Source organism: Streptomyces sp. NBC_01142, assembly GCF_026341125.1.
Taxonomy (GTDB): domain Bacteria; phylum Actinomycetota; class Actinomycetes; order Streptomycetales; family Streptomycetaceae; genus Streptomyces.
Window position 1 is genome coordinate 1,428,168 of record NZ_JAPEOR010000001.1, and the last position, 56,464, is coordinate 1,484,631.

Consider the following 56,464-nt stretch of genomic DNA (forward strand, 5'->3'; position numbering starts at 1 on the left):
CGGATGCCACCGCCGCCAGCTGGTCGGCGCGGTCGCGGGGAAATCCTTCGGACATTGCCAGCAGAAGACCATCGGCGGAGACCACTACCGTGTGGGACACCCCAGGGGTGTTGTCCACGAAGTTGGTGATCAACCAGTTCAGATTTTGCGCCGCCTGGCTCATCGGACTCAACTAACGCTCCTGCTGGTGAGTGGGGCCGAGGTTGAAGCTGCCGGTCGTCGAGTTCTGCTGACGACCCTGCTGAATGCCCCGACGGAGATTGGTCAGCCGGCCGCGTACGTCATCGGGAGCACGCGAAACCTGCGGACCGGCCTGGTTGCTCTGCTCCTGCGCGGTACCCGGCACGAGGTTGGCGCGCGGGACCCTGCGGGGCAGACCGGAGGTGGTGACGCCGCCGGCCGCGGGCTTCCTGACCCGCTCGGCCTGACGTACCAACTCGTCATTGGGCGAGGAGCGCCAGGCGGCACTGCTCGCGTTGGGCGCGTTGCCCGGGGTTGCCGGGTTCGGCGCGGGAGAGCGCTGCGGCATGGCCGGAGCGGGACGCTCCGCCGGCTGCTGCGGGACGGCGGGAGCCTGCGGCTGCTCGGCGGGCTGACCGCTCTGCGGGCCGTGGAACCAGTTCGTCTCCAGGGTGTCGTACAGCGGTGTGCGGCCGTCGCCCGGGCCGGCCGGGGGCAGGGCCTCGGGCTGCGGCTGCGGCGGCAGCGCGTTCATGGGGCGGGGCGCGGAGAAGTCCGCCGCGTCCCGGTTGTCGCGCCGACGCGGAGCGGGCGCCGGAGCCGGAGGCTGCGGAGCCCCCATGTCCGGGCGGCCGAACTGCGCGGTCGAGGCAGGGTCCTGGGAGCCGTACACATCAGGGCGTACGAACTGCCCGGTGGAGCCTGCACCGGAACCGCTGCGCGGCGCCGGAGCGTTGAAGTCGGGCCGGGCGAACTGCTCCGTCGCCGCGGGGCCGCGGGAGCCCTCGTGATCATCGTGACCGCGAGGGGAGTCCGCGGACGGACGCTGCTGCGGAGCCGACGGCTGCTCGCTTCCCCAGCTGGTGGTCTGGGGGCGCTGCGGCGCGGGCTCCTCCCGCCGGGGGGCGGGGGAGGAGTTGCCGCCGGGCAGCTCGGGACGCGGGCCACCGGGGGCCGGCAGCTGCCGGCCACGGTCGCCCTGGCCGGGAGCTGCCGGCGCGAAGCCGTTCTGGCGGGCTTCGTTGCGGGCCGGCGCCGACTGCGCGCCACGGCCTGCACCGGAGCCGAAGGCACCGGCGAGTCCGCCGCCCTGACCCCGGCCGCTCTGACCCTGGCCGCCCTGACCCTGACCCTGGCCGCTCTGGCCCTGGCCGGGGCCCTGCGGGCTCTGGGCGTGCTGGCCCTGTCCCTGGCGCGGAGGATTGTTGTCACGGCCCGGCAGCGCGGCACGCGGAGCCGCGCCCGCACCGACCTGACCACGCGGCGCACCGGCGCCGAGCCGGCTGCCGGAGGAGGTGGAGCCGGGTGCACCGCCGAGACCGGGACGGCCGCCGCCGGGCGCGGAGGCAGAGCCGGCCGGACGGCCGCCGAGACCCGCGGGGGCACCGGACGCCGAAGGAACGCCGCCCTGGCCGCCGGCGCCGGGCTTGGCCGGGACCTTCTTGCCGCCGTTGGCCACATCGACGGGGAGCATGACCAGCGCGGTCGTGCCACCGGAGTCGGAGGGGCGCAGCTGGATACGGATGCCGTGCCGCAGGGACAGGCGGCCGACCACGAACAGACCCATGCGGCGCGAGACCGAGACGTCCACGGTGGGCGGCGAGGCGAGCCGCTCGTTGATCGCGGCGAGGTCCTCGGGGGAGAGGCCGATGCCGGTGTCGTGGATCTCGACGAGCACACGGCCGTCGGGGAGGGCGTGACCGGTGACCTTCACCTTGGTCTGCGGCGAGGAGAAGGAGGTCGCGTTCTCGAGCAGCTCGGCGAGGAGGTGCACAAGGTCGTTGACGACGCGGCCGGCAACCTCGGTCGTGGGGACCGAGGAGAGTTCGATGCGCTCGTACTGCTCCACCTCGGAGGCGGCGGCACGGAGCACGTCGACCAGCGGGACCGGCCGGGTCCACCGGCGGCCCGGCTCCTCGCCCGCGAGGACGAGGAGGTTTTCGCCGTTCCGGCGCATACGGGTCGCGAGGTGGTCCAGCTTGAAGAGGGAGGACAGCTGGTCCGGGTCGGCCTCGCGGGACTCCAGCTCGGAGATGAGCGAGAGCTGACGCTGGATGAGGCCCTGGCTGCGGCGCGAGAGGTTGGTGAACATCGCGTTGACGTTGCCTCGCAGCAGCGCCTGCTCGGCGGCGAGGCGGACCGCCTCGCGGTGCACGTCGTCGAAGGCCGCGGCCACCTGGCCGATCTCGTCCCTCGAGTGCACACCGACGGACTCCACCGAGGTGTCGACGTCCTGCGGGTCGGCCTCGGAGAGCTGCTTGACGAGCTCGGGCAGACGGTCCTGGGCGACCTTGGTGGCGGTGTCCTGCAGCCTGCGCAGCGAGCGGATCATGGACCGGGCCACGACGAAGGCGCCGACGAGCGAGACGCCGAGGACGACCAGGATCAGGGCACCGTTGATGAGCGCTACGCGCTGCGACTGCTCGCGCAGCTCACGGGCCTTGCTCTCCATCTCGCCGAGCAGCGTGGCCTCGATGGTCTTCATGGCGTTGATCCGGACCGAGTAGTCGTCGGTCCAGTCCAGGTGCGAGCGCTTGTTCTGCGCCAGCTGGTCGGCGAGCCCGTCCTTGTTGTCCAGCACGCGCTTGGCGTACAGCTCGGACGCGGTGATCGTGGGGTTGCCGTTGTCCAGCGGGTCGGTCAGCTCCTCGGCGTTGCCGCCGGAGGACTCGTAGATCGACTTGAAGGCCTTGAGCTCGGTGTCGCCGTTCTCCATGGCGGCCTTGCCGTAGAGGCGGTCGTTCTCGCTGAGGCCCGGGGCCTTGGCGTCGGCACCGCCCGGCAGCGCCGCGGCGATGATCGCGCGCTGGATGGACGCGTACTCCTTGGCGGAGGAGAAGGCCGCCAGGGCGCGCGTGCGCTTGATCATCTCCGGGTTGGAGGTCGCCTGGGCCATGTCCTGGGAGAGGCTCAGCAGCGATTCGATCAGCCGGCTGTAGCCCTCCACCGTCATGGAGTCCGGGACGTCCTTGTCGTACGCCGTGGACCGGATCTTGTTGAGCTGGTTCACCTGGACGGCGATCTGGTTCGCGTTGGCGCGGATGCTCTCCAGCGCCTCGTCCTCGCCCGTGTTCTCGATGTCACGGGTGGCGTCGAGGAAGGACTTCCTGATCCGGTCGGTCGCCGCGCGGGGGCCCGCGACCTTGAAGTCGGTGGCACTCGTGCCGTTGGACAGCGGACCCGCCGACAGGTCGCGCTCCGCCTGGAGCGCCTGCGCCAGCTCGGTCGCTTCCTTGGTCATGTTGGTCAGCAGCTGCATGTGATCCAGCTGCTTCATGTCGTCCATGGACTCGTTGATACGGAGTCCACCCAGCGTGGTCGCGGCAACGACCGGCAGGGTCAGCAGCGAGACGAGTCGCGTGCTGATGCGCCAGTTGCGCAGGGCTATTCGTGAGCCTGTATCCGTGGGTCCCTTCGGCTTCAGCGGAACCTTGGGTTCCTTGCCTCCGGGTGCCGCTGCACCGGGGCGCGCGGCACGGTCACCGCTGTCGCCGGGCGCTGCCGGTCCCTGGTTCTGGGTGTGCTGGGGCGAGGAGCCGCGGTCGGTCCCGCCGCGCGGCTCCTGTTCCGCCGCAGCGCTGCCATCCCTCTTGAAACGTCCCTGCACTAGCGTCGCAACCTCTGGACCAGGCGTCCCTCCGCTTGTACGGCGGGACGGTGTCGGCGTCGTGGGGCGAAGAACGCGCCCCATGGTGGTCGTTGAGTGACCGGCGCTGCTCCCCCTTCCCCGCCGCCACTCGGCGCTGCGTTGCGCCCTTGCGCGCCGGCCTGAAAACCGCGGCGGATGCGTGGAATTCCAGCACAGTGCCGGATCTCCAACAAGGGCCGCGTACCGGGCTGTGACCTGGGTGACGCGGTGTGATCGTTGCGTCACAAGACGTAGAAAGAGTTAGTGGAGGAAAGGGACTTTTGCTTACGAGTCACTTAGGGGTGGGGGGTGTCCCAGTCGCGATGATCAGGAGCGGAATGAGGCATTCAGTAGTGCAATGTCCGTTTCTGTGGCGGTGATCCACAGTCTGAATTGCCGGAATTGACCGTCAACTCGTGAGGAAACTCACATGTAGATCGCTGTCTCTTCCGGGCTTTGCCGGGGAATTGGATGTTTAACCTGACGCTTTACAGGGATGGGAAATCCGTCAACCGGCGCTCACCGAAGTGCCCGTACCCCGACAAGGTCTGAAACAACAGATGAAGACGACGACGATGTTCCGCAACATAGCCAACCCCCGGCGCACCACGCTGGCGCACCTCGAGGACGCCGACGAACTGCAGACGCCGGAGCAGCCGGAGCACAGCCTCGATCTTCCCGCCCAGACGGCCAACCCCCGGCGCACGATCCTGATGGACGCCCCGGCGCAGTAGGCGGCCATACGCGAGGCGGGCGCTGCCTGCCGCGTTAGCCTGGAGCGTCAGACTCCAGTCAGCGTAAGCAGTAGTAGAGGGGCACCCGCATCCCGTGCGCATCGCCAGGTTCTCCATCGACGGCAATGTCGCCTTCGGCGCGGTCGAGGGCGAAGGCCCCGACAGCCTCGTACTCGACATCATCAAGGGCATCCCGTTCGCGGACTTCGAGCTCTCGGGCACCAAGGTTCCGCTGAGCAAGGTCCGGCTGCTGCCGCCCGTGCTTCCCAACAAGGTCGTGGCCTTCGGCCGCAACTATGCGGAGCACGCGGCGGAGCTCGGCCACGAGGTGCCCGATGCGCCGTTCGCGTTCTTCAAGCCGTCCACCTCGGTGGTCGGCCCCGGCGACCCGATCGCGTACCCCTCCTTCTCCCAGGAGCTGCACCACGAGGCCGAACTGGCCGTGGTCATCGGCCGGATGTGCCGCGAGGTCCCGCGCGAGCGTGTGAAGGACGTCATCCTCGGCTACACCTGCGCCAATGACGTCACCGCGCGCGACGTCCAGCGGCGCGAGAAGCAGTGGGCGCGGGCCAAGGGCTTCGACAGCTCCTGCCCGCTCGGCCCGTGGGTGGAGACCGACCTCGACCCGAGCGACCTGGCCATCCAGTGCACGGTCAACGGCGAACAACGCCAGCTCGGCCGTACGAGCCAGATGATCCACTCCATCGAGGATCTGATCGTCAACATCTCCGAGGCCATGACCCTGCTCCCGGGCGACGTCATCCTCACGGGCACCCCGGCCGGGGTCGGCCCTCTCAACGTCGGCGACGAGGTCGCCGTCACCATTCATGGCATCGGCACTCTCACCAACAAGGTGATCAAGCGTGGCTAACGCGAACGTCCGCGTACGTTTCTGTCCCTCGCCGACCGGCAACCCCCATGTGGGTCTGGTCCGCACCGCCCTGTTCAACTGGGCCTTCGCCCGGCACAACGGCGGCACCATGGTCTTCCGCATCGAGGACACCGACGCGGCCCGCGACTCCGAGGAGTCGTACAACCAGCTGCTCGACTCGTTGCGCTGGCTGGGCCTGGACTGGGACGAGGGCCCCGAGGCCGGCGGCCCGCACGCCCCCTACCGCCAGTCGCAGCGGATGGACCTCTACCGGGACGTCGCCGAAAAGCTGCTGGCCGGCGGGTATGCGTACCACTGCTACTGCACCCCGCTCGAGCTCGAGGCCCGCCGCGACGCCGCCCGTGCCGCCGGCAAGCCCTCCGGCTACGACGGCAAGTGCCGCGAGCTGAGCGCCGAGCAGAAGGCGGCGTACGGGGCCGACGGCCGCACCGCCATCGTCCGCTTCCGGATGCCCGACGAGCCGATCACCTTCACGGACCTGGTCCGCGGCGAGCTCACCTTCACCGCGGACAACGTCCCGGACTACGGCATCGTCCGCGCCAACGGCGCCCCGCTCTACACGCTCGTCAACCCGGTCGACGACGCGCTGATGGAGATCACCCACGTCCTGCGCGGCGAGGACCTGCTCTCCTCCACCCCGCGCCAGATCGCGCTCTACAAGGCGCTGATCGAGCTGGGCATCGCCAAGGACACCCCGGCCTTCGGCCACCTTCCGTACGTCATGGGCGAGGGCAACAAGAAGCTCTCCAAGCGCGACCCGGAGGCGTCCCTCAACGTCTACCGCGAGCGCGGCTTCCTCCCTGAGGGGCTGCTGAACTACCTCTCGCTGCTCGGCTGGTCCTTCTCCGCCGACCAGGACGTGTTCTCGGTCGCCGAGCTGATCGAGAAGTTCGACATCGCGGACGTCAACGCCAACCCGGCCCGCTTCGACCTGAAGAAGGCCGAGGCGATCAACGCCGACCACATCCGCCGCCTCGATGTGAAGGCGTTCACCGAGGCGTGCGGCCCCTGGCTGCGGGCCCCGCACGCGAACTGGCCCGCGGAGAACTTCGACCAGGCGGCCTGGGAGGCGATCGCCCCGTACGCCCAGACCCGCCTGACCGTCCTCTCGGACATCACGGCCAACGTCGACTTCCTCTTCCTGGACACCCCCGTCGAGGACGAGGCGTCCTGGACCAAGGCGATGAAGGAGGGCTCGGACGCGCTGCTCCGCACGGCCCGCGAGAAGCTGGCGGACGCGGACTGGACGAGCCCGGAATCCCTGAAGAACGCGGTCCTGGCGGCCGGCGAGGAGCACGGCCTGAAGCTCGGCAAGGCCCAGGCCCCGGTCCGCGTGGCGGTCACCGGCCGCACGGTGGGCCTGCCGCTCTTCGAGTCCATGGAGATCCTTGGCCGGGAGCGCGCGCTTTCCCGCATTGACGCGGCACTGGCGAAACTGACGGCCTAGGCTCGGATCATGGCCATCCGCGCGGTCCTCTGGGACATCGACGACACGATCTTCGACTACACCAGCGCCGACCGTTCCGGTATGCAACAGCATCTGCAGAACGAGGGCCTGCCCGACGGATACGACTCCGTGGGGCAGGCCCTCGCTGCGTGGCGGGAGATCACCGAGGTGCAGTGGGCCCGGTTCGCCGGTGGGGAGACCGACTTTCAGGGGCAGCGCCGCGACCGCGTCCGTATGTTCCTCGGGATTCCGCTGAGCGACGCCGAGGCGGACGCCTGGTTCGAATGCCACGTCACCCACTACGAAGCCGCCTGGTCCCTCTTCCCGGATGCCGTGCCCGTCCTGGACCTGCTCGCGGACGACTACCGTCACGCCGTCCTGTCGAACTCCAGCATCCACAACCAGGACCGCAAGCTGCGCGTCCTCGGCGTACGGGACCGATTCGAGGCGGTCGTGTGCGCCGTCGAACTGGGGCTCTCCAAACCGGACCCCGGCGCCTTCCTCGCCGCCTGCGCCGCCCTCTCGCTGGCCCCGCACGAGGTCGTGTATGTAGGGGATCATCCCGACATCGACGCCCAGGGCGCCGATGCCGCGGGACTGGCCGGTGTCTGGCTGGACCGTGGTGGCGTCGGCGGGCGCCCTGAGCTCACGCGAATCACCGGCCTGGACCAGCTCCCTGGCCTGCTGCGCAGCGATACCCGTTTTGGAGCGCCGGACACCTTCGGGTAATGTTCTTCCTGCGCCGCCCGGAAGGGCCGAAAGGTTCGGCCGGGAAGCGCAAGCCAAACAAAACCCCCTTCAGGGGGTTGAGTTTTGGTGGGCTATGGTGTAATTGGCAGCACGACGGTTTCTGGTTCCGTTAGTCTAGGTTCGAGTCCTGGTAGCCCAGCGCAGATCGACAGATCTCATCTGTAACAAGCCCCCGTTGTGTAGCGGCCTAGCACGCTGCCCTCTCAAGGCAGTAGCGCCGGTTCGAATCCGGTCGGGGGTACAGATCCTTCCCGCGTGATCATCAGGGTCGCACCCGATGAGTACGATGCAGGATCGCTAGGGCCCCCGTTGTGTAGCGGCCTAGCACGCCGCCCTCTCAAGGCGGTAGCGCCGGTTCGAATCCGGTCGGGGGTACTGGTCTATACCATGGGCTATGGTGTAATTGGCAACACGACGGTTTCTGGTTCCGTTGTTCTAGGTTCGAGTCCTGGTAGCCCAGCGCGGTCGAGCAATCGACCAGCAACAAGCAGGCCCCCGTTGTGTAGCGGCCTAGCACGCCGCCCTCTCAAGGCGGTAGCGCCGGTTCGAATCCGGTCGGGGGTACGCACCGAGGAGGCCCTCCGCGAACAGCGGAGGGCCTCCTCGCGTTCTGTGCCTTCCTCCCGCGGCCACCTCGGCGGGATACTCCGCGCATGGACGCTGTCGGCGCGGAACTACTCATACGCACGGCGGAGTTACGCATCACCCGCATCCGGCGGCCACCCGGCCTGAGGATCGAGGGCGTCGTGGACGTCCGCACCCATCGCCATCTGCGTACCGCGCTCGACGTACTCGAAGCCGCCGGGGGAGACGTCCGACTCGATCTCTCCGGGCTGGAGTTCCTCGATCTCGGCGGACTGCGCATGCTGATCGGCTTCGCCCGTACGCGGGATGAGGGCCACCATGTGGAACTCACCGGCCTCGCCCCGCATCTGCGGAATGTGATCGCACTCGTCGGCTGGGACGAGACGCCCGGTCTTCGGCTGGGAGCCCGCCGTGCCAACTGACCGCGCGCACAACAGCACTGGCTTCGTGCACCAGGCCTGCCTGTACGAGGACGACGACGAATTCCTGGCGATGGCGGTGCCGTTCGCCGAGGAGGGACTGGACGCGGGCCAGCCGGTCCTGGCCGCGACGACCCCCGCCAACATCCAGCTCCTCAGGGACGCACTCGGGGAGCGGGCGCAGGCCCTCAACACCGCCGACACCGCCTACTTCGGCCGCCGCCCGGTGGAACGGATCTCCGCCTTCCTGCGCTACGCGGAGCGCGGCCGCGCGGCTGGACGGCCCCCGGCGCCGGTGCGCATGATCGCCGAGCCTCTGTGGGCGGGGAAATGCGCACGGCAGACGTCCGAGTGGAAGCGGATCGAGTCCGGGCTCAATGTGCTGCTCGCGCACACCGAGGCCCGGCTGATCTGTCCGTACGACACCCGGACCGTGCCCGCCCATGTCGTGGAGGCGGTCTGGGCCACCCACCCCGGACACGTCGTGGGGGACCTGGTGCTGCCCTGCGGGACGTACACGGACCCGGAATCCTATGCCGCGACCGCTCCCGCTGCCGCCCGCGAACGCCGCGCTCCTCGCGCCGCCGGCGGGCATGGCTGCGGTCCGGCACTTCGCGCGTCTGCGGGCCGAGACGGCGGGCCTGGGCAACGAGCGGGTGGCACTGGCCGAGACCCTCGCCGGCGAGGCGGTGACCTGGCTGCTGGCGCGCGGGGCGGCCGATGCGGAGATACGGGTCTGGGAGGAGCCCGGCGCGGTGGTCTGGGACCTGCTGGGCCTGGGACGGGAGCAGGCTCTGCCGGGGCCCTTCGCGGGCTTCGCACCGCCGGGGCCGGAGCCGTCCGCGGACGATGCGCTGTGGCTGCTGCGGACGCTGTCGGAGTTCCTGGACGTCCGCGTCGAGCCTGGAGGCGGGCTGCGTCTGCGCGCGGTATGCGCGGGGCCGCGGGTGCTCACCTGTGGGTGAGGCCGCGAGCCGGGGCTCTGCCCCGGGTTCCACTGCCGGGGTCCCGCTCCCCGAACCCCCGGATTTCGTCCGGGGGCCTCTACGGGGCCCGGATTCCCGGCCCCCTCCGGCGATGAGGGCCCGCCCGAAGGGCGTGCGCCTCAGCCGCGGCGCAGGGCCTCGCTCAGGCGCCCGGCGGCGTCGATGACCGCCTGCGCGTGCATACGGCCCGGGTGCCGGGTCAGACGCTCGATCGGTCCGGAGACCGAGACGGCGGCGACCACACGGTTGGAGGGGCCGCGTACGGGCGCGGAGACGGAGGCCACACCCGGCTCGCGCTCGCCGATCGACTGGGCCCAGCCCCGGCGCCGTACGCCCGACAGGGCCGTCGCCGTGAATCGGGCGCCCTGCAGTCCGCGGTGCAGGCGCTCCGGCTCCTCCCAGGCCATCAGGATCTGGGCCGAGGAGCCCGCCTTCATGGTCAGGGTGGAGCCGACCGGCACGGTGTCCCGCAGTCCGGACAGCCGTTCCGCCGCCGCCACGCAGATCCGCATGTCTCCCTGCCGGCGGTAGAGCTGCGCGCTCTCGCCGGTCACATCGCGCAGATGCGTGAGCACGGGCCCGGCCGTGGCCAGCAGCCGGTCCTCACCCGCCGCCGCGGCCAGCTCCGACAGCCGCGGGCCGAGAATGAACCGCCCCTGCATGTCCCTCGCCACCATCCGGTGGTGTTCCAGTGCCACGGCAAGACGGTGTGCCGTGGGTCGTGCGAGCCCTGTCGCCGCGACCAGCCCGGCGAGGGTGGCCGGACCGGACTCCAGTGCGCTCAGTACCAGAGCTGCCTTGTCGAGAACGCCGACGCCGCTAGAGTTGTCCATGCAACGATATTCGCGTCTCACACTGTGAAACGCAAGTTCAATTTTCCGTGGAAGGCGTCAGGCTGGAGATGCGAGCCCGCGGACCAACGGGTTCGCGGCCGGCGTCCGTCGCGTGGGGTACGGACGAGGGCGCACCACATCTCTAAGAAGCGCCGGCACAAGATGCCGGCCGGAGGGAAAGCGATGGGTAGGACACTCGCGGAGAAGGTCTGGGACGACCATGTCGTCCGGCGCGCCGAGGGCGAGCCCGACCTGCTCTTCATCGATCTGCACCTGCTGCACGAGGTGACCAGCCCCCAGGCATTCGACGGCCTGCGGCAGAATGCCCGTCCCGTGCGGCGCCTCGACCTCACCATCGCCACCGAGGACCACAACACCCCCACGATCGACATCGACAAGCCGATCGCGGACCCGGTGTCCCGCGCCCAGTTGGAGACGCTGCGCAAGAACTGCGCCGACTTCGGCGTACGTCTGCACCCGCTGGGCGACGTCGAGCAGGGTGTCGTCCACGTGGTGGGCCCGCAGCTGGGCCTGACCCAGCCCGGTACGACAGTGGTCTGCGGTGACTCCCACACCTCCACCCACGGTGCTTTCGGTGCCCTGGCGTTCGGTATCGGCACCTCCCAGGTCGAGCATGTGCTGGCCACCCAGACGCTGCCGCTGGCCCGTCCCAAGACCATGGCCATCACGGTCGAGGGTGAGCTGCCCGACAGCGTCACCGCCAAGGACCTGATCCTGGCCATCATCGCCAGGATCGGCACCGGCGGCGGCCAGGGATACATCCTGGAATACCGCGGTTCCGCCATCGAGAAGCTCTCGATGGAGGCCCGGATGACCATCTGCAACATGTCGATCGAGGCGGGCGCCCGGGCCGGAATGATCGCCCCGGACAAGACCACCTTCGACTACCTGCAGGGCCGTGACCACGCCCCCAAGGGTGCGGAGTGGGACGAGGCCGTCGCGTACTGGCAGACGCTGCACACCGACGACGACGCCGTCTTCGACGCCGAGGTGTTCATCGACGCCCGCGAACTGGCGCCGTTCGTCACCTGGGGCACCAACCCCGGCCAGGGCGCGCCCCTGTCGGCCAACGTCCCCGATCCGGCTTCGTACGAGGACGCTTCGGAGCGGCACGCCGCCGAAAAGGCCCTGGAATACATGGGGTTGACCGCCGGACAGGCGCTGCGAGACATCAAGGTCGACACCGTCTTCGTAGGCTCCTGCACCAACGGCCGCATCGAGGACCTGCGCAACGCGGCAGCCATCGTGGAGGGCCGCAAAGTCGCCGACGGCGTACGGATGCTGGTCGTCCCCGGGTCCGTACGGGTCGCCCTGCAGGCAGTCGAGGAGGGCCTGGACAAGGTCTTCACCACCGCCGGCGCCGAATGGCGGCACGCGGGCTGCTCGATGTGTCTGGGCATGAACCCCGACCAACTGGCCCCCGGCGAGCGTTCCGCGTCCACCTCCAACCGCAACTTCGAGGGCAGGCAGGGCAAGGGCGGACGCACCCATCTGGTCTCGCCCCAGGTCGCCGCCGCCACCGCGGTACTGGGCCATCTGGCCTCGCCCGCCGATCTGTCCGACGCCGACGCCCGTACGCCCGCTGGAGCGCGATAACCATGGAAGCCTTCACCGCACACACCGGCCGGGCCGTACCGCTGCGCCGCAGCAACGTCGACACCGACCAGATCATCCCGGCCCACTGGCTGAAGAAGGTCACCCGCGACGGCTTCGAGGACGGCCTCTTCGAGGCCTGGCGCAAGGACTCGTCCTTCGTTCTCAACCAGCCGGAACGGCAGGGCGCCTCGGTCCTGGTGGCCGGTCCCGACTTCGGCACCGGCTCCTCCCGTGAACACGCCGTCTGGGCCCTGCAGAACTACGGTTTCAAGGCCGTCATCTCCTCGCGGTTCGCCGACATCTTCCGCGGCAACTCGCTCAAGAACGGCCTGCTGACGGTGGTTCTGGACCAGAAGGTCGTGGACGCGCTCTGGGAGCTGACCGAGGCCGACCCGACCGCCGACGTCACGGTCGACTTGGAGAAGCGTCAGGTTCTGGCCGAAGGAATCACGGCTGACTTCGACCTTGACGAGAACGCCCGCTGGAGGTTGCTGAACGGGCTGGACGACATCAGCCTCACCCTTCAGAACGAAGCCGACATCGCGGCTTACGAGGCGTCCCGACCGGCCTTCAAGCCCCGTACAATTGAGGCCTGAGCAGCGCTTTTCCCGTACTGCGCCCCCCACCGCCCGGTGGGGGGCGCAGACGCTTGTTGAGACCCCGTCGGGCGACAACTCGCCCCAGATGGCACAATCGGTGCATGGAACGCGACAGCCAACTCGAGCTTTACGAGGCAGTCGCCGCCCGATTGAAGGAAGCGCACACAAGGGTGCGTGAACTGCAAGTCCCGGAGGGCGTAAGGATGGCGCTGTCCCGGAAGCTGCTGGTCGTCACGGCCGCGGCGAAGCACGATCTCCCGGATGCGGCAAGGCGTCTGGACCGCTTGATGAAGGACCTCGACGAGGGCCGATTCCCTGAAGGCGACTGACACCCACAGTTCCGCGACGGTCGACTTCGTTGCGGCACTAGGGTGATTAGCCCGTTTCGTGTTTGATTTGCGGTATATATCTGCCTAACGTGCGAAAAAGCCTGGACGCATTCGTTCCGGCAATGTCTCCGAAGGGGAAGACGTGAACAAGGCGCAGCTCGTAGAAGCGATTGCCGACAAGGTCGGCGGCCGCCAGCAGGCCGCTGAGGCTGTCGACGCGGTACTTGACGCGATCGTCCGGGCAGTTGTCGGAGGAGACCGGGTTTCGGTCACCGGCTTCGGCTCGTTCGAGAAGGTCGACCGCCCCGCCCGTTACGCCCGCAACCCGCAGACGGGTGAGCGCGTACGGGTCAAGAAGACGTCCGTTCCGCGCTTCCGTGCGGGACAGGGCTTCAAGGACCTGGTGAGCGGCTCGAAGAAGCTCCCCAGGGGTGGCGAGGTCTCCGTCAAGAAGGCTCCTAAGGGCAGCCTCTCGGGCGGTGCTTCCACCCGTACGACGGTCAAGAAGGCCGCGGCCAAGAAGGTCACCGCCGCCAAGAAGGCCACGGCGAAGAAGGTCACCGCCGCCAAGAAGACGACGGCGAAGAAGACCACCGCCAAGAAGACCACTGCCAAGAAGGCGACTCCGGCCACCAAGGCCGCCACCGCCAAGAAGGCCACGGCGAAGAAGACCACCGCCAAGAAGGCCACCGCCAAGAAGACCGCCCCTGCCAAGAAGGCCACGGCGAAGAAGGCGCCCGCCAAGAAGGCCACGGCGCGAAAGATCACCGCCAAGAAGACCGTCGCCAGGAAGAAGTAAGCGGCACAGGGTCACAGGGCCACTCACGCGCCGGGCCGGGCTCCCTCAGGGGGAGCCCGGCCCGCGGCGTGTTCTGGGTGTACTGCGTGTGCGGCATGCCGTACTGCGTGTACGGCGCGTGCGCGGCGCCTAGAGGGTCTGCAGCGTCACTAGCGTGATGCGCAGGGAACTGCCCTCGCCCTCGGTCTCGATACGGACCCGCTGGCCGGGCCTCAGCAGCAGCAGCCCGCCCGCGTCGAAAGCCGCCGCATCGAACGGAACCGGGGTCCCGTCGTCGAGAAGGACGCTGCCGCTGCGGGTCTCGGAGTCGTACGTGTACGAGGTCGCCTGCATGTCCGCAGCCTATCCGTCCCGTGATCCGTCCAAGGCGTGGGCGCCGGCCTCCCAGCGCTCCGCGGTGCGCGGCCCCACGCCCAGCATGAGCGCCGCCTCCAGATCGTCCCCGGTGTCCACGTCCTGCCGCACCGAATCGACGCCGTCGAGCAGGATTTCCGCAGCCCCCGACGCCGAATGCCGACGCCGCGACTGCCCGCCGAATGCGGGGCGCAATTCCATGCCGGAAGCGGCCGAGAGCAATGTGGTGCCGATTCCTGCCGCATCCGTCAGAAATGCCCGGGGAAATACCGAAGCTCCCGCCAGTACCCGCGCCAATTCTTCGGGGCGCAATGCGGGCAGATCGGCGTTGAGCGCGGCGACCGCCGCGCCGGGGCGCACCGCGCGCACCGCCTCCGCTCCGTAGGACAGGGCCGCGTTGAGCCCGGCCGCCGGGGTGTCCGGCACGATCCGCGCCCCCAGTGCGGCGAGCTCGGCCGCTGCCGCCGGATCGTCCGTGACGACTGCCACATCTCGCACGGCCGGGCAGGCCAGCGCCGCGGCCACGGTGTCCTGGGCGAAGGCGAGAGCGAGATGCGGCCGCAGAATGCCGTCCGCGGCAGCCGCGAGCCTGCTCTTGGCCAGTAAGAGGGGCTTCAGCGGGACGACCAGGGACCACGGGGCCATTGGGTCGGTGTTCGTGGCGAGCTCTCCGTCCATGCGCATTTGGTGCCCCATTGTCACCTGAGCACTCGATGATCCGGCGGTCCGGGCCTCGGGCCGGGGCGTACGGTGTTCTCGACAGACCAGGGGCCTGGGGCGACACTTGACCCCCAGCAGCCAGGCAAGTGCCCGGTCATAGAGGAAGGTGTCCGAGTGTCCCGCCGTAGAATCGGCTTCTGGTACCGCCTGGCGGCGGTCATCGCTAAACCGCCGCTGTTGGTTCTGTTCAAGCGGGACTGGCGGGGAATGGAAAACATTCCGGCCGACGGCGGATTCATCACCGCGGTCAATCACAACTCGTATCTGGACCCGCTTTCCTACGGACACTTCCAGTACAACACCGGACGAGTGCCGCGGCTGCTGGCCAAGGCCGCCCTCTTCGACGTCCCTTTTGTGGGGATGATCCTGCGGGGCACCGGACAGATTCCCGTGTACCGCGAGACCACCAACGCACTGGACGCCTTCCGCGCTGCCGTGGACGCCGTCGAGCGCGGCGAATGCGTCGCCTTCTATCCGGAAGGCACCCTCACCCGCGACCCGGATGTGTGGCCCATGGCCGGCAAGACCGGTGTGGCACGCGTCGCGCTGATGACCAAGGCCCCGGTCATCCCCATCGCGCAGTGGGGCGCCAACCTGGCGATGCCGCCGTACGCCAAGGAGAACAAATTCCGGTTCTTCCCCCGTAAGACGCTTCAGGTACAGGCCGGACCCCCGGTCGACCTCGTCCGGTTCCACGGACTCGAGCCCACCCCCGAGGTGCTGCGCGAGGTGACCGAGGCCATCATGGCCGCGATCACCGCGCTGCTCGAGGAGGTACGCGGCGAACCGGCGCCGCCCGAGCCGTTCGACCACCGCAGGGCACGTGAAGAACAGCGGCGCAAGGCCGCGGGGGAGGGAACCAAGTGACACACCCCGTAAAGGCAGCCGTCTTCGGAACGGGCTCATGGGGCACGGCGTTCGGCATGGTGCTCGCGGACGCGGGCTGCGAGGTGACCCTCTGGGGCCGCCGCGCCGAACTCGTCGAGGCCGTCAACAGCACCCGTACCAACCCCGACTATCTGCCGGGAATTGAGCTTCCCGGCACGATCCGGGCCACCACCGACCCGGCCGAGGCCCTGCACGGTGCCGACTTCACGGTCCTCGCCGTTCCCTCGCAGACCCTGCGCGGCAACCTCGCGGAATGGGCGCCCAAGCTACCGGCCGGCACCGTCCTCGTCTCGCTGATGAAGGGCGTCGAACTCGGCACCGCCAAGCGGATGAGCGAGGTCATCGAAGAGGTCGCCGAGGTCCCCGCCGAGCGCGTCGCCGTCGTCACAGGCCCCAATCTCGCCAAGGAGATCGCCCAGCGCCGGCCGGCCGCGGCCGTGGTCGCCTGCCGCGACGAAGCCGTCGCCCAGCGGCTTCAGGCCGCCTGCCACACCCCGTACTTCCGCCCGTACACCAACACCGACGTCGTCGGCTGCGAACTGGGCGGCGCCGTCAAGAACGTCATCGGGCTGGCCGTCGGCATCGCGGACGGCATGGGCCTCGGCGACAACGCCAAGGGCTCGCTGATCACCCGCGGTCTGGCCGAGACCACCCGCCTCGGCCTCGCCATGGGCGCCGACCCGCTGACCTTCTCCGGCCTCGCCGGACTGGGCGATCTGGTCGCGACCTGCTCCTCGCCGCTCTCCCGCAACCACACCTTCGGCACCAACCTCGGGCGCGGGATGACGCTCCAGGAGACCATCGCGGTCACCAAGCAGACCGCCGAGGGCGTCAAGTCCTGTGAATCGGTGCTGGATCTGGCGCGCAGGCACGGCGTCGACATGCCCATCACCGAGATGGTCGTCGGCATCGTCCACGAGGGCAAGCCGCCGGTGGTCGCCCTCAAGGAGCTGATGTCGCGTGCCGCGAAGCCCGAGCGCCGCTGACTTGTCCGGCTGAGCCCTGTGGGGGGAATCCCCCCGCACCCCCCAAGCGGGTAGTCTCATCGCGATATGAGCAGCGAGAACCTCCCCCAGAGCCCTGAGCAGCAGCTCCGCAAGCCGCGCGTAGCCGTCGTCTTCGGCGGTCGCAGCTCCGAACACGGGATCTCCGTGGTCACCGCCGGCGCCGTGATGCGGTCCATCGACCGTACGAAGTACGACGTACTGCCGATCGGCATCACGACGGACGGCCGGTGGGCGCTCACCGCCGACGAGCCGGACCGGATGACCATCGCCGACCGCAAGACGCCGAGCGTCGAGCAGCTGGCCGAGTCCGCCCAGGGCGGAGTGGTGCTCTCCGTCGATCCTGGCAGCCGCGAAGTCGTCTACAGCGAGCCCGGCTCCGTGCCCAAGGCGCTCGGCGAGGTCGACGTCGTCTTCCCGGTACTGCACGGTCCGTACGGCGAGGACGGCACCCTCCAGGGACTGCTGGAGCTCTCCGGCGTCCCGTACGTCGGCTCCGGCGTCCTCGCCTCGGCCGTCGGCCAGGACAAGGAGTACATGAAGCGGGTCTTCATCTCCTTCGGCCTGCCCGTCGGCCCGTACCTGGTGATCCGCCCCCGGGAGTGGGAGAAGGACGCCTCCGCGGCCCGCAAGAAGATCATCGACTTCGCGGGCGACCACGGCTGGCCGCTCTTCGTGAAGCCGGCCCGCGCCGGGTCGTCGATCGGCATCACCAAGGTCGACGACCTCTCCGGACTGGACGCGGCGATCGAGGAGGCACAGCGCCACGACCCCAAGATCCTGGTGGAGTCGCTGCTGCGTGGCCGCGAGATCGAGTGCGGGGTGCTGGAGTTCGAGGACGGCCCGCGCGCCAGCGTGCCGGCCGAGATCCCGCCGGTCTCCTCGCACGAGTTCTACGACTTCGAGGCCAAGTACATCGACTCGGCGGCCGGTCTTGTGCCCGCGCCGCTGACCGACGAGCAGACCGCCGAGGTGCGCCGGCTCGCGGTCGAGGCGTTCGATGCCGCGTCCTGCGAGGGGCTGGTCCGCGCCGACTTCTTCCTCACCGAGGACGGCGAGTTCGTGATCAACGAGATCAACACCATGCCGGGCTTCACGCCGATCTCCATGTACCCGCGGATGTGGCAGGAGAGCGGGGTCAGCTACCCGGAGCTGGTGGACATGCTGATCCAGGCGGCGCTGCGCCGCACGACCGGACTGCGCTAGGGCATGTCGGGGAAGTAGCCGTCCGCCCGCAGGGCAGGCGGGACTTCCCCCACACGTCACCGGGCAGGGCGGTGCCGGGCCGGACCGCGGCGGGGGTCAAAGGCTGGCCGGCACGGTCTTCTTGATCGGTGCGCCCAGCGGGATCAGCGGGGTGACGTCGGAGGCGTACTTCTTGGTGAGCGTCACCTCGACGTACGCCTTCCGGTAGGTCGTGGTGAAGCGGAACGACCCGTCGTCCTGCTGCTCCAGCAGATAGTCGACGCCGCCCACCGTCACCCCGTCTGCCTCGGGGTCGTTCATCTTCTCCGGCCGGGGGACGCCGCAGCGCAGTACGATCGCGGCATCGCCCCAGCCGGCGGTGAGTTCGGAAGCCGGTTCGGGGTCCTTGCGGTCCATTCCGGCGACGGAATCGGGCAGCTCCTCGTGCAGCGCACGGCACAAGGCGGCTTCCTCCGGCGAAGCGCTGGGAACCGTGATCGATGCCGGTGCGTCCGTGGAGGAACAGCCCGCGGCAGCCAACAGCACAACGGCGGCGGCGGACAGGAAGAAGGGCCGGCGGCGGGAAGACGTCACCGGCCAAGCGTAGACGGGGGCTACAGGTGCACGACCGGGCAGGTCAGGGTGCGGGTGATGCCGTCCACTTGCTGGACTTTGGCGACCACCATGCGACCGAGATCGTCGACCGTCTCGGCCTGGGCGCGCACAATCACGTCATAGGGGCCGGTTACGTCCTCGGCCTGAATCACTCCCGGAATCTTGCCGATGGTCTCGGCGACGGTCGACGCCTTGCCCACTTCGGTCTGGATGAGGATGTACGCCTGTACCACGGAACCTCCAGGGCGGCCACGAGGATCATGTGGGGGGAGAAGAGACGCCACGGTATCGCGTCGCCGCGGGCCGCGGGGAGACCCGCGCGCCGGGTGACGCCCGCAGCGTGGCGTACGGAAAGCGGAAGTTGACGTATCTCTTGACGGTACCTACGGCGAAGACGGCCCGCGACCGCAAGCAAGCAGCTCTGCCGGGGGTTCCGGCAGGACGACGGAGAGGTGAGACTCGGTGAAGGGCACTGTGGGCGAGTTGGGGGAGTTCGGGCTCATCAGGGAGCTCACCTCCCGGCTCACCTCCACCCCCGCTGTACGGCTCGGGCCCGGCGACGACGCCGCGGTCGTGGCCGCACCCGACCGCAGGGTCGTGGCGAGTACGGACCTCCTGCTGGAGGGGCGGCACTTCCGCCGCGACTGGTCGACGGCGTACGACGTGGGACGCAAGGCGGCCGCACAGAATCTGGCCGATATCGCGGCGATGGGCGCGGTTCCGACCGCGCTGCTGCTCGGTCTGGTCGTCCCGGCCGAACTCCCGGTCACCTGGGCCACCGAGCTGATGGACGGCATCCGGGACGAGTGCCAGGTCGCGGGCGCGGCGGTGGTCGGCGGCGATGTCGTACGCGGAGACGTGATCACGATCGCGATCACCGCGCTCGGGGATCTGCGCAACCACGAGCCGGTGACCCGCTCCGGTGCCCAGCCCGGCGATGTCGTCGCGTACACCGGCTGGTTGGGCTGGTCGGCGGCCGGGCACGCGGTGCTCTCGCGCGGTTTCCGCTCGCCGCGCGCCTTCGTGGAGGCGCACCGGCGGCCCGAGCCGCCGTACCACGCGGGCCCCGCGGCGGCCGGGCTCGGCGCCACCGCCATGACGGATGTCAGCGACGGACTCGTCGCCGACCTCGGGCACATCGCGGACGCCAGCAAGGTCCGTATCGACCTGCGGTCCGGCCTGATCGACATCCCCAGCCAGATGAACGACATCGGCCAGGCGGTCGGCGTCGATCCGCTGCAGTGGGTGCTGACCGGGGGAGAGGACCACGCGATCGTCGCCACCTTCCCGCCGGATGCGAAGCTGCCGGCCCGCTGGAAGGTGATCGGAGAGGTACTCAACCCGTCGGCGCTGCCGCAGGTGACCGTCGACGGTGCGCCGTGGACCAGCAAGAGCGGCTGGGACCACTTCGGGGACATCGAGGACGGCAAGTAGATTCGGGGGTATGCAGATACCCCCACGTGTCCTCACCGTCGCCGGATCCGATTCCGGCGGCGGTGCGGGCATTCAGGCCGACCTCAAGACCATGCTGGCACTCGGCGTGCACGGCATGAGCGTGCTCACCGCGGTCACCGCGCAGAATTCACTGGGCGTACAGGGGGCGTGGGAGCTGCCGGTCGAGGCGGTACGGACCCAGTACCGCAGCGTCGTCGACGACATCGGCGTACAGGCCGTGAAAACCGGGATGCTGGCGTCCGCGCCGCTGGTCGAGACGGTCGCGGAACTGCTGGCCGGGACGGACGCCCCGGTGGTCGTGGACCCGGTGGGTGTCTCCAAGCACGGGGATCCCCTGCTGGCCGCGTCCGCGCTCGATTCCGTACGGACCAAGCTGCTGCCGGTCGCGACCGTGGCCACGCCCAATCTCGACGAGGTCACCCAGCTCACAGGAGTGGTGGTCGAGGACGAGAGCGGGATGCGCCGGGCCGCGGACGCCGTGCTCGGCTTCGGGCCGCGGTGGGCGCTGATCAAGGGCGGGCATCTCGCGGGCGACGCGGTGGATCTGCTGACGGACGGCAGCGAGGAGCACTGGCTGCGGGCACCGAGGCACGACAACCGGCACACCCATGGGACGGGCTGCACGCTTGCGTCCGCGGTCGCGTCGGGTCTGGCACAGGGGATGGGCGTCCCGGAGGCCGTCAGGGCCGCCAAGGAGTACGTCACCGGGGCGATCGCGGCCGGATTCCCGCTGGGCGGCGGGATCGGCCCGGTGGATCACGCCTGGCGGTTCCGTTCCCAGAGCCTGCGCCGCTGATCGCTTCGGCTGATCGCTTCCGAGTACGGCAAAAAGCCGGTCCACCGAGGTGGACCGGCTTTCAAGGCAACCGCAGGGGCTGCGCAACGACCAGACGTCGGCGTTAGCGCGAGACCTTGCCGGCCTTGATGCACGAGGTGCAGACGTTGAGCCGCTTCGGCGTCCGACCGACCACGGCACGCACACGCTGGATGTTCGGGTTCCAGCGACGAGACGTACGGCGGTGCGAGTGCGAAATGTTGTTGCCGAAGCCCGGCCCCTTGCCGCAGACGTCGCAGTTGGCAGCCACGGTCACTCCAAAGACTTCAGATGCACTTACAGTGAATTCCGGCGCGCCGGATCAGTGATCTGATTGGTGGCTTTGCCGGGGGAATGGCCCGACTTTCATCGGGCAACCGGAGCAGCATACAACGTCTGCTTCGGTAGAACGAAACTACCATGGCTTCCCCCGCCCCCGCCCCGCCCCGTCGCCCGCTGCCGCCCGGGTCTACCCTGCGGTGCAGCCCGCTGCCCACGGCCCTTCCGGGCCGCTCAAGGAGGATCACCAGGTGCCGCAGACTCTCGATGCCGCAGCGGTGCGCGCCTGGTGCTCACTGTCGCTGGAGGCCCTCGGCCGGGAGCGCGAGGAGATCGACGCGATCAATGTCTATCCGGTCGCGGACGGGGACACCGGCACGAACCTCTATCTGACCGTGGAGTCCGCGGTCCAGGCGGTGGAGGCGGTCTTCGCCGCGCACGAGACCGGATCGTCCGCGCCCGCACTCGCCGAGGTGATGCGGTCGATGGCGCACGGGGCGCTGATCGGGGCCCGCGGGAACTCCGGGACGATCCTGGCGCAGCTCCTGCGGGGCATGGCCGAGCGGCTCGGTGAGGGAGATCACCTCGCCGGCGCGCTGCGACGGGCCGCGGGGCTGGCACGCGAGGCGGTCGCGCATCCCGTCGAGGGGACGATCCTGAGCGTGGCGGGAGCCGCGGCCGAAGCGGCGGAGACTTCTTCGAGTTCCTCGGCCGATGAGGCGGGGACGGCACGGGCGGCGTACGAGGGCGCGCGGTCCGCACTGGACGCGACACCCGGCCAGCTCGCCGTGCTCGAGCGCGCGGGGGTCGTGGATGCGGGCGGGCGCGGGCTGCTGATGGTGCTCGGGGCGCTGGTCGAGGCGGTGTCGGGGGAGGCCCCGCTCGTACCGGCGATGGCCCATGTCCGCCCGGAGCCCCTGGGCCCCGGGGTGGAGCCGTGCGCCGACGGGGGCCCCGCCTTCGAGGTGATCTACCTGCTGGAGGCGGACGATGCGGCCGTGACCCGGCTGCGGACCCGGCTCGACGGACTCGGGGACTCGCTCGTCGTGGTCGGCGGCGACGGCCTCTGGAACGTCCATGTGCACGTCGACGACGCGGGCGCGGCGGTGGAGGCGGGCGTCGAGGCGGGGCGGCCGTACCGGATCCGTATCACCCACTTCGACACCGCGACGGCGGTGCCGCGCGAGCAGGTGCAGCGGGCGGTCGTCGTGGTCGTCCCCGGGGAGGGTCTGGCGGGCCTGTGCACGCAAGCGGGCGCGACGACGGTGCTGGCGCGGCCGGGGGAGCCGCCGGCCAGCGGCGAGCTGGTCGACGCGATCCGCTGCGCCCACGCGCGCGAGGTGGTCCTGCTGCCGAACTCCGCGGAGTTGCGGCACACGGCCGCGGCGGCCGCGGAACAGGCCCGTACGGAGGGAGTACGGGTCGCTCTCATCCCGACCCGGTCGGCGGTCCAGGGCATCGCGGCCCTCGCTGTCCACGAGCCGGACCGGCGCTTCGACGAGGACGTGGTGGCCATGACGGCGGCGGCGGGTGCGACGCGCTACGCCGAACTGGCCGTCGCCGAACGGCAGTCGTGGACGATGGCCGGCGTCTGCCAGGCCGGGGACGTACTGGGCCTGATCGACGGCGACGTGGTGGTGATCGGCACGGACCTGGCGGCCACGGCGGAAACGGTGCTGGACCGCATGCTGGCGGCGGGCGGCGAGATGGTGACGCTGGTCCTGGGCGACGACGTAACGGACGCGGACGCGGTCGCGGACCGGCTGGAGAGGCATGTACGGGACGGCCACCTGGCGGTCGACACCGTGGTCTACCGGGGTGGCCGCCAGTCGGCCCCGCTGCTGATCGGCGTGGAGTAGGACTCACGGCACGGTGGTGACCAGCAGATATCCACAGGTGCGCGACGGCTGTCGGTGGTGTGGTGTGCAATGGATCGCGTGTCCGCGCTCGACGAAACCCTGAAGAAGACGCTCGGTGCCGCCACCGCGAAGGTGATGGCCGAGCACCTCGACCTGCATACGGTCGGTGATCTGCTGCACCACTATCCGCGGCGCTACGCCGAGCGGGGCGAGCTCACCTCGCTCTCCGAGCTGCCCCTGGACGAACACGTCACGGTCGTCGCCCAGGTCGCCGACGCCCGCGTCCTCACCTTCAACCAGGGCCGCGGCCGGCGGCTCGAGGTCACGATCACCGACGGCAGCGGACGGCTGCAGCTGGTGTTCTTCGGCAAGGGGGTCCACAAGCCGCACAAGGACCTGCTGCCGGGCAGCCGCGCGATGTTCGCCGGCAAGGTGTCGATGTTCAACCGCAAGCTGCAGCTCGCCCATCCCGCGTACGAGCCGCTGGGCGGCGCCAGTGCGGAGGACGCGGTGGACGCCTTCGCCAACCAGCTGATCCCGATCTATCCGGCCTGCAAGCAGCTGGAGAGCTGGAAGATCGCCAAAGCGGTGGACGCGGTCCTGCCGCGCGCCGGGGAGGCCGCCGACCCGCTGCCGCCCTCGCTGCGCGAAGGCCGCGGATTCGCCACGCTCCCCGACGCCCTGCGCAAGATCCACCGGCCGCGGACGAAGGCGGACATCGCCGAGGCAAGGGACCGGCTCAAATGGGACGAGGCGTTCGTCCTCCAGGTCGCGCTCGCCCGGCGGCGGTACGCCGACGCCCAACTGCCCGCCGTGGCAAGGAAACCCGTGGCCGGCGGCCTGCTCGACGCCTTCGACGCCAAGCTGCCCTTCACCCTCACCGAAGGCCAGCAGAAGGTCACCAAGGAGATCTTCGACGACCTGGCGACCGAGCACCCGATGCACCGTCTCCTCCAGGGCGAGGTGGGATCGGGCAAGACGATGGTCGCGCTGCGGGCGATGCTCACCGTCGTCGACGCGGGCGGGCAGGCGGCGATGCTCGCGCCCACCGAAGTCCTCGCCCAGCAGCACCACCGCTCGGTCACCGAGATGATGGGGGAGCTCGCGGAGTCGGGAATGCTCGGCGGGTCCGAGCACGCCACCAAGGTGGTGCTCCTGACCGGCTCCATGGGCGCGGCCGCGCGCCGGCAGGCGCTGCTCGACCTGGTGACGGGCGAGGCGGGGATCGTGATCGGCACCCATGCGCTGATCGAGGACAAGGTGCAGTTCCACGATCTGGGTCTGGTCGTGGTCGACGAGCAGCACCGCTTCGGTGTGGAGCAGCGCGACGCCCTGCGCTCCAAGGGCAAGCAGCCGCCGCATCTGCTGGTCATGACCGCCACCCCCATTCCCCGTACGGTCGCGATGACCGTCTTCGGCGACCTGGAGACCTCGGTCCTGGACCAGCTGCCGGCCGGCCGCTCGCCGATCGCCAGCCATGTGGTCCCGGCCCAGGACAAGCCGCACTTCCTCGCGCGCGCCTGGGAGCGCGTGCGCGAGGAAGTGGAGAACGGCCACCAGGCGTATGTGGTCTGCCCCCGGATCGGTGACGGGGACGACGAGCCGAAGAAGAAGTCGGCGGAGGACGATGCCGAGAAGCGCCCCCCGCTGGCTGTGATCGAGATCGCCGAACAGCTCACGGCAGGCCCTCTGAAGGGCCTGCGCGTCGAAATCCTGCACGGGCGGATGCCGCCGGACGGCAAGGACGACGTCATGCGGCGCTTCGCCGCGGGCGCTGTGGACGTCCTCGTCGCCACCACCGTCATCGAGGTCGGCGTGAACGTCCCCAACGCCACCGCCATGGTGATCATGGACGCGGACCGGTTCGGCGTCTCGCAGCTGCATCAGCTGCGCGGCCGTGTGGGCCGTGGCTCGGCCCCGGGCCTGTGTCTGCTGGTCAGCGAGATGCCCGAGGCGAGCCCCGCCCGGGCACGGCTGGGCGCTGTCGCCTCCACGCTCGACGGCTTCGAGCTCTCCCGTATCGACCTCGAGCAGCGCCGCGAGGGCGATGTGCTCGGCCAGGCCCAGTCCGGTGTGCGCTCCTCGCTGCGGATGCTCACGGTCATCGAGGACGAGGAGGTCATCGCGGCAGCCCGCGAGGAGGCCGTGACGATCGTCGCCGAGGACCCGGAGCTGGAGCGGCTGCCCGAGCTGCGGACGGCACTGGACGCGCTGCTCGACGAGGAGCGGGAGCAGTACCTCGACAAGGGCTGAGAGGCAGTACCTCTCCCGGGGCTGAGAGACTGACGGGACAGACTCCGCTCATCGAGCTCACCGACAAGGACTGAGATGACCCGCGTGATCGCCGGCGCGGCCGGCGGCCGCCGCCTCGCCGTCCCGCCCGGCAACGGCACCCGCCCCACCTCCGACCGCGCTCGCGAGGGACTCTTCTCCAGCTGGGAGTCGCTGCTGGGCACGTTCAGCGGCATCCGCATCGCCGATCTGTACGCGGGCTCCGGAGCCGTGGGCCTGGAGGCCCTCTCCCGGGGCGCGGCCCACGCCCTCCTCGTCGAGGCCGACACCCGCGCCGCCCGCACCGTCCGCGAGAACGTCCGTGCGCTCGGGCTGCCCGGCGCGGAGGTCCGCACGGGCAAAGCGGAACAGATCATCACGGGTCCGGCTCCCGAAGACCCCTATGACGTGGTGTTTCTCGATCCTCCGTACGTCGTCACCGACGACGATCTTCGCGAGATCCTGCTCACACTCCGTACTCAGGGCTGGCTCGCGGACGATGCTCTCGTCACCGTGGAGCGCAGCACCAGAGGCGGCGAGTTCGGGTGGCCGCAGGGTTTCGAGCCATTGCGGGCCCGTCGTTACGGCGAGGGCACGCTTTGGTACGGTCGCGCCGCCTCTACGTGCGAAGACGCACGATGAACGGACCGGAGAGCGAGGGACCACAGTTGCGCCGCGCAGTCTGTCCGGGGTCATTCGACCCCATCACCAATGGACACCTCGACATCATTGCCCGCGCCTCCAAGCTGTACGACGTCGTACATGTCGCGGTGATGATCAACCAGTCCAAGCAGGGACTGTTCACGGTGGAGGAGCGGATCGAGATGATCCGCCAGGTCACCAGTGACTACGGAAACGTCCAGGTGGAGTCCCACCACGGCCTGCTCGTCGACTTCTGCAAGCAGCGCGACATCCCGGCCATCGTCAAGGGTCTGCGTGCGGTCAGCGACTTCGACTACGAGCTGCAGATGGCCCAGATGAACAACGGCCTCTCGGGAGTCGAGACCCTCTTCGTCCCGACCAACCCCACCTACAGCTTCCTCTCCTCCAGCCTGGTCAAGGAGGTCGCCGCCTGGGGCGGGGACGTCTCCCACCTGCTGCCTCCCGTTGTGCACCGTGCCCTCACCGAGCGGCTCGCCCAGAAGTGACGAGCTGACAGCCCGTCACCCGCTGTCGGACGGGCGTCGACTCCCCGTACAGTCGTCCCGTCCGTCTCCAATTCAGCTGTAGAGAGTGGCGAACGCACGGTGGACGTCCAGAAGAAGATCGACGAGATCGTCGAGGCGGTCGGGAACGCCCGGTCCATGCCCATGTCGGCCTCCTGCGTGGTCAACCGCGCCGAGCTGCTCGCCATGCTCGAAGAGGTCCGCCAGGCCCTGCCCGGCTCGCTGGCGCACGCCCAGGAGCTGATCGGCGGCCGCGAGCAGCTGGTCGAGCAGGCCCGCCAGGAGGCCGAGCGGATCATCACGTCCGCCCACGCCGAACGCGGCTCGCTGATCTCGGACACCCAGGTCGCCCGCCAGTCCCAGGACGAGGCCGACCGGATCCTCTCCGAGGCCCGCCGCGACGCCGAGGAGATCCGGGCCGAGGCCGACGACTACGTCGACTCCAAGCTCGCCAACTTCGAGGTCGTCCTCAACAAGACCATCGGCTCCGTCGACCGCGGCCGTGAGAAGCTGCTCGGCCGCGGCCCCGGTCTGGACGAGCAGGGGTACGCCGACGACGACGCCCCGGAGTACACCGCGGACCCGCAGACGCTCATCCAGCGCGCGGACGAGTACGTCGACGCCAAGCTCGGCGCCTTCGAGGCCGTGCTCTCCAAGACCCTGGACGCGGTCGGCCGAGGCCGGCAGAAGCTGCACGGGCGGACCACCAGTGACGCCCTCGGCGAGCACATGGCCGCCCAGGACGCCGCGGGTGCGCAGCAGCACGCGAGCGACGCCGACTATCTGGCCGGTCTCGCGGAGCTGGCCGATCCGCAGGTCCAGGCGCAGCACCAGCACCAGCCGCAGGCGGCCGAGCAGCAGCCCCGGATCCCGGCCCAGGCCCCCCCGGTGCAGATGCCTGCCCAGGTTCCGGCCCAGCCTGATCCGTACGCGTACCAGCCGCAGGAGGCGTACGCCGGCTACCAGCAGCAGGACCCGTACGCCGCGTACCAGCAGCAGGGCTACGACCAGCAGCAGTACGCCCAGCAGGATCCGTACGCGTACCAGCAGCAGCCCCAGCACCAGCCGCAGCAGCCCCAGCACCAGCCCCAGGGTGCCGCTCTCGACGAGACCAGTCTCTTCGACACGAGCATGATCGACCTCGAGCAGCTGCGCCGGTACGAGCAGGGGCGCTGAGAAACCCGGCGGGCAAGCCGCCGGGAAGGACCGGATTGGGTCTTCGGCGGCCTGTCCAGTATCCTGGCTCTTCGGTCGCGCGTACTTCCGCGATCCCGGCTGCCCGCTTCGACTCCGGAGCAGGACGGCCCCTCCCCACGATTCCGAAAGCAGGAAAACCCCTGAACGCGCACCTCGACCACCGCAACCCTCTCGTGTTCGATACACACGAGCTGGGTCGGCGTCCCGGTGCGCTCCAGCGGCTGACCCGCACGGTCGCGGCCCCCAAGGACTTCGGTATCGAAGGGGTCATAGGCGTGCCCTTGGGCTCGCCCGTGGAGCTCGATCTCCGCCTCGAGTCGGTCATGGACGGGGTGCTTGTCACAGGCACCGCCCGTGCATCGGTCGAGGGGGAGTGCGTAAGGTGTCTGGAGCCGCTGCGCCGAAAGGCTGAGGCGGACTTCCAGGAGATGTTCTCGTACCCTGACGCCGACGACCGGAACCGCAGTCGCACTGCGGAGCCTGTCGACGACGCCGAGGACGAGGACATGCTCTTCCTCGAGGACGGCCTGTTCGACCTCGAGCCCGTGCTGCGCGATGCGGTAGTGCTCGCACTGCCGATGCAGCCGGTGTGCCGGGAGGACTGTGCCGGTCTGTGCTCCACATGTGGAGTCAGGCTGGACGAGAACCCGGACCACCACCACGACGCCGTCGACATTCGTTGGGCGGCACTGCAGGGACTCGCCGGGACCATCCAGGACGGCGAGAAGGACAACATGGGCGGCGCCGAGTCGGGCGTCGACGAGAAGCAGGAGAAGTAGCCGTGGCTGTTCCGAAGCGGAAGATGTCGCGCAGCAACACGCGCCACCGCCGGTCGCAGTGGAAGGCTGCGGTCCCCACCCTGGTTTCGTGTGAGCGTTGCCAGGAGCCGAAGCAGCAGCACATCGCGTGCCCGAGCTGCGGCACCTACAACAAGCGCCAGGTCCTCGAGGTCTGAGCGGCTGGTGAGAGGCCCGATGTCTGAGCTGTCCAATGCCAAGAAGCAGGCAGACGCAGTGAACGCAGTCAACGCAGCCTCGTCCCACACGCTTCTGGAAGGGCGGCTCGGGTACCACCTCGAGTCCGCCCTTCTGGTGCGTGCGCTGACCCACCGTTCGTACGCGTACGAGAACGGCGGTCTGCCCACCAACGAGCGGCTCGAATTCCTCGGGGATTCGGTGCTCGGCCTGGTGGTCACCGACACGCTGTATCGCACCCACCCCGACCTGCCCGAAGGCCAGCTGGCCAAGTTGCGGGCCGCGGTGGTCAATTCGCGTGCGCTGGCGGAGGTCGGCCGTGGCCTCGAACTCGGCCTTTTCGTCCGGCTCGGCCGGGGCGAAGAAGGCACGGGTGGCCGGGACAAGGCGTCCATCCTCGCCGACACCCTTGAAGCGGTGATCGGCGCGGTCTATCTCGACCAGGGCCTCGACGCGGCCTCGGAGCTGGTGCACCGGCTCTTCGACCCGCTGATCGAGAAGTCCTCGAACCTCGGCGCCGGCCTGGACTGGAAGACCAGCCTCCAGGAGCTGACTGCTGCCGAGGGGCTCGGAGTCCCGGAGTATCTCGTCACCGAGACCGGCCCGGACCACGAGAAGACCTTCACTGCTGCCGCCCGCGTCGGTGGTGTCTCGTACGGCACCGGCACCGGCCGCAGCAAGAAAGAAGCGGAACAGCAGGCGGCGGAGTCCGCGTGGCGGGAGATCCGTGCCGCCGCGGACGAACGCGCGGCTGTGGCGAAGGCCGCGGCCGAAGAGGCAACCGCGGCAGCCGTCGCGGTCGCTGAAGCCGCTGCTGCCGGCGAAGGGGCCGCCGACACCCCTTCGTCACCGGCGGCCGCGGACGACAGGGCCTCGGCCTGAGTCGACGCTCGACGCTTCCGTTTTCGCCGTGAGGCCCCCCGCACCCCAGCAGGTGCGGGGGGCCTCACGGCCTTCCCACGCCCGGGTGGCGGTACGCTGCGGGCGTCGCCGCAAGCCCCTGGGGAGGAGCCCCGTGCCCGAACTGCCCGAGGTCGAAGTCGTACGGCGCGGACTCCAGCGCTGGGTCAGCGGACGCACGATCGCCGAGGTCCAGGTTCTGCACCCGCGTGCCGTACGCCGTCATTTCGCGGGCGGTGAGGACTTCGCGGCCCGCCTCAAGGGTCACAGCGTCGGTGTCGCCCGCCGCCGCGGCAAGTACCTCTGGCTGCCCCTGGCGGACACGGACGTCTCGATCCTCGGCCACCTCGGAATGAGCGGACAGCTTCTCGTGCAGCCCGAGGAGGCCGAGGACGAGAAGCACCTGCGTATCCGCATCCGCTTCGACGACTCCCTCGGGACCGAGCTGCGCTTCGTCGACCAGCGCACCTTCGGCGGTCTCTCGCTCCACGACAACACCCCGGACGGGCTCCCCGACGTCATCGCGCACATCGCCCGCGACCCGATCGACCCGGCCTTCGACGACGCGGCCTTCCACACCGCACTGCGCCTGCGCCGTACGACGATCAAGCGCGCCCTGCTCGACCAGTCGCTGATCAGCGGTGTCGGGAACATCTACGCGGACGAGGCGCTCTGGCGCGCGAAGCTCCACTACGAGCGCCCCACCGCTACCCTCACCCGCCCCCGCTCGGTCGAACTCCTCGGCCATGTACGGAAGGTGATGGCCGCCGCGCTCGCCGTCGGCGGCACCAGCTTCGACAGCCTGTATGTCAACGTGAACGGCGAATCGGGGTACTTCGAGCGGTCGTTGGACGCGTACGGCCGCGAGGACGAGCCGTGCCGTCGCTGCGGAACGCCGATGCGCCGGCGGCCATGGATGAACCGGTCCAGCTACTTCTGCCCGCGCTGTCAGCGGCCGCCGCGGACCTCGTCGTAACGCTCCCGCGCCGCGAGCACCTCGGGCATCCGTCCTTCCACCAGGTGGATCAACCCGAGCAGCCGCTCGGCGACGGAGCGCCCCAGCGGGGTGAGTTCGTAGTCCACGCGGGGCGGATTCGTCGGCTGGGCCTCCCGGTGCACCAGCCCGTCGCGCTCCAGCGCGTGCAGTGTCTGGGAGAGCATCTTCTCGCTCACGCCGTCGACGCGCCGCCGCAGTTCATTGAAGCGGAGGCTCCCCTCGTACAGGGCCCCGATGGTCAGGCTGCCCCAACGCCCCGTCACATGCTCGAGCGTGCCGCGCGAGGGGCACTGCTTCGAGAACACATCAAAGGGGAGGCTGTCGTCCATACCGGTCACCCTACTCCCGCGCAGCGCTTTCCAAGGGAAAGGGGAAGGGCCCCGTCATCGAGATGACGGGGCCCTTCCGCTCGGTGTCGTGACGTCCTGGCGTACTCAGCGCCTCGTCGTGCTCAGAAGCCGAAGTCCTGCGTCCACCAGGGACCGCCGGGGCCCATGTGCACACCGACACCCATCGTCTTGTAGTCGCAGTTCAGGATGTTCGCGCGGTGACCGTCGCTGTTCATCCAGGTGTTCATCACCGCATCCGCGTCGGCCTGGCCGCGAGCGATGTTCTCGCCGCCCAGACCGGCTATGCCGACCTTGGCGGCGCGGTCCCAGGGCGTCACCCCGTCGGGGTCGGTGTGGTCGAAGAAGCCCCGCGCGGCCATGGTTTCGCTGAAGTCGCCGGCCAGCGCCGCAAGCCGGGCGTCGGCCCGTACCGGGCTGCATCCCGCGTTCGCGCGCTCGGCATTGACCATGCTGAGGACCGCCGCTTCGGCGACTTCGGCGGCCGAGGAGCCGGAGCCGGCCGGCTGGGACGGCTGTTCCGACGGCCTGACGGGCGCACGTGTCTGTGCAGGGATCGGAGCCGCGCTCTCCCTCTGTGACTCCTTCTGCGGCTCCTTCTCCTTCTTCTTCTCCTCCGTCACCCGGGGCTTCTTCGGCTCGGGAGAGGTGGTCTCCTTCGAAGGAGCCGCCGACGGCTTGGCCGGCCGGGGAGAAGGGGACTTCGACGGCGCCTGCGGGCGTTCGGTCCGCGGGCTCGTCGAGGGCGAGGCCTCGTTCGTGGGCTCGGAGCTCGCGTCGCCCTGCGTCTGGAGCTTCGCGGAGCCCTCGGTGCGTATCTGCCCCGTCGGCGCGTTGTCGCCACTGACGGTGAACGAGTCGCCGCCGGGCAGCAGGCCGGATGCGACGGCCACGGCACCTACCGCCATGGCTGCGGAGGCGCCGAGCAGACCGGTGCGTACGGGCATACGGCCCCGCTTCTTCCGGCGTGCACCGCCCCGGAGCCGATGGACCGAACCGTGCGCGTCATCCTCTGCGACGGGTGCGGCGGCGGAGCGTCGATGGCGTCCCATCTGCAGTGCCTTCCTTGTACTCGACGGTAGACATCAAAGTGAGTCACCCATACGAGTGAGGCTCATTGCGAGGGGACTGTACGCCATGACGTAAGGGGGCGAAGTACTCCGAAAGCAATTGGCCAGTTAACGTGCACACATGAACGACGTTGCACGGCTCACCGCCTGGGTACGCGGCCGAGTACAGGGAGTGGGCTTCCGTTGGTTCACCAGGGCAAATGCTTTGGAGATCGGCGACCTGAAGGGCTTCGCCCTCAATCTTGACGACGGCAGGGTGCAGGTCGTGGCAGAGGGTCCGCGTGAGAATTGCCACCGTTTGCTGGAATGGCTCTGCTCCGACGACACACCCGGGCGGGTCGACGGAGTCACCGAGATCTGGGGCACTCCCCGCGGCGGTTACGAGGACTTCGCGATTCGGTGATGCACGTCGGTCCTTTCACCTGCGCGGATGTCGATTCCGCGTGCCATTGGCACCTGCCCCTGGCAGAAAGGACCTGGTGGTTGCCAAGAAGGGCTTGTCATGCAAGGCTGCGCGAGGAAGGATGATCTCTACGCCCCCAGGGCCCCGCAGAAGAGGCTCCGCCGCGTGTTCCGCGGCCGTAGCCCCCGGGTTGCCCGTCGATACGGGGCGTGATCGTGTTGACCGTCAAACTTTTTGGTGAGACTCTGGAAGCCCCGCGCACCTTAGCTGTTTGGCAGTACGAATCGCATTCATAACAAGCAGTAACCAGCAACTGTCGAGCACCGCGGGTGCGAATCCCTCACGACCCACACCGCTTCGGTCGGTCACTCAGTGTGGAGGACCATCCATCATGGCAAAGGCGCTTCTCGGTTACGTCGGCGGTTCCGACCCGCGACTCCTCGCCGAGATGCGACGGCTTCAGCAGCGCGTCCAGGACCTCGAATCCGAGCTTGTACGGATCCAGTCCGAGAATGACGCGCTCAATGCTGCCGTCGCTCAGCACCCCGGAGAGTCGCTGCTCGACGGCATCGACATCGACGTACCCCAGGCGGAACCTGCGCTCACCTGAGCGCGGCGATCTGCTGGAGTTTCATCGCGCAAGATATGCAAGGGACGCCTCGGCGTCCCTTCTTTCTTTTTTGTTCCGCCTCTTACCGTACGCCCCTTACCGTCTGATGTGCCCTGCACCTTCATGGGTGAAACCGACAGCGAAAGGTAGAGTCCGGCGGCGTGCACCTCAAGGCCATGACCCTGCGCGGGTTCAAATCCTTCGCCTCCGCCACGACGCTGCGCTTCGAGCCGGGCATCACCTGCGTCGTGGGCCCCAACGGTTCGGGCAAGTCCAATGTGGTGGACGCGCTCTCCTGGGTCATGGGTGAACAGGGGGCCAAGTCCCTGCGGGGCGGAAAGATGGAAGACGTCATCTTCGCCGGCACGACCGGGCGGCCGCCGCTCGGCCGCGCGGAAGTGTCGTTGACCATCGACAACTCCGACGGCGCGCTTCCCATCGACTACGCCGAAGTCACCATCACACGGATCATGTTCCGCAACGGCGGCAGCGAGTACCAGCTCAACGGTGACACCTGCCGACTCCTCGACATCCAGGAGCTGCTGTCCGACTCCGGCATCGGCCGCGAGATGCATGTCATCGTCGGGCAGGGCCAGCTCGACTCCGTACTGCACGCGGATCCGATGGGGCGTCGGGCCTTCATCGAGGAGGCCGCAGGCGTACTCAAGCACCGCAAGCGCAAGGAGAAGGCGCTGCGCAAGCTGGACGCGATGCAGGCCAACCTCGCCCGCGTACAGGATCTGACCGACGAGCTGCGGCGTCAGCTCAAACCGCTGGGACGGCAGGCCGCGGTGGCGCGGCGGGCCGCCGTCATCCAGGCCGATCTGCGCGACGCCCGGCTGCGGCTGCTCGCCGACGATCTCGTACGGCTGCGGGAGGCACTGCGCGGCGAGATCGCCGACGAGGCGGCGCTCAAGGAACGCAAGGACGCGGCCGAGGCGGAGCTCAAGACCGCGCTGACCCGTGAGGCGGAGCTGGAGGACGAGGTACGGCGGCTGGCGCCGCGCCTGCAGCGGGCCCAGCAGAGCTGGTACGAACTCTCGCAGCTGGCCGAGCGGGTGCGCGGCACGATCTCGCTGGCCGATGCGCGGGTCAAGAGCGCGACCGCGGCCCCGCCGGAGGAGCGGCGCGGACGCGACCCCGAGGACATGGAGCGCGAGGCTGCCCGGATCCGTGAGCAGGAGGCGGAGCTGGAGGCCGCGCTGGAGGCGGCGGAGCACGCGCTGGAGGACACCGTCGCCCACCGCGCCGAGCTGGAGCGGGAGCTGGCGGTCGAGGAGCGCAGACTCAAGGACGTGGCGCGGGCGATCGCCGACCGGCGCGAGGGTCTGGCGCGGCTCAACGGTCAGGTCAACGCCGCCCGTTCGCGGGCGGCCTCCGCACAGGCCGAGATCGACCGGCTGGCCGCCGCGCGCGACGAGGCGCAGGAGCGGGCCGTCGCCGCGCAGGAGGAGTACGAGCAGCTCAAGGCCGAGGTCGACGGTCTGGATGCCGACGACTCCGCGCTGGGTGAGCGGCACGACGCGGCCAAGCGCGAGCTGGCCGAGGCGGAGTCGGCACTGGGCGCGGCCCGCGAGGCGCTCACCACGGCGGAACGCAAGCGTGCCGCTGTGGCCGCCCGCCGCGAGGCGCTCGCACTCGGCCTGCGCCGCAAGGACGGCACGGGTGCGCTGCTCGGTGCGAAGGACCGGCTGACGGGTCTGCTGGGCCCGGCGGCCGAACTGCTCACGGTGACCCAGGGCTACGAGGTCCCGGTCGCCGCGGCGCTGGGCGCGGCGGCGGACGCGATCGCCGTGACCGGCCCCGCCACGGCGGCCGAGGCGATCCGGCTGCTACGCAAACAGGACGTGGGCCGCGCGGCCCTGCTGCTCGGCGGCATGCCGCTGCCCGGGCAGGGCGGCAGTCCGCGGGCCGGCGCGGCCGGCGAACCGCCCGCTGTCGAGGATCTGGTGCGCGGGCCGGACGAACTCATGGGCGCCGTACGCCGGCTGGTGCGGGGCATGGTCGTCGTCGGGACGCTGGAGGACGCCGAGGACCTGGTGTACGCACGGCCCGAGCTCACCGCCGTGACCGCGGAAGGTGACGTTCTCGGGGCGCACTTCGCGCAGGGCGGTTCCGCCGGGGCGCCGAGCCTGCTTGAGGTGCAGGCCTCCGTCGACGAGGCCGCCGCCGAGCTGGAGGAGCTGGCCGTACGGTGCGAGGAGCTGGCCACCGCGCAGCAGCAGGCGGCCGGGCGGCGCGGCGAATGTGCCGCGCTCGTCGAGGAGCTGGGCGAACTCCGACGGGCCGCGGACCGCGAGAAGTCGGCGGTCTCGGGGCAGCTGGGGCGGCTCGCCGGGCAGGCGCGCGGTGCCGCGGGCGAGGCCGAGCGGACGACCGCGGCCGCGGCCAGGGCACAGGAGGCGCTGGAGCGGGCGCGGGAGGAGGCGGAGGAGCTGGCCGAGCGGCTGCTCGTCGCCGAGGAGGCATCCCCCTCCGGCGACGGCGCGGAGGAGGAGCCCGATACGCATGTACGGGACCGGCTCGCCGCCGACGGCGCCAACGCGCGCCAGACCGAGATGGAGGCCAGGCTCCAGGTCCGTACGCACGAGGAGCGGGTCAAGGGGCTCGCGGGCCGTGCGGACGGGCTCGACCGGGGAGCACGCGCCGAGCGCGAGGCACGGGCGCGCGCCGAACAGCGGCGCGCCCGGCTGCGGCACGAGGCCGAGGTCGCCGCCGCGGTGGCCGGCGGCGCCCGCCAGCTTCTCGCGCATGTCGAGGTGTCACTGGTACGGGCCGAGGCGGAGCGGGTCGCCGCCGACGCGGCCAAGGCCGGGCGCGAGCAGCAGCTGACGGCCGCCCGCAACCAGGGGCGCGACCTCAAGGGCGAGCTCGACAAACTCACGGATTCGGTTCACCGCGGTGAGGTACTCGGGGCGGAGAAGCGGCTGCGGATCGAGCAGCTGGAGACCAAGGCCCTGGAGGAGCTGGGCGTGGAACCGGCCGGACTGGTGTCCGAATACGGGCCCGACCAGCTGGTTCCGCCCTCGCCGCCTGCCGAGGGAGAGGAGCTGCCGGATGACCCGGAACACCCGCGAAACCAGCCGAAACCGTTCCTGCGCGGCGAGCAGGAGAAGCGGCTCAAGTCTGCCGAACGGGCGTATCAGCAGCTCGGGAAGGTGAACCCGCTCGCCCTGGAGGAGTTCTCGGCGCTGGAGGAACGGCACAAGTTCCTCTCCGAGCAGCTTGAAGACCTGAAGAAGACCAGAACCGACCTGCTTCAGGTGATCAAGGAGGTCGACGAGCGCGTGGAGCAGGTTTTCACGGAGGCGTACCGCGACACCGCCCGCGAGTTCGAGGGTGTCTTCTCGCGGCTCTTCCCCGGTGGCGAGGGGCGGCTGATTCTCACCGACCCCGGCAACATGCTCACCACGGGCGTGGACGTCGAGGCGAGACCGCCCGGCAAGAAGGTCAAGCGGCTCTCGCTGCTCTCGGGCGGCGAGCGGTCACTGACCGCCGTCGCGCTGCTGGTGTCGATCTTCAAGGCCCGGCCGAGCCCGTTCTATGTGATGGACGAGGTCGAGGCGGCGCTCGACGACACCAACCTCCAGCGGCTGATCCGGATCATGCAGGAGCTCCAGGAGAGCTCGCAGCTGATTGTGATCACGCACCAGAAGCGGACGATGGAGGTCGCGGACGCGCTGTACGGCGTCTCCATGCAGGGAGACGGCGTCTCCAAGGTCATCAGCCAGCGTCTTCGCTGACCAGTATTCAACTATTGAAGTCAAGGTGCCATCCGTGTGGTTCACATTTCTTCCACATGGAGCTCTTGACTTCGAAACTTGAAGGAATAGTCTCTGCAACGTTGCTTTTACCTTCAAGTGGTGGGCGTCGCGATGTTGTGCGCCACTTGAAGGGCTCGCCCCCGACGTCCGGCGACGCCGCCGGACGGCCTCAGGAGTACACGTGACCAGCACTGCGCAGCCACCGCCTTCGTCGGGGGCCCGTGAGGCCCGCCCCGAACACCTCGGGCATGTCATCTTCATCACGGCAGCCGCCGCGATGGGCGGCTTCCTCTTCGGCTACGACAGCGCCGTCATCAACGGCGCCGTCGAGGCCATCCGGGATCGCTACGACATCGGCTCGGGAACCCTCGCCCAGGTCATCGCCGTCGCCCTGATCGGCTGCGCCATCGGCGCCGCGACCGCCGGCCGGATCGCCGACCGCATCGGCCGTATCCGCTGTATGCAGATCGCCGCCGTGCTCTTCTCCATCAGCGCGCTCGGCTCCGCTCTCCCGTTCTCCCTCTACGACCTCGCCTTCTGGCGCATCATCGGCGGCTTCGCCATCGGTATGGCCTCCGTCATCGGCCCGGCCTACATCGCCGAGGTCTCCCCGGCCGCCTACCGCGGCCGGCTCGCCTCCTTCCAGCAGGCCGCCATCGTCATCGGCATCGCCATCTCCCAGCTGGTGAACTACGGCATCCTGCAGCTCGCCGACGGTGACCAGCGCGGCGAGATCGGCGGCATCGAGGCCTGGCAGTGGATGCTCGGCGTCATGGTCGTCCCGGCAGTGCTGTACGGACTGCTGTCCTTCGCGATCCCCGAGTCGCCCCGCTTCCTGATCTCCGTCGGCAAGGTCGACAAGGCCAAGCAGGTCCTCAAGGAGGTCGAGGGCGACCGCATCGACCTGGACGCCCGGGTGACCGAGATCGACCACGCGATGCACCGCGAGCACAAGTCGACCTTCAAGGACCTGCTGGGAGGCCGCTTCGCCTTCCTGCCCATCGTCTGGGTCGGCATCGGACTCTCGGTCTTCCAGCAGCTCGTCGGCATCAACGTCGCCTTCTACTACTCCGCGACGCTGTGGCAGTCGGTCGGTGTCGACCCGTCGAGCTCGTTCCTGTACTCGTTCACCACGTCGATCGTGAACATCGTCGGCACCGTGATCGCGATGGTCCTGGTCGACCGGATCGGCCGCAGGCCGCTCGCGCTCATCGGCTCGTCCGGTATGGCGATCGCCCTCGCCTTCGAGGCCTGGGCCTTCTCCGCCGAGCTCGTCGACGGCAAACTGCCCGACACCCAGGGACTCGTCGCCCTGATCGCGGCCCATGTCTTCGTGCTCTTCTTCGCACTCTCGTGGGGCGTCGTGGTCTGGGTCTTCCTCGGCGAGATGTTCCCGAACCGGATCCGCGCCGCCGCCCTGGGCGTCGCTGCCTCGGCGCAGTGGATCGCCAACTGGGCCATCACCGCGAGCTTCCCGAGTCTGGCGGACTGGAACCTCTCGGGCACCTACATCATCTACACAGCCTTCGCCGTGCTCTCGATCCCCTTCGTGCTCAGGTACGTCAAGGAGACCAAGGGCAAGGCGTTGGAGGAGATGGGCTAATCCCCGCTGCCCCTCTCCTCACCACGGAACTGCCCCGGCTCACCCTCCTCTAGAGGTCCTTGAGCCGGGGCAGTACGTCTTCGCAGAACAGATGCAGACTGCGCCAGCCCTCGTCCACCGGCATTCCGCCGCACAGCGGATGCAGGACCAGGCTCTCCGCGCCGAGCAGGACGCACTCGTCCGGCGTGACGATCCGGTACACGCCCTCGCTCCGCAGCTCCTCGACCGTGGTGGCCCGAGAGCGCACCGCCGAGCGGATGTCCTTGGACTGCCAGGACGCATACATCCGGGCCTCGTGCAGAAAGCGCTCGCCGTACTGCGCCCAGGTGCGGTCCGGGTCCTCCGCGAGGTGCAGCAGCGGGGTCTCCTGCGCCGGCATCATGCAGAACCCCTCGGTCCCGTACTCCGTACGCCGCTCGTGGTAGTACGCCTCCAGCTCCGGCAGATGCGCGCTCGGGAAGAACGGCAGCCCGAGCCGGGCGGCGCGCCGGGCCGCGGCCTGCGAGGAACCGCCCACCAGCAGCAGCGGATGCGGCTGGGTGTACGGGCGCGGGGTGACCTGGACCGTACGGCCGCGGTACGTGAACGGCTCACCGGTCCACGCCGTCAGCAGCGTCTCCAGGAGTTCGTCCTGGAGCTTGCCGCGCCGGCCCCACTCGACGCCCAGCTGCTCGTACTCCTGGGGCCGGTAGCCGATGCCCGCGACCGTGACCAGCCGCCCCTTGCCGATCAGATCCAGTACGGCGATGTCCTCTGCCAGCCGCAGCGGATCGTAGAGCGGGCCGATGATCGCGGAGACGGTGACCGCGATCCGGCGCGTGGAGCCGAGAACCGCGCCGGCGAAGACGAAGGGCGAGGGCAGCCAGTTGTCGGCGGCGCCGTGGTGCTCCTCGGTCTGGACGGTGTCGATGCCGCGGTCGTCGGCGTACGCGGCCATCTCCAGCGCCGCGCCATAGCGGGCCGCGAGGGTCTCGGGCGTCGCGTCGGGCTCGACCAGATTGAAACGGGCCACTGTGAAGGCCATGGGAACGTCCCCCTCCGCCGGTGGGTTCGGGCAGCGGAGGAGGACGATAGCTGACGTTGCGTCAGATAGGCAGGGGTGCGGGCTCGCGCTCTTCTGCGGGGGCGGCCGCCACGGGAGCCTTCGTACGCGGCAGCACCGCGTACAGCGCGGCGGCGATCACGATCGTGGCCGCCCAGCCCAGACCGTGCTTCCCGATCCAGGACGAGGCGAGCGGACCGGCGAACCAGTCGACCCCGGTGAAGAGCAGGCCGGCCGCCAGCGCGACGCCCCAGGAGACCATCGCCTGCCAGGCGAAGCCGCCCCGGTACCAGTACGCGCTGGTGCGCGTCGTGTCCATCAGCGCCTCGCCGTCGTACGCAGGCCGACGCAGCATGTCGATGCCGAAGACACCGATCCAGGCCGAGAACGCCACCGCGAGAAGCGTCAGGAAGGAGATGAACGAGCCGATGAAGCTGGTCGCCACCACCATCAGCAGGAAGCCGAAGATCAGGCTGATGACGGCGTTGACGCTGACCGCCCAGGTGCGCGGGACCTTGATGCCCAGGGTCTGCGCGGTGAAACCGGCGGAGTACATCGACATCGAGTTGATCAGCAGCATGCCGATCAGCGCGATCAGCAGATACGGGACCGCGATCCACATCGGCAGGATTTCGCCGATGAAGGCGACCGGGTCCTGCGCGCTGGCCAGGGACGGGGTCGAGACCGCCATCACCGCGCCCATCAGGACCATCGGCAGGACGACGATGCCGGCGCCGCCGACGGTCGAGCCGACCATCGCCCTGCTGGAGGCGGTGCGCGGGAGGTAGCGGGTGAAGTCGGGGCCCGAGGGGACCCAGCTGATGCCGCCCGCGGCGATGGTGCCGATGCCCGCGATCAGCATCGCCGTCGAACCGGCCGGCTTGTCGAAGACCGCGGACCAGTCGGTGTCGGCGATCAGATAGACCAGCACCAGAACGCTGAAGGCGCCGAAGAGATATGTCGACCACGTGCTGCACACGCGCAGGGCGTTGATGCCGAGCCCGGAGACGAGGAAGGTGGCGGTGACGAAGAGCAGCAGCGTGACGACGATCAGCGCGGTGCTGCTCTCGATGCCGAAGAGCAGATCCAGCACGGTCAGCACGGCGTACGCGCCGGTGACGGCGTTGATGGTCTCCCAGCCCCAGCGCGCCACCCAGATGAGGGAGCCGGGGAAGAGGTTTCCGCGCTGGCCGAAGACGGCCCGGGACAGCGCCATGCCGGGGGAGCCGCCGCGTTTTCCGGCGATGGAGATCAGGCCGACGATTCCGTAGCTGAGGACGGGCGCCGCGATCGCGACGACCAGTACCTGCCAGAAGTTCAGGCCGTTGAAAACGATCAGACCCGCACCCATCGTGAGCAACAGCACGCTGATGTTGGCGGCGACCCAGGTCGGGAAGAGTTCGCGGACGTGACCGGTGCGCTCGTCGTCGGGGACGGGCTCGAGGCCACGGGTTTCTATCGCGCCTTCGGATTCGGAGGCGTGCGGCATGGAACAGCTCCGTACAGAGGTGGGGGACTCAGGGGGAGTGTCGGCTGGGAGAAACCCAGAACCACCAGCATCGTACGTACCCCCCAAAAGGTCCAAATGACGAACTGCGCCCCTGTGTGATCCTCCCCGTCCACTGCGGGTGGGCGCGCGTGGCCGATACTGGGTGCGTTATGGACATCCTCATCATTGCTCTAGTCATCGCCCTGGTCGCGGTCGGCGCGATCAGCGGGCTCGTGGTCGGCAGCCGCAAGAAGAAGCAGCTGCCGCCCTCGGCGCCGTCGAGCACGCCGACCATCACTGCCCCGCCCGCCGAACCTCAGGTCGGTGAGGATGCCGCACCGACGGTCGAAGAGCCGCGCCGCACGATCGAGGAGGTCGTCCTCCCCGACGCGGCCGAGGCCCCGGCCGCCGTCGAGGATCCGGTCGTCGCGGCGCCCCCCGCCCCCGAGATCGAGATCCCCGAGCCGACCGCCGGACGGCTGGTCCGGCTGCGCGCCCGCCTCGCCCGCTCCCAGAACTCGCTCGGCAAGGGGCTGCTCACGCTCCTGTCGCGTGAGCACCTCGACGAGGACACCTGGGAGGAGATCGAGGACACCCTGCTCACCGCGGACGTCGGTGTCGCGCCGACCCAGGAACTGGTCGAGCGGCTGCGCGAGCGCGTACGGGTCCTCGGTACGCGTACGCCCGAGGACCTGCGCGCCCTGCTGCGCGAGGAGCTGCTGCACCTCATCGGTACCGACTTCGACCGCGCCGTGAAGACGGAGAGCGGTCTGGACACCCCGGGTGTCGTCCTGGTAGTCGGCGTCAACGGCACCGGAAAGACCACGACGACCGGCAAGCTGGCGCGGGTCCTGGTCGCGGACGGCCGCTCCGTGGTGCTCGGCGCGGCGGACACGTTCCGTGCGGCGGCCGCGGACCAGCTCCAGACCTGGGGCGAGCGGGTCGGTGCGCGCACGGTACGCGGCCCCGAGGGCGGCGACCCGGCGTCGATCGCGTTCGACGCGGTCAAGGAGGGCATCGCCGAGGGCGCGGACGTCGTCCTCATCGACACGGCGGGCCGGCTGCACACCAAGACGGGCCTGATGGACGAGCTCGGCAAGGTCAAGCGCGTGGTCGAGAAGCACGGCCCGCTGGACGAGATCCTGCTGGTCCTCGACGCCACGACAGGCCAGAACGGTCTGGTCCAGGCCCGGGTCTTCGCGGAGGTCGTGGACATCACCGGCATCGTGCTGACCAAGCTGGACGGCACGGCCAAGGGCGGCATCGTGGTCGCGGTCCAGCGCGAACTGGGTGTACCGGTGAAGCTGGTGGGCCTGGGCGAGGGCCCGGACGACCTGGCACCGTTCGAGCCGGAGGCGTTCGTCGACGCGCTGATCGGCGACTAGCTGTTGCCGGGTGGGGGCCTTCCTGTGCCGGCCGCTTCCCATGGACCGGGGCTCCGCCCCGGCCGCCGCTCCTCAGTCGCGGGACGGGCTGCAATGCAGCCCGTCCCGCGACAGGCGCGAGCCCGCGTCAGGAAAGGGTGCGGTGGCAGATGTACGCCAGCGTGCCCAGCAGCAAGCGCGCCTGCGGCGGGGCCGCCGCCGTGTCCAGGGACGGGGGGCGCAGCCAGTGCACCGGGCCCAGGCCCGCGTGGTCCGAGGGCGGGGCCGTGATGTGGGCGCCCGGGCCCAGGCAGTGCAGGTCCAGGTCCGCGTCGTCCCAGCCCATCCGGTAGAGCAGCTGGGGGAGCTCGGCCGCGGCGCCGGGAGCGACGAAGAACTGGCAGCGGCCGTCCGGAGTCGCCGAGACGGGACCCAGCGGGAGGCCCATCCGCTCCAGCCGCACGAGCGCACGGCGGCCGGCCGGGGCCGCGACGTCCAGGATGTCGAAGGTACGGCCGGCCGGCAGGAGCAGGGACGCGCCCGGCACCTCCGCCCACGCCTTGGTGACCTCGTCCAGCGTGGCCCCTGCGGGGACCTCGAGGGCGAAGTCGAGCGGGTGGGCGCCCGGGGCCGTACAGTCCGCGTCCCCGCAGGAACACCGGCCGGACGCGGCTCGCGCGCCGGGGACCACTGCCCAGCCCCACAGTCCTGTGTACTCGGCCACTGCCGTGCACTCTGTCGTGCGGCCGCGGCGCCTTGAGCCGGACCGCATCTCCCGGATGCCGCCGATCGTGAAGCCCATGCCCCCTCCAACGGGTCGGATTCACCGGTGGTTACGACCCGAAGTCTCCCTGTGACACTGCGTCGCATCCGGTGAGGTTCGGGCGGCGCACAGTAGCGGGAGGGGTGGTGCGAACCGTGTCGCGCGCCTCTGCGTGCATCGCTTCGCTGCCTCCTGATCGTCGTGTGTCAAGTGAATCGCGCCCGACAGCAAGGGAGTTCATTCGAAGGGGTGGCGAATGGTGGCGTTTCTGGAATCGGCCTCACGGGAGGGGTGATCGTAGGATTACTTTCAGTACACAGGCCCTGGGGTTTTGTGCACTCCTGGGTATGCCGGAGGCAACTCGGTTTCCTGTTCGATGGGCGCGACCGCCGTACGAACGGTCACAACTCACGGCATTCTGGTGCTGGTTCGTAGCAACACAGGCTTCAGCGGATGGGGGCATTCCCGTGGGCGGCAGCGGCGCAGACGGTACGGATACCGGCAAGCGTCCGAACGAGCATTTGAGCTCGTGGTTCGTGCGCAGCGGCTGGTCGAAGGGCGAGCTCGCGCGCCAAGTGAACCGCCGGGCGCGCCAGATGGGCGCACACCACATCAGCACGGACACCTCGCGCGTGCGCCGCTGGCTCGACGGGGAACAGCCGCGCGAGCCGATCCCGCGCATCCTCTCCGAACTGTTCTCCGAGCGCTTCGGCAGCGTCGTCGCCGTCGAGGACCTCGGACTGCGCTCGGCGCACCAGTCGCCCTCGGTGTCCGGTGTCGATCTGCCCTGGGCGGGCCCGCAGACCGTCGCCCTGCTCAGCGAGTTCTCGCGCAGCGACCTGATGCTCGCGCGACGCGGCTTCCTCGGCACGTCGCTCGCCCTGGCGGCCGGACCCGCCCTCGTCGAGCCGATGCAGCGCTGGCTCGTGCCCTCCCCGGCGGGCGAGCCCGGACAGCAGGCGTCGCCCGCCGCGCTGCGCAGGGCCTCCCGGCTCTCCCCGCCCGAGCTGGACCTGCTGGAGGCCACCACCGCGATGTTCCGCCAGTGGGACGCGCAGTGCGGCGGCGGCCTGCGGCGCAAGGCGGTCGTGGGTCAACTCCACGAGGTCACCGACCTGTTGCAGGAGCCACAGCCCGGGGACACCGCCCAGCGGCTGTTCAAGTGCGCCGCCGAGCTGGCCGAGCTGGCCGGCTGGATGAGTTACGACGTGGGTCTGCAGCCCACCGCGCAGAAGTACTTCGTGCTGGCGCTGCACGCCGCGAAGGAGGCGGGCGACAAGCCGCTCGGCTCGTACATCCTGTCCTCCATGAGCCGTCAGATGATCCACCTGGGACGGCCCGACGACGCCCTGGAGCTCGTCCATCTCGCGCAGTACGGCAGCCGCGACTGTGCCACCCCGCGCACCCAGGCGATGCTGTATGCGATGGAGGCGCGCGCGTACGCCAATATGGGCCAGCCCAGCAAGTGCAAGCGAGCCGTCCGGATGGCCGAGGACACCTTCGCCGACGCCGCTCTCGAGGGCGGTCCCGAGCCCGACTGGATCCGCTTCTTCTCCGAGGCGGAGCTCAACGGCGAGAACGCCCACTCGTACCGTGACCTGGCCTACATGGCCGGCCGCAGCCCCACCTACGCCTCCCTCGCCGAGCCGGTGATGGAACGCGCCGTCGAGCTCTTCGGCCAGGACGACGAGCACCAGCGGTCGTACGCACTCAATCTGATCGGCATGGCCACGGTCCATCTGCTGAAGAAGGAGCCCGAGCAGTCCACGGTCCTGGCCGGCCAGGCGCTCACCGTCGCCAAGCGGGTCCGCTCCGAGCGGGTCAACACCCGCCTGCGCAAGACCGTCGACACCGTGGCCCGCGACTTCGGTGACGTCCCCGAGGTCGTCCAGTTCACCGACTACCTCACCGCCCAGCTGCCCGAGACCGCCGAAGCGGTCTGAGCGGGCCGCACCCACCAGGCCCCGGCCGCGACGCTCACCCCGAACAGTCCGACTCGGCTCCCCCACGCCAGGTCAGCGGGTGACCGTCGCGGCCGGTTTCGCTGTGCCTCCTCGCTGCGGCCGGGACCGCCGATGGTTGCGGCATGGTAACGGCGACTCTGGCGCGCCCACGGCAGTTCATGGGGGCGTAACACGTCGGACCTCTTCGTCACTGCGGCGAAACATCGTGCGGCATCGACGGAAACCGTGGCGCGTCAACCTCATGGCGCATAACGGCCCGCCCTTCATCCGCACAGGCTTCGCCCGCACGCGGCCGCACCGACGACGAGGAGACGCCGATGCCTCCAGGCATCTCGACGCTTGCTGCAGACACCCCGACACTGTCTGCCGCCAACACCGGATTCGTGCTCATCTGCTCCGCCCTGGTGATGATCATGACGCCGGGGCTGGCCTTCTTCTACGGAGGAATGGTCCGGGTCAAGAGCACCCTCAACATGCTGATGATGAGCTTCATCAGCCTCGGGATCGTCACCATCCTGTGGGTGGTGTACGGATTCAGCCTCGCCTTCGGCACCGACAAGGGCTCCCTCATCGGCTGGAGCCCCGACTACGTAGGCCTGAGCGGCCTCGGTCTCACCCAGCTGTGGGACGGCTACACCATCCCCGTCTACGTCTTCGCCGTCTTCCAGCTGATGTTCGCCGTCATCACGCCGGCGCTGATCAGCGGCGCCCTCGCGGACCGGGTGAAGTTCACCGCCTGGGCGCTGTTCATCACGCTGTGGGCGACCGTCGTGTACTTCCCGGTCGCGCACTGGGTGTGGGGTGCCGGCGGCTGGCTCTTCGAGATGGGTGTCATCGACTTCGCCGGCGGTACCGCCGTCCACATCAACGCCGGTGCCGCGGCCCTCGGCGTGATCCTCGTCATCGGCAAGCGCGTCGGCTTCAAGAGGGACCCGATGCGGCCGCACAGCCTGCCGCTGGTGATGCTCGGTGCCGGTCTGCTGTGGTTCGGCTGGTTCGGCTTCAACGCCGGCTCCTGGCTGGGCAACGACGACGGCGTCGGCGCGGTGATGTTCGTCAACACCCAGGTCGCCACCGCGGCCGCGATGCTCGCCTGGCTGGCGTACGAGAAGATCCGCCACGGCGCCTTCACCACGCTCGGCGCCGCCTCCGGCGCGGTCGCGGGCCTGGTCGCCATCACCCCGTCCGGCGGCGCAGTGAGCCCCCTCGGCGCGATCGCCGTCGGCGCCATCGCCGGTGTGCTCTGCGCCATGGCGGTCGGCCTGAAGTTCAAGTTCGGCTACGACGACTCCCTCGACGTCGTCGGCGTCCACCTCGTCGGCGGTGTGATCGGCTCGCTGCTGGTGGGCTTCTTCGCCACCGGTGGCGTCCAGAACGACGTCAAGGGACTCTTCTACGGCGGAGGCTTCGACCAGCTCGGCAAGCAGGCCATCGGTGTCTTCGCCGTGCTGGCCTACTCTCTGGTGGTCTCGGCGCTCCTCGCCCTCGTCCTCGACAAGACGATCGGGATGCGGGTCGACGAGGATGTCGAGGTCTCCGGTATCGACCAGGACGAGCACGCGGAGACGGCGTACGACTTCAGCGGTGCGGGCGGCGGTGCCGGCTCCCGCAAGGCCGCACCCGCGCCCAGCGACACCGCGGCAGCCGCAGCTCAAACCAAGAAGGTGGACGCATGAAGCTCATCACCGCAGTCGTGAAGCCACACCGGCTGGACGAGATCAAGGAGGCCCTGCAGGCCTTCGGAGTCCAGGGGCTCACGGTCACGGAGGCCAGCGGATACGGCCGGCAGCGCGGCCACACCGAGGTCTACCGGGGCGCGGAGTACACCGTCGACCTGGTCCCGAAGATCCGGATCGAGGTGCTGGTCGAGGACGACGACGCCGAAGAGCTCATCGAAGTGATCGTCAAGGCGGCCAAGACCGGGAAGATCGGTGACGGCAAGGTCTGGAGCGTCCCGGTCGAGACAGCGGTACGGGTACGGACCGGCGAACGCGGCCCCGACGCGCTCTGAGCGCACAACGGAACAGGAGCCCTGGGTGACGAGCCTCGAAGTGACCACCGAAGCGGAAGACTCGGGACCCAGCGGCTATGCGGCGGCCCGGCTGCGCCTCCTCACGGAGAAGGCGCAGCCCGGGTCGCCGCGCCGTGCCGCCCTCGCCAGGCTGACCGACGACTGGCTGTCCGCGCTGTTCACCACCGCCGCGCGGGAGGCCGGAGTGCGCAGCGCGGCGCTCGTCGCGGTCGGCGGCTACGGGCGCGGGGAGCTGTCGCCGCGCAGCGACCTGGATCTGCTCCTGGTGCACGACGGGGGAGCGGACGCGGGAGCGATCGCCACGCTCGCGGACCGGATCTGGTACCCGGTGTGGGATCTGGGGCTGGCCCTCGACCACTCCGTACGCACCCCCGGCCAGGCCCGCAAGACCGCCGGCGAGGACCTCAAGGTCCAGCTCGGTCTGCTCGACGCGCGCCATGTCGCGGGCGATCTGGGGCTGGTGACCGGACTGCGCACCGCCGTGCTCGCCGACTGGCGCAACCAGGCGCCCAAGCGGCTGCCCGAACTGGATGAGCTCTGCCGTGAACGGGCTGAGCGCCAGGGCGAGTTGCAGTTCCTCCTGGAGCCCGATCTGAAGGAGGCGCGGGGCGGACTGCGGGACGCCACCGCGCTGCGCGCCGTCGCGGCGTCCTGGCTCGCCGACGCACCCCGCGAAGGTCTCACCGAGGCGCGCAGGCAACTGCTGGACACCCGGGACGCGCTGCACCTGGCCACCGGACGGGCCACCGACCGTCTCGCGCTCCAGGAGCAGGACCAGGTCGCCGCCGAGCTCGGCCTGCTGGACGCCGACGCGCTGCTGCGACAGGTCTACGAAGCGGCGCGCACCGTCTCGTACGCCACCGATGTCACCTGGCGGGAGGTGAACCGGGTGCTCAGGGCACGGTCCGCACGGCCCCGGCTGCGGGCGATGCTGGGCGGCGGCCGCACTCCCCAGCCGGAGCGCACCCCGCTCGCCGAGGGCGTCGTCGAGCAGGACGGCGAGGTGATGCTCGCCCGCGCCGCCCGGCCCGAACGCGACTCCGTGCTCCCGCTGCGGGCCGCTGCCGCCGCCGCCCAGTCGGGGCTGCCGATCTCCCTGCACGCCGTACGCCGGCTGGCGGCCACGAGCCGCCCGCTGCCCGTGCCGTGGCCCGCGGAGGCCCGCGACGAGCTCGTCACCCTGCTCGGCGCGGGGGAGTCGACGGTCGCCGTATGGGAGGCGCTGGAGGCCGAGGGTCTGATCACCCGGCTGATCCCCGACTGGGAGCGCGTACGGTGCCGGCCGCAGCGCAACCCCGTGCACACCTGGACCGTCGACCGCCATCTGGTGGAGGCCGCGGTCAGGGCCTCGTCGCTGACCCGCCGGGTGGGGCGCCCCGACCTGCTGCTGGTCGCGGCGCTGCTGCACGACATCGGCAAGGGCTGGCCGGGCGACCACTCCGTGGCGGGCGAGACCATCGCCCGTGATGTCGCCGCCCGGATCGGCTTCGACAAGGCCGACGTGGGCGTCATCGCCACTCTCGTACGCCACCATCTGCTGCTCATCGAGACGGCGACCCGGCGCGATCTGGACGATCCGGCGACGGTCGCCTCCGTTGCCTCCGTCGTCGGCTCGGCCGGAACCCTGGAGCTGCTGCACGCCCTCACCGAGGCCGACGCGCTCGCCACCGGACCCGCGGCCTGGTCCGCGTGGCGCGGCTCGCTCGTCACCGACCTGGTCAAACGGGTCGCGGCGGTCCTCGCCGGTGACGTCCCGGTCGACATCGAGCCCAGCGAGCCCACCACGCCCGGCGCGGAACAGGAACGGCTCGCCATCGAGGCTGTGCGCACGGGCGAACCGGTGCTGGCGCTGCACACCCACACCGAGCCGCCCGAGGACCCCCAGCAGTCGGAGCCGGTCGGCGTGGAGCTGCTGATCGCCCTGCCCGACCAGCCGGGCGTACTGCCCGCCGCGGCCGGCGTGCTGGCCCTGCACCGTCTCACCGTCCGCGCCGCCGACCTGCGCGCCATCGAACTGCCCACCGAGCTCGGCGAGCCGTCGGACGTACTGCTGCTGAGCTGGCGGGTGGCGGCCGAGTACGGCTCCCTGCCGCAGGCCACCCGGCTGCGAGCCGATCTCGTACGGGCCCTGGACGGCTCGCTCGACATCCCGGCCAGGCTCGCCGAACGGGAGGCCGCCTACCCGCGCCGCCGCGGGGTCCAGGCCCCGCCGCCGCGGGTGACCGTCGCCCCCGCCGGCTCCCGGCTCGCCACGGTGATCGAAGTCCGCGCCCAGGACGCCCCCGGCCTTTTGCACCGCATCGGACGCGCCCTGGACGAGGCGGCGGTACGGGTGCGCAGCGCGCATGTGTCCACGCTGGGCGCAAACGCCGTCGACGCGTTCTATGTGACGGACCCGGAAGGCGCCCCACTGCCCCCTGCCGAGGCCGCGGAGGTGGCCCGTTCCCTGGAGTCCGCCCTGCGCGCCTGAGGTGAGACTCCCCACGGGGCAGACCACACCGCGCGCGGCCGGATACCCTGGGGGGCACTGTCCGCCCGCCCCCGACATCTGAGGATCCGCGACCGCCGTGTTCGACACCCTCTCCGACCGCCTTGCCGCGACATTCAAGAACCTCCGGGGCAAGGGCCGCCTGTCCGAGGCGGACATCGACGCCACGGCGCGCGAGATCCGTATCGCGCTGCTCGAGGCGGACGTGGCGCTGCCCGTTGTCCGCGCCTTCATCAAGCAGGTCAAGGAACGTGCGGCCGGCTCCGAGGTCTCGCAGGCGCTGAACCCCGCCCAGCAGGTCATCAAGATCGTCAACGAGGAGCTCATCGGCATCCTCGGTGGCGAGACCCGTCGCCTCCGTTTCTCCAAGCAGCCGCCGACCGTGATCATGCTCGCGGGTCTGCAGGGTGCCGGTAAGACGACGCTGGCCGGAAAGCTGGGTCTGTGGCTCGAGGGACAGGGGCACTCGCCGCTGCTCGTCGCCTGTGACCTGCAGCGTCCCAACGCCGTCAACCAGCTCTCGGTCGTCGCCGAGCGCGCCGGCGTCGCGGTCTACGCCCCCGAGCCCGGCAATGGCGTCGGCGACCCGGTCAAGGTCGCCCGGGACTCGATCGAGTACGCGAAGTCCAAGCAGTTCGACGTGGTGATCGTCGACACCGCCGGACGTCTCGGCATCGACCAGGAGCTGATGCAGCAGGCCGCGGACATCCGCGACGCCGTCAGCCCCGACGAGGTCCTCTTCGTCGTCGACGCGATGATCGGTCAGGACGCGGTCAACACCGCGGAGGCCTTCCGCGACGGCGTCGGCTTCGACGGCGTGGTGCTCTCCAAGCTCGACGGCGACGCGCGCGGTGGTGCCGCGCTCTCCATCGCGCATGTCACCGGCCGCCAGATCATGTTCGCCTCCAACGGCGAGAAGCTGGACGAGTTCGACGCGTTCCACCCGGACCGCATGGCGTCCCGCATCCTCGGCATGGGCGACATGCTCAGCCTGATCGAGAAGGCCGAGCAGACCTTCAGCCAGGAAGAGGCCGCCAAAATGGCCTCCAAGCTGGCGAGCAGCAAGGGCAAGGACTTCACGCTCGACGACTTCCTGGCCCAGATGGAGCAGGTCAGGAAGATGGGCTCCATCTCCAAGCTGCTCGGGATGCTGCCCGGCATGGGGCAGATCAAGGACCAGATCAACAACATCGACGAGAAGGACGTGGACCGGACCGCCGCGATCATCAAGTCGATGACCCCGGCCGAGCGCCAGGACCCGACGATCATCAACGGCTCGCGCCGGGCCCGTGTCGCCAAGGGTTCGGGTGTCGAGGTCAGCGCCGTGAAGGGCCTGGTCGAGCGGTTCTTCGAAGCGCGCAAGATGATGTCGAAGATGGCCCAGGGCGGCGGAATGCCGGGTATGCCCGGGATGCCGGGCATGGGTGGTGGCCCGGGCCGGCAGAAGAAGCAGGTCAAGCAGGCCAAGGGCAAGCGCAAGAGCGGCAATCCGATGAAGCGCAAGGCCGACGAGCAGGCGGCCGCGGAGCGCCGCGAGCAGGCGGCGGCGCAGGGCGGGGCCTTCGGGCTCCCGGCCGGTGAGCCGGGCAAGGACTTCGAGCTGCCGGACGAGTTCAAGAAGTTCATGGGCTGACATCGCGTACAGGCATCTCGTACGGCCATGTGGGCACCCGCTTGTGCGGGTGCCCACATCGTTTTTTCGGCTCAGCGTCCGCCTACGGGCCACCGCGTGCCGCTTCGGCGGACGCCGGACGAGCCGTGGCGTTCCGGGGGCGCGTCCCGACGGCCCGGAAGAGGACGCCCGGCGGATGGGCCGTACTGGTCCTCGGTCCGTGGCCGACGACGCGAAAGCTGCCGACCTCGCCTCGCGCGCAGGACCTGGCTGCCGTCCGGGACCCGCAGGTCCCGCCCGTCATTCCGTCATTCCGCCATTCCGCAGACCCGCAGCCCCGGCGTCAGGGCGTGCGGGCGATCAGGTACCGGAACATGTTCGGCATCCAGACCGTGCCGTCCCGCCGCCTGTGCGGATGGAGCGCCTCCGTGATCTCCTTCTCCACCTCGGACTGGCCCGACGCCTGTATCGCCGTGGCGTACAGCCCCGTCGACAGCAGCCCGCGCACCGCGCTCTCCATGTCCGCGTAGCCGAAGGGGCAGGACACCCGCCCCGAGCCGTCCGGTTTCAGGCCCGCCTTCGCCGCGACGTCCTCCAGGTCGTCCCGGAGTGCCGGACGCCAGCCGCCGGCGGTCCGCATCCGGTCGGCCGGCCGGCCGGCCACCCGCAGCACTCCGGAGGTGGCGCAGCGATCCGGCGGGCCCCAGCCCGCAAGCACCACCGCGCCACCGCGTTCCGCGAGAGTGACGGCCGCCTCCAGCTCAGGTCCCAGATCCTCGGTGTCGCCGGCCGCGCAGCCGATCGGCCGGAAGGCGGTCACCAGGTTGTACGTGAGCCCGGCCGGAACCGCCGCGGCCGACACCTCACCCTCCAGCAGCTCGGCACCGGCATCCCGTGCACCGGCATCCCGTGCCCCGGCGTCGCCGCCCGCGGCAGGAGCCAGCCGCTCCCGCGCCAGCGCGAGCCGCTCACGGTCCGTATCGACGCCGGTCACCCGCGCACCGCGGCCGGCGGCGATCAGCAGCGCGAGACCGGAGCCGCAGCCAAGGCCGAGCAGCCGCGTTCCGGAGCCGACCTCCAGGCGCTCGTACACCGCCTCGTAGAGCGGCACGAGCATCCGTTCCTGGATCTCGGCCCAGTCCCGCGCACGCGCACTCGCCTGCGCCGAAGACGCCGCGCGGGGTCGGTGCTGGACGAGCGTTGGTGTCATCGAAAGCGCCCCAATCGCCGAGAGGTCGTTGTGCCCTGAAGGACAGCCACCCCCGTGTGCGTACGCCTTGCGCCCCCCCGTATGCCAGAGAACTCCGCATGCCTCCGCAAGTCCAGGGGTTGGATGGGTTGAATCGCATTGCTTGTGTGCCCCGGGCGTGCGCCCCCGGGACACTGGCCGATTCACGTTCCGCACCCGTGTCGCCGTACGATGCGCGCCATGGCAAAGGCACCCGTTCTCACGCCCCAGGCGGAAGACTTCCCGCGCTGGTACCAGGACCTGATCAACAAGGCCGAACTGGCGGACAACGGCCCGGTGCGCGGCACCATGGTCATCCGACCGTACGGATACGGCCTGTGGGAGCGGATGCAGCAGGAGATGGACGCCCGCATCAAGGATGCGGGCGCTCAGAACGCCTACTTCCCGCTCTTCATCCCCCAGTCTTACCTGACACGGGAAGCTGAGCACGTCGAGGGCTTCGCACCCGAGCTCGCGGTGGTCACGCACGGTGGCGGAAAGGAGCTCGACGAGCCCGTCGTCGTGCGCCCCACCTCCGAGACGATCATCAACGACTACTTCTCCAAGTGGGTGCAGAGCTACCGCGATCTGCCGCTGCTGATCAACCAGTGGGCGAACGTGGTCCGTTGGGAGATGCGCCCGCGCGTCTTCCTCCGTACGACGGAATTCCTCTGGCAGGAGGGCCACACCGCCCACGCCACCTACGAGGACGCCCGCGACTATGCCGCGTACATCCACAAGGACGTTTACGCGGACTTCATGATCAACGTCCTCGGTATCGACGTGGTGCTCGGCCGCAAGACGCCCAAGGAGCGGTTCGCCGGCGCCATCAACACCCTCACGCTCGAAGGCATGATGGGCGACGGCAAGGCCCTTCAGATGGGTACGAGCCATGAGCTCGGCACCAACTTCGCCAAGGCCTTCAACACCCAGTACCTGTCGAAGGACAGCAAGCAGGAACTGGTCTGGCAGACCTCCTGGGGCACCTCCACGCGGATGGTCGGCGGCCTGATCATGTCGCACGGCGACGACAACGGACTGCGCGTCCCGCCGCGTCTCGCGGCCGTCCAGGTCGTCGTCATGGCCATCAAGGGTGACGAGGCGGTCGCCAAGGTCCGTGAGATCGGCGACCTGTTGAAGGCCGCGGGCATCCGTGTCCAGGTCGACGACCGCATCGACACCCCGTTCGGCCGCCGCGCTGTCGACTGGGAGCTCAAGGGCGTTCCGGTACGGATCGAGATCGGCCCGCGCGACCTGGAGGCGGGCACCGCGATGCTGGCCCGCCGTATCCCGGGAGGCAAGGAGCCCGTGCGGATCGAGGCGCTGACCGAGCTGCTGCCCAAGGTCCTCGAGGAGGACCAGGCGCAACTCCTGAAGGAATCGCGCGACCGCCGCGAGTCGCGGACCAGCGAGGTTGCCACGATCGAGGAGGCCGCCGAGGCCGCGGTCGCCGGCGGCTGGGCCCGTATCCCGTGGTCGACACTGGGCCAGGAGGGCGAGGCCAAGCTCGCCGAGCAGGCCGTTTCCGTGCGGTGTCTGGTCGCCGAGGACGGGTCGGTGCCGGATTCCGACGACGCCCCGGGTACTGTCGCGATCGTGGCCCGCGCCTACTGACGCGCACGCGCCCCGCCCGGCCCAACTGCCGCCCCGGCGCGTGGACTTCGTCTACACGCCGGGGCGTACGCGCCGCTACGTACCACCTTGGTGTGAGGTGTGAGGCTTCTCCGCAGATCAGCGCACCCGCCCTCGTCAGGACGCATCAATGGCAACTGACGGGTACGTGCAAATTATTTGGGATGCCCCGGAATGGAACCCGCGAGCGCCTCGGCTCGTTATCACGACGTGAGCACGACACCACCTGTTCTCGCCGCAGAGCTGGCACAGGCGTGGGCCGATATTCAGCGGCACCACCCCGAGCTGCCGGACCTTGCCGCGCCAGAGTCCCTGATCGGAGAGTCGTCGTCCGCCTGTGGCGCCGAGCTCTCCTTCGAGCGACTGCTTCACGAGGCAGTCCATGGCATCGCCGCCGCCCGAGGTGTCCGCGACACCTCACGCGCCGGCCGCTATCACAACCGCCGATTTCTGGCGATCGCAGAGGAGATGGGCCTGGACCATGCCGAGGAGCCGCATCCCAGCAGCGGATTCTCGCTGGTCGCGCTCAATCCCGAGGCGAAGCGCCGGTACCGTCCCACGATCGAGAGACTGCAGCGCGCCCTGAAGGCGCACACGGTCGCGACGGCTTCCGACACCAAGCGCTCCTTCCGTGGGCCGGCCGCCCGGCACGGCTCCTCCGGTGGCGGTGTGCGGGTCAAGGCCGTCTGCGACTGCGGGCGCAATGTCCGGGTCGTGCCGTCGGTCCTCGCCCAGGCGCCGATCGTCTGCGGCGGCTGCGGCAAACCCTTCCGCATCCCGGAAGTGGTGGCCGCGGCGAGCTGATCGCTTCCGCCCCGCCGGGTCCGGGCCGCCGACGGGGCGGCGACGGCACCCGTCGGGTGAAGCGCGCCGCAGGTGTGTGGCACAATGTCTAGCTGTACTCGACAGCCGCACAGGAACCCTCTCGCCTCCGGCTGACGCGTCCATCGGGCACTCCGAGTACCGCAACCCCACGTGGCATCTTGTTGTGCCCAACCACGTCAAGACCAGGAGTCACCACTTCCGTGGCAGTCAAGATCAAGCTGAAGCGTCTGGGCAAGATCCGTTCGCCTCACTACCGCATCGTCGTCGCCGACTCCCGTACCCGCCGTGATGGCCGGGCGATCGAGGAGATCGGCCTGTACCACCCGGTGCAGAACCCGTCGCGCATCGAGGTCGACTCGGAGCGCGCGCAGTACTGGCTGTCCGTCGGCGCGCAGCCGACCGAGCCGGTTCTCGCGATCCTGAAGCTCACCGGTGACTGGCAGAAGCTCAAGGGCCTGCCGGCCCCGGCGCCGCTGCTCGTCGCCGAGCCGAAGGCCGACAAGCGCGCCGCGTTCGACGCCTTCGCCAAGGGCCTCGAGAGCGACGAGTCGAAGGGTGAGGCCATCACCCCGAAGGCGAAGAAGGCCGACAAGAAGGCGGACGAGGCTGCTGAGGCCGAGTCCACCTCTGAGTCGACCGAGGCCTGAGCATGCTCGAGGAAGCCCTCGAGCACCTCGTCAAGGGCATCGTCGACAATCCGGACGACGTGCAGGTCGCCTCGCGCAACCTGCGCCGCGGGCAAGTGCTCGAGGTCCGGGTGCACCCCGACGATCTCGGTAAGGTGATCGGCCGCAACGGCCGCACCGCACGCGCCCTGCGCACCGTCGTGGGCGCCATCGGTGGCCGTGGCATCCGCGTCGACCTCGTCGACGTGGACCAGGTTCACTGACATACGCAGCACCGGCACGGGCCGGGAGGGCCTTCGGTCCCTCCCGGCCCGTGCCGTTTGCGACCATGAGTCGACGACCGTAATCATCGATCGAGGAACCACGACGGTGAGAACCGTGCCCGCGAGAGCGGCGACGGTTCAGCCGCAAAGGAGACCAGTGCAGTTGGTAGTCGCGCGGATCGGCCGCGCCCACGGGGTCAAGGGCGAGGTCACCGTCGAGGTGCGTACGGACGAGCCGGAGCTGCGGCTCGGGCCCGGCGCCGTACTGGCCACCGACCCGGCCTCGGCCGGACCGCTGACCATCGAGACCGGCCGGGTGCACAGCGGCCGGCTGCTGGTGCGCTTCGCGGGCGTACGGGACCGCACCGGTGCCGAGGCCCTGCGCAACACCCTGCTGATCGCGGAGGTGGATCCTCAGGAGCTCCCCGAGGACCCGGAGGAGTTCTACGACCACCAGCTGATGGACCTGGACGTCGTCCTCACCGACGGCACCGAGATCGGCCGGATCACCGAGATCAGCCACCTTCCCTCGCAGGACCTGTTCATCGTGGAGCGGCCCGACGGCAGCGAGGTGATGATCCCCTTCGTCGAGGAGATCGTGGCCGAGATCGACCTGGAGAAGCAGCGGGCTGTCATCACCCCGCCGCCCGGGCTCATCGACGACAGTGAGGCCGAGGTCGCCTCCTCGAAGGACGAGAGCTGATGCGGCTCGACGTCGTCACGATCTTCCCCGAGTACCTGGAACCGCTGAACGTCTCGCTCGTCGGCAAGGCACGCGCGCGTGGGCAGCTCGATGTCCAGGTGCACGATCTGCGGGAGTGGACCTACGACCGGCACAACACCGTCGACGACACCCCCTACGG

General features: G+C 69.8%; 54 protein-coding genes, 5 tRNA genes and 1 pseudogene (2 of these 60 only partly in view). 46 read left to right on the forward strand and 14 right to left on the reverse strand.

Features of this window, described 5'->3' with window-relative positions:
* Together OG883_RS06705 and OG883_RS06710 are read right to left on the reverse strand one after the other, a co-directional pair.
* Window positions 1-163: the 5' end (the start) of a roadblock/LC7 domain-containing protein gene (locus tag OG883_RS06705; protein WP_005311457.1), read on the reverse strand. Its footprint begins 251 nt before the window's first position; 163 of the gene's 414 nt are visible here — the first part of the coding sequence; the start codon lies at window positions 161-163; the stop codon falls past the left edge of the window.
* A gap of 9 nt (window positions 164-172) precedes the next feature.
* Entirely contained in the window at window positions 173-3,787 is a 3,615-nt protein-coding gene (locus OG883_RS06710; RefSeq protein ID WP_266536307.1) for a nitrate- and nitrite sensing domain-containing protein, read from the reverse strand.
* Window positions 3,788-4,368: 581 nt separating this feature from the next.
* Between OG883_RS06710 and OG883_RS06715 the strand changes: the two genes are divergently transcribed.
* The 12 genes and pseudogenes from OG883_RS06715 (at window position 4,369) to OG883_RS06765 (ending at window position 9,600) form a co-directional block, all read left to right on the forward strand.
* The gene (locus OG883_RS06715) at window positions 4,369-4,542 is read left to right on the forward strand and encodes a hypothetical protein (RefSeq protein WP_266536310.1); all 174 of its coding nucleotides are present in this window, start codon (window positions 4,369-4,371) and stop codon (window positions 4,540-4,542) included.
* A 94-nt stretch (window positions 4,543-4,636) separates the two neighbouring features.
* Entirely contained in the window at window positions 4,637-5,413 is a 777-nt protein-coding gene (locus OG883_RS06720; RefSeq protein WP_266536313.1) for a fumarylacetoacetate hydrolase family protein, read from the forward strand.
* The gene (gene gltX, locus OG883_RS06725; protein WP_266536315.1) at window positions 5,406-6,881 is read left to right on the forward strand and encodes a glutamate--tRNA ligase; all 1,476 of its coding nucleotides are present in this window, start codon (window positions 5,406-5,408) and stop codon (window positions 6,879-6,881) included. The genes OG883_RS06720 and gltX overlap by 8 nt, the downstream gene beginning before the upstream one ends.
* 9 nt (window positions 6,882-6,890) lie before the next feature.
* Complete coding sequence (locus tag OG883_RS06730) at window positions 6,891-7,610, forward strand: HAD family hydrolase (protein ID WP_266536318.1); 720 nt, start codon at window positions 6,891-6,893, stop codon at window positions 7,608-7,610.
* A gap of 88 nt (window positions 7,611-7,698) precedes the next feature.
* Window positions 7,699-7,770 (forward strand) — tRNA-Gln (locus OG883_RS06735).
* Between the two features lie 29 nt (window positions 7,771-7,799).
* Window positions 7,800-7,872: transfer RNA gene (locus OG883_RS06740), tRNA-Glu, on the forward strand.
* 61 nt (window positions 7,873-7,933) lie between these two features.
* A tRNA-Glu gene (locus tag OG883_RS06745) sits at window positions 7,934-8,006 on the forward strand.
* Between the two features lie 13 nt (window positions 8,007-8,019).
* Window positions 8,020-8,091 (forward strand) — tRNA-Gln (locus OG883_RS06750).
* Window positions 8,092-8,122: 31 nt separating this feature from the next.
* Window positions 8,123-8,195 (forward strand) — tRNA-Glu (locus tag OG883_RS06755).
* Window positions 8,196-8,284: 89 nt separating this feature from the next.
* Window positions 8,285-8,638: an STAS domain-containing protein gene (locus tag OG883_RS06760; RefSeq protein ID WP_266536321.1), complete on the forward strand. Its 354-nt coding sequence runs from the start codon at window positions 8,285-8,287 to the stop codon at window positions 8,636-8,638.
* 25 nt (window positions 8,639-8,663) lie between these two features.
* Window positions 8,664-9,098 (forward strand): annotated as a pseudogene (locus OG883_RS46985) (MEDS domain-containing protein); the annotation flags it as partial.
* A 70-nt stretch (window positions 9,099-9,168) separates the two neighbouring features.
* Window positions 9,169-9,600: a hypothetical protein gene (locus OG883_RS06765; RefSeq protein ID WP_266536323.1), complete on the forward strand. Its 432-nt coding sequence runs from the start codon at window positions 9,169-9,171 to the stop codon at window positions 9,598-9,600.
* 140 nt (window positions 9,601-9,740) lie between these two features.
* Here the strand turns inward: OG883_RS06765 and ndgR are convergent, their stop codons facing one another.
* Window positions 9,741-10,454, reverse strand: a complete 714-nt coding sequence (ndgR, locus tag OG883_RS06770; RefSeq protein WP_266536326.1) for an IclR family transcriptional regulator NdgR — start codon at window positions 10,452-10,454, stop codon at window positions 9,741-9,743.
* A gap of 183 nt (window positions 10,455-10,637) precedes the next feature.
* Here ndgR and leuC point away from each other — a divergent pair, with 183 nt between their 5' ends.
* The 4 genes from leuC to OG883_RS06790 all read left to right on the forward strand — a co-directional run bounded on the left by leuC (window position 10,638) and on the right by OG883_RS06790 (window position 13,798).
* Window positions 10,638-12,071, forward strand: coding sequence for a 3-isopropylmalate dehydratase large subunit (leuC, locus tag OG883_RS06775; protein ID WP_266536329.1), 1,434 nt, complete (start codon window positions 10,638-10,640; stop codon window positions 12,069-12,071).
* 2 nt (window positions 12,072-12,073) lie between these two features.
* Window positions 12,074-12,667 carry a 3-isopropylmalate dehydratase small subunit gene (gene leuD, locus OG883_RS06780; protein ID WP_266536332.1) on the forward strand — a complete coding sequence of 198 codons (594 nt, stop codon included), beginning with the start codon at window positions 12,074-12,076 and terminating at the stop codon, window positions 12,665-12,667.
* Window positions 12,668-12,771: 104 nt separating this feature from the next.
* Entirely contained in the window at window positions 12,772-12,999 is a 228-nt protein-coding gene (locus OG883_RS06785; protein ID WP_215177549.1) for a hypothetical protein, read from the forward strand.
* A 142-nt stretch (window positions 13,000-13,141) separates the two neighbouring features.
* On the forward strand, window positions 13,142-13,798 hold the full coding sequence (locus OG883_RS06790; protein ID WP_266536338.1) for an HU family DNA-binding protein: 657 nt from the start codon (window positions 13,142-13,144) through the stop codon (window positions 13,796-13,798).
* A 129-nt stretch (window positions 13,799-13,927) separates the two neighbouring features.
* Here the strand turns inward: OG883_RS06790 and OG883_RS06795 are convergent, their stop codons facing one another.
* Together OG883_RS06795 and cofC are read right to left on the reverse strand one after the other, a co-directional pair.
* Complete coding sequence (locus OG883_RS06795; RefSeq protein WP_266536340.1) at window positions 13,928-14,131, reverse strand: hypothetical protein; 204 nt, start codon at window positions 14,129-14,131, stop codon at window positions 13,928-13,930.
* A gap of 9 nt (window positions 14,132-14,140) precedes the next feature.
* A complete protein-coding gene (cofC, locus tag OG883_RS06800; protein ID WP_266536343.1) occupies window positions 14,141-14,836 on the reverse strand; it encodes a 2-phospho-L-lactate guanylyltransferase in 696 nt (231 codons plus the stop codon).
* A gap of 150 nt (window positions 14,837-14,986) precedes the next feature.
* On the opposite strand from cofC, the gene OG883_RS06805 reads away from it, so the two are divergent.
* The 3 genes from OG883_RS06805 to OG883_RS06815 all read left to right on the forward strand — a co-directional run bounded on the left by OG883_RS06805 (window position 14,987) and on the right by OG883_RS06815 (window position 17,970).
* On the forward strand, window positions 14,987-15,739 hold the full coding sequence (locus OG883_RS06805; RefSeq protein WP_266536346.1) for a 1-acyl-sn-glycerol-3-phosphate acyltransferase: 753 nt from the start codon (window positions 14,987-14,989) through the stop codon (window positions 15,737-15,739).
* A complete protein-coding gene (locus OG883_RS06810) occupies window positions 15,736-16,746 on the forward strand; it encodes an NAD(P)H-dependent glycerol-3-phosphate dehydrogenase (protein WP_266536348.1) in 1,011 nt (336 codons plus the stop codon). Before OG883_RS06805 ends, OG883_RS06810 begins: the two co-directional genes overlap by 4 nt.
* A gap of 66 nt (window positions 16,747-16,812) precedes the next feature.
* On the forward strand, window positions 16,813-17,970 hold the full coding sequence (locus OG883_RS06815) for a D-alanine--D-alanine ligase family protein (RefSeq protein ID WP_266536351.1): 1,158 nt from the start codon (window positions 16,813-16,815) through the stop codon (window positions 17,968-17,970).
* Window positions 17,971-18,066: 96 nt separating this feature from the next.
* On the opposite strand, the gene OG883_RS06820 is transcribed toward OG883_RS06815, so the two are convergent.
* The gene (locus OG883_RS06820; protein ID WP_266536354.1) at window positions 18,067-18,543 is read right to left on the reverse strand and encodes a DUF3515 domain-containing protein; all 477 of its coding nucleotides are present in this window, start codon (window positions 18,541-18,543) and stop codon (window positions 18,067-18,069) included.
* A 20-nt stretch (window positions 18,544-18,563) separates the two neighbouring features.
* Window positions 18,564-18,797: an Lrp/AsnC family transcriptional regulator gene (locus OG883_RS06825; protein WP_108152814.1), complete on the reverse strand. Its 234-nt coding sequence runs from the start codon at window positions 18,795-18,797 to the stop codon at window positions 18,564-18,566.
* Window positions 18,798-19,026: 229 nt separating this feature from the next.
* Here OG883_RS06825 and OG883_RS06830 point away from each other — a divergent pair, with 229 nt between their 5' ends.
* Window positions 19,027-19,998, forward strand: a complete 972-nt coding sequence (locus OG883_RS06830; RefSeq protein WP_266536356.1) for a thiamine-phosphate kinase — start codon at window positions 19,027-19,029, stop codon at window positions 19,996-19,998.
* Window positions 19,999-20,008: 10 nt separating this feature from the next.
* Window positions 20,009-20,815 (forward strand): bifunctional hydroxymethylpyrimidine kinase/phosphomethylpyrimidine kinase, encoded by an 807-nt coding sequence (gene thiD / locus OG883_RS06835; protein ID WP_266536359.1) that lies wholly within the window; start codon window positions 20,009-20,011, stop codon window positions 20,813-20,815.
* Window positions 20,816-20,918: 103 nt separating this feature from the next.
* Here thiD and rpmB read toward each other — a convergent pair whose 3' ends face one another.
* The gene (gene rpmB / locus OG883_RS06840; RefSeq protein WP_003957616.1) at window positions 20,919-21,104 is read right to left on the reverse strand and encodes a 50S ribosomal protein L28; all 186 of its coding nucleotides are present in this window, start codon (window positions 21,102-21,104) and stop codon (window positions 20,919-20,921) included.
* A 259-nt stretch (window positions 21,105-21,363) separates the two neighbouring features.
* On the opposite strand from rpmB, the gene OG883_RS06845 reads away from it, so the two are divergent.
* From OG883_RS06845 to mutM, 9 genes are all read left to right on the forward strand, one after another.
* Window positions 21,364-22,971, forward strand: a complete 1,608-nt coding sequence (locus OG883_RS06845; RefSeq protein WP_266536362.1) for a DAK2 domain-containing protein — start codon at window positions 21,364-21,366, stop codon at window positions 22,969-22,971.
* Between the two features lie 69 nt (window positions 22,972-23,040).
* Window positions 23,041-25,224, forward strand: a complete 2,184-nt coding sequence (gene recG / locus OG883_RS06850) for an ATP-dependent DNA helicase RecG (RefSeq protein WP_266536364.1) — start codon at window positions 23,041-23,043, stop codon at window positions 25,222-25,224.
* A 75-nt stretch (window positions 25,225-25,299) separates the two neighbouring features.
* Window positions 25,300-25,884 carry a 16S rRNA (guanine(966)-N(2))-methyltransferase RsmD gene (gene rsmD / locus OG883_RS06855; RefSeq protein WP_266536366.1) on the forward strand — a complete coding sequence of 195 codons (585 nt, stop codon included), beginning with the start codon at window positions 25,300-25,302 and terminating at the stop codon, window positions 25,882-25,884.
* Between the two features lie 26 nt (window positions 25,885-25,910).
* Entirely contained in the window at window positions 25,911-26,390 is a 480-nt protein-coding gene (gene coaD, locus OG883_RS06860) for a pantetheine-phosphate adenylyltransferase (RefSeq protein WP_266541308.1), read from the forward strand.
* Window positions 26,391-26,489: 99 nt separating this feature from the next.
* The gene (locus tag OG883_RS06865) at window positions 26,490-27,584 is read left to right on the forward strand and encodes a cell division initiation protein (protein WP_266536367.1); all 1,095 of its coding nucleotides are present in this window, start codon (window positions 26,490-26,492) and stop codon (window positions 27,582-27,584) included.
* Window positions 27,585-27,745: 161 nt separating this feature from the next.
* Window positions 27,746-28,384: a DUF177 domain-containing protein gene (locus OG883_RS06870; protein WP_266541311.1), complete on the forward strand. Its 639-nt coding sequence runs from the start codon at window positions 27,746-27,748 to the stop codon at window positions 28,382-28,384.
* Window positions 28,385-28,386: 2 nt separating this feature from the next.
* The gene (rpmF, locus tag OG883_RS06875; RefSeq protein WP_026165248.1) at window positions 28,387-28,560 is read left to right on the forward strand and encodes a 50S ribosomal protein L32; all 174 of its coding nucleotides are present in this window, start codon (window positions 28,387-28,389) and stop codon (window positions 28,558-28,560) included.
* Window positions 28,561-28,579: 19 nt separating this feature from the next.
* Entirely contained in the window at window positions 28,580-29,461 is an 882-nt protein-coding gene (gene rnc / locus OG883_RS06880; RefSeq protein WP_266536369.1) for a ribonuclease III, read from the forward strand.
* 133 nt (window positions 29,462-29,594) lie between these two features.
* Window positions 29,595-30,455 (forward strand): bifunctional DNA-formamidopyrimidine glycosylase/DNA-(apurinic or apyrimidinic site) lyase, encoded by an 861-nt coding sequence (mutM, locus tag OG883_RS06885; RefSeq protein ID WP_266536372.1) that lies wholly within the window; start codon window positions 29,595-29,597, stop codon window positions 30,453-30,455.
* Here mutM and OG883_RS06890 read toward each other — a convergent pair.
* Both OG883_RS06890 and OG883_RS06895 read right to left on the reverse strand, forming a co-directional pair.
* On the reverse strand, window positions 30,428-30,805 hold the full coding sequence (locus OG883_RS06890) for a helix-turn-helix domain-containing protein (RefSeq protein WP_266536375.1): 378 nt from the start codon (window positions 30,803-30,805) through the stop codon (window positions 30,428-30,430). The two genes, mutM and OG883_RS06890, sit on opposite strands and share 28 nt — an antisense overlap.
* A 122-nt stretch (window positions 30,806-30,927) precedes the next feature.
* Window positions 30,928-31,875, reverse strand: a complete 948-nt coding sequence (locus tag OG883_RS06895; RefSeq protein ID WP_266536378.1) for a CAP domain-containing protein — start codon at window positions 31,873-31,875, stop codon at window positions 30,928-30,930.
* A 139-nt stretch (window positions 31,876-32,014) separates the two neighbouring features.
* Here OG883_RS06895 and OG883_RS06900 point away from each other — a divergent pair, with 139 nt between their 5' ends.
* The 4 genes from OG883_RS06900 (at window position 32,015) to OG883_RS06915 (ending at window position 38,273) form a co-directional block, all read left to right on the forward strand.
* Window positions 32,015-32,296: an acylphosphatase gene (locus OG883_RS06900; RefSeq protein ID WP_266536381.1), complete on the forward strand. Its 282-nt coding sequence runs from the start codon at window positions 32,015-32,017 to the stop codon at window positions 32,294-32,296.
* 391 nt (window positions 32,297-32,687) lie between these two features.
* Window positions 32,688-32,906: a hypothetical protein gene (locus tag OG883_RS06905; RefSeq protein ID WP_215097132.1), complete on the forward strand. Its 219-nt coding sequence runs from the start codon at window positions 32,688-32,690 to the stop codon at window positions 32,904-32,906.
* Window positions 32,907-33,067: 161 nt separating this feature from the next.
* Complete coding sequence (gene smc / locus OG883_RS06910) at window positions 33,068-36,649, forward strand: chromosome segregation protein SMC (RefSeq protein ID WP_266536387.1); 3,582 nt, start codon at window positions 33,068-33,070, stop codon at window positions 36,647-36,649.
* Between the two features lie 202 nt (window positions 36,650-36,851).
* The gene (locus OG883_RS06915; protein WP_266536389.1) at window positions 36,852-38,273 is read left to right on the forward strand and encodes a sugar porter family MFS transporter; all 1,422 of its coding nucleotides are present in this window, start codon (window positions 36,852-36,854) and stop codon (window positions 38,271-38,273) included.
* Window positions 38,274-38,322: 49 nt separating this feature from the next.
* Here OG883_RS06915 and OG883_RS06920 read toward each other — a convergent pair whose 3' ends face one another.
* Together OG883_RS06920 and OG883_RS06925 are read right to left on the reverse strand one after the other, a co-directional pair.
* Window positions 38,323-39,297 (reverse strand): LLM class flavin-dependent oxidoreductase, encoded by a 975-nt coding sequence (locus OG883_RS06920; protein WP_266536390.1) that lies wholly within the window; start codon window positions 39,295-39,297, stop codon window positions 38,323-38,325.
* A gap of 61 nt (window positions 39,298-39,358) precedes the next feature.
* The gene (locus tag OG883_RS06925; RefSeq protein ID WP_266536392.1) at window positions 39,359-40,804 is read right to left on the reverse strand and encodes a cytosine permease; all 1,446 of its coding nucleotides are present in this window, start codon (window positions 40,802-40,804) and stop codon (window positions 39,359-39,361) included.
* Between the two features lie 170 nt (window positions 40,805-40,974).
* On the opposite strand from OG883_RS06925, the gene ftsY reads away from it, so the two are divergent.
* Complete coding sequence (ftsY, locus tag OG883_RS06930; RefSeq protein WP_266536394.1) at window positions 40,975-42,189, forward strand: signal recognition particle-docking protein FtsY; 1,215 nt, start codon at window positions 40,975-40,977, stop codon at window positions 42,187-42,189.
* Window positions 42,190-42,316: 127 nt separating this feature from the next.
* On the opposite strand, the gene OG883_RS06935 is transcribed toward ftsY, so the two are convergent.
* Window positions 42,317-42,970, reverse strand: a complete 654-nt coding sequence (locus OG883_RS06935) for a bifunctional DNA primase/polymerase (protein ID WP_266536396.1) — start codon at window positions 42,968-42,970, stop codon at window positions 42,317-42,319.
* Between the two features lie 428 nt (window positions 42,971-43,398).
* Between OG883_RS06935 and OG883_RS06940 the strand changes: the two genes are divergently transcribed.
* The 5 genes from OG883_RS06940 to ffh all read left to right on the forward strand — a co-directional run bounded on the left by OG883_RS06940 (window position 43,399) and on the right by ffh (window position 51,048).
* Window positions 43,399-44,874 (forward strand): hypothetical protein, encoded by a 1,476-nt coding sequence (locus OG883_RS06940; RefSeq protein ID WP_266536398.1) that lies wholly within the window; start codon window positions 43,399-43,401, stop codon window positions 44,872-44,874.
* A gap of 338 nt (window positions 44,875-45,212) precedes the next feature.
* Window positions 45,213-46,571: an ammonium transporter gene (locus OG883_RS06945; RefSeq protein ID WP_266536400.1), complete on the forward strand. Its 1,359-nt coding sequence runs from the start codon at window positions 45,213-45,215 to the stop codon at window positions 46,569-46,571.
* Window positions 46,568-46,906 carry a P-II family nitrogen regulator gene (locus OG883_RS06950; protein ID WP_266536402.1) on the forward strand — a complete coding sequence of 113 codons (339 nt, stop codon included), beginning with the start codon at window positions 46,568-46,570 and terminating at the stop codon, window positions 46,904-46,906. The genes OG883_RS06945 and OG883_RS06950 overlap by 4 nt, the downstream gene beginning before the upstream one ends.
* 25 nt (window positions 46,907-46,931) lie before the next feature.
* The gene (locus OG883_RS06955; RefSeq protein WP_266536405.1) at window positions 46,932-49,397 is read left to right on the forward strand and encodes a [protein-PII] uridylyltransferase; all 2,466 of its coding nucleotides are present in this window, start codon (window positions 46,932-46,934) and stop codon (window positions 49,395-49,397) included.
* Window positions 49,398-49,494: 97 nt separating this feature from the next.
* Window positions 49,495-51,048: a signal recognition particle protein gene (gene ffh / locus OG883_RS06960; protein WP_266536408.1), complete on the forward strand. Its 1,554-nt coding sequence runs from the start codon at window positions 49,495-49,497 to the stop codon at window positions 51,046-51,048.
* A gap of 322 nt (window positions 51,049-51,370) precedes the next feature.
* Here the strand turns inward: ffh and OG883_RS06965 are convergent, their stop codons facing one another.
* A complete protein-coding gene (locus tag OG883_RS06965; protein WP_266536412.1) occupies window positions 51,371-52,237 on the reverse strand; it encodes a methyltransferase domain-containing protein in 867 nt (288 codons plus the stop codon).
* 219 nt (window positions 52,238-52,456) lie between these two features.
* On the opposite strand from OG883_RS06965, the gene proS reads away from it, so the two are divergent.
* From proS to trmD, 6 genes are all read left to right on the forward strand, one after another.
* A complete protein-coding gene (gene proS, locus OG883_RS06970) occupies window positions 52,457-53,869 on the forward strand; it encodes a proline--tRNA ligase (protein WP_266536415.1) in 1,413 nt (470 codons plus the stop codon).
* A gap of 228 nt (window positions 53,870-54,097) precedes the next feature.
* A complete protein-coding gene (locus OG883_RS06975) occupies window positions 54,098-54,691 on the forward strand; it encodes a hypothetical protein (protein ID WP_266536417.1) in 594 nt (197 codons plus the stop codon).
* A gap of 221 nt (window positions 54,692-54,912) precedes the next feature.
* Window positions 54,913-55,359 (forward strand): 30S ribosomal protein S16, encoded by a 447-nt coding sequence (gene rpsP, locus OG883_RS06980; RefSeq protein ID WP_266536420.1) that lies wholly within the window; start codon window positions 54,913-54,915, stop codon window positions 55,357-55,359.
* A 2-nt stretch (window positions 55,360-55,361) separates the two neighbouring features.
* Window positions 55,362-55,601, forward strand: a complete 240-nt coding sequence (locus tag OG883_RS06985; protein WP_266536423.1) for an RNA-binding protein — start codon at window positions 55,362-55,364, stop codon at window positions 55,599-55,601.
* A 157-nt stretch (window positions 55,602-55,758) separates the two neighbouring features.
* Window positions 55,759-56,304 (forward strand): ribosome maturation factor RimM, encoded by a 546-nt coding sequence (gene rimM / locus OG883_RS06990; protein ID WP_266536426.1) that lies wholly within the window; start codon window positions 55,759-55,761, stop codon window positions 56,302-56,304.
* Window positions 56,304-56,464 carry the 5' end (the start) of a tRNA (guanosine(37)-N1)-methyltransferase TrmD gene (gene trmD / locus OG883_RS06995; protein ID WP_266536429.1) on the forward strand. 661 nt of this gene lie beyond the right edge of the window, so only the first 161 of its 822 coding nucleotides appear in the window; it begins with the start codon at window positions 56,304-56,306; the stop codon falls past the right edge of the window. Before rimM ends, trmD begins: the two co-directional genes overlap by 1 nt.

What these genes read in the sequence shown, in the direction of transcription:
- OG883_RS06905 (WP_215097132.1), top strand. Translation starts at nt 32,688, where the DNA reads ATGGCAAAGGCGCTTCTCGGTTACGTCGGCGGTTCCGACCCGCGACTC.
- OG883_RS06950 (WP_266536402.1), top strand. Translation starts at nt 46,568, where the DNA reads ATGAAGCTCATCACCGCAGTCGTGAAGCCACACCGGCTGGACGAGATC.
- OG883_RS06945 (WP_266536400.1), top strand. Translation starts at nt 45,213, where the DNA reads ATGCCTCCAGGCATCTCGACGCTTGCTGCAGACACCCCGACACTGTCT.
- rnc (WP_266536369.1), top strand. Translation starts at nt 28,580, where the DNA reads ATGTCTGAGCTGTCCAATGCCAAGAAGCAGGCAGACGCAGTGAACGCA.
- OG883_RS06730 (WP_266536318.1), top strand. Translation starts at nt 6,891, where the DNA reads ATGGCCATCCGCGCGGTCCTCTGGGACATCGACGACACGATCTTCGAC.
- OG883_RS06815 (WP_266536351.1), top strand. Translation starts at nt 16,813, where the DNA reads ATGAGCAGCGAGAACCTCCCCCAGAGCCCTGAGCAGCAGCTCCGCAAG.
- OG883_RS06795 (WP_266536340.1), bottom strand. Translation starts at nt 14,131, where the DNA reads ATGCAGGCGACCTCGTACACGTACGACTCCGAGACCCGCAGCGGCAGC.
- OG883_RS06965 (WP_266536412.1), bottom strand. Translation starts at nt 52,237, where the DNA reads ATGACACCAACGCTCGTCCAGCACCGACCCCGCGCGGCGTCTTCGGCG.
- OG883_RS06985 (WP_266536423.1), top strand. Translation starts at nt 55,362, where the DNA reads ATGCTCGAGGAAGCCCTCGAGCACCTCGTCAAGGGCATCGTCGACAAT.
- recG (WP_266536364.1), top strand. Translation starts at nt 23,041, where the DNA reads ATGGATCGCGTGTCCGCGCTCGACGAAACCCTGAAGAAGACGCTCGGT.
- OG883_RS06920 (WP_266536390.1), bottom strand. Translation starts at nt 39,297, where the DNA reads ATGGCCTTCACAGTGGCCCGTTTCAATCTGGTCGAGCCCGACGCGACG.
- OG883_RS06895 (WP_266536378.1), bottom strand. Translation starts at nt 31,875, where the DNA reads ATGGGACGCCATCGACGCTCCGCCGCCGCACCCGTCGCAGAGGATGAC.
- leuD (WP_266536332.1), top strand. Translation starts at nt 12,074, where the DNA reads ATGGAAGCCTTCACCGCACACACCGGCCGGGCCGTACCGCTGCGCCGC.
- OG883_RS06925 (WP_266536392.1), bottom strand. Translation starts at nt 40,804, where the DNA reads ATGCCGCACGCCTCCGAATCCGAAGGCGCGATAGAAACCCGTGGCCTC.
- rsmD (WP_266536366.1), top strand. Translation starts at nt 25,300, where the DNA reads ATGACCCGCGTGATCGCCGGCGCGGCCGGCGGCCGCCGCCTCGCCGTC.
- OG883_RS06935 (WP_266536396.1), bottom strand. Translation starts at nt 42,970, where the DNA reads ATGGGCTTCACGATCGGCGGCATCCGGGAGATGCGGTCCGGCTCAAGG.
- proS (WP_266536415.1), top strand. Translation starts at nt 52,457, where the DNA reads ATGGCAAAGGCACCCGTTCTCACGCCCCAGGCGGAAGACTTCCCGCGC.
- cofC (WP_266536343.1), bottom strand. Translation starts at nt 14,836, where the DNA reads ATGCGCATGGACGGAGAGCTCGCCACGAACACCGACCCAATGGCCCCG.
- OG883_RS06760 (WP_266536321.1), top strand. Translation starts at nt 8,285, where the DNA reads ATGGACGCTGTCGGCGCGGAACTACTCATACGCACGGCGGAGTTACGC.
- OG883_RS06785 (WP_215177549.1), top strand. Translation starts at nt 12,772, where the DNA reads ATGGAACGCGACAGCCAACTCGAGCTTTACGAGGCAGTCGCCGCCCGA.
- OG883_RS06715 (WP_266536310.1), top strand. Translation starts at nt 4,369, where the DNA reads ATGAAGACGACGACGATGTTCCGCAACATAGCCAACCCCCGGCGCACC.
- OG883_RS06765 (WP_266536323.1), top strand. Translation starts at nt 9,169, where the DNA reads ATGCCGCGACCGCTCCCGCTGCCGCCCGCGAACGCCGCGCTCCTCGCG.
- ndgR (WP_266536326.1), bottom strand. Translation starts at nt 10,454, where the DNA reads ATGGACAACTCTAGCGGCGTCGGCGTTCTCGACAAGGCAGCTCTGGTA.
- OG883_RS06900 (WP_266536381.1), top strand. Translation starts at nt 32,015, where the DNA reads ATGAACGACGTTGCACGGCTCACCGCCTGGGTACGCGGCCGAGTACAG.
- leuC (WP_266536329.1), top strand. Translation starts at nt 10,638, where the DNA reads ATGGGTAGGACACTCGCGGAGAAGGTCTGGGACGACCATGTCGTCCGG.
- ftsY (WP_266536394.1), top strand. Translation starts at nt 40,975, where the DNA reads ATGGACATCCTCATCATTGCTCTAGTCATCGCCCTGGTCGCGGTCGGC.
- thiD (WP_266536359.1), top strand. Translation starts at nt 20,009, where the DNA reads ATGCAGATACCCCCACGTGTCCTCACCGTCGCCGGATCCGATTCCGGC.
- OG883_RS06890 (WP_266536375.1), bottom strand. Translation starts at nt 30,805, where the DNA reads ATGGACGACAGCCTCCCCTTTGATGTGTTCTCGAAGCAGTGCCCCTCG.